45 protein-coding genes and 6 pseudogenes (1 of these 51 running past the window's edge) are annotated in these 57,671 nt (G+C 64.3%); 27 read left to right on the top strand and 24 right to left on the bottom strand.

Annotation, left to right across the window (positions count from 1 at the left end):
- Window positions 1-231 (top strand): annotated as a pseudogene (locus G455_RS24405) (IS3 family transposase); its annotated part reaches 701 nt to the left of the window's first position; the annotation flags it as partial.
- Between the two features lie 16 nt (window positions 232-247).
- Here G455_RS24405 and G455_RS26095 read toward each other — a convergent pair.
- Window positions 248-1,642: pseudogene (locus G455_RS26095) on the bottom strand (IS30 family transposase); the annotation flags it as partial.
- A 46-nt stretch (window positions 1,643-1,688) separates the two neighbouring features.
- On the opposite strand from G455_RS26095, the pseudogene G455_RS24400 reads away from it, so the two are divergent.
- From G455_RS24400 to G455_RS0116295, 3 genes and pseudogenes are all read left to right on the top strand, one after another.
- A pseudogene (locus G455_RS24400) lies at window positions 1,689-1,967 on the top strand (IS3 family transposase); the annotation flags it as partial.
- Between the two features lie 478 nt (window positions 1,968-2,445).
- Window positions 2,446-3,738: pseudogene (locus tag G455_RS26970) on the top strand (DUF927 domain-containing protein).
- Window positions 3,739-4,074: 336 nt separating this feature from the next.
- Complete coding sequence (locus G455_RS0116295; protein WP_154664409.1) at window positions 4,075-4,278, top strand: hypothetical protein; 204 nt, start codon at window positions 4,075-4,077, stop codon at window positions 4,276-4,278.
- Window positions 4,279-4,419: 141 nt separating this feature from the next.
- Here G455_RS0116295 and G455_RS0116290 read toward each other — a convergent pair whose 3' ends face one another.
- From G455_RS0116290 to G455_RS0116270, 5 genes are all read right to left on the bottom strand, one after another.
- Complete coding sequence (locus G455_RS0116290; RefSeq protein ID WP_028094671.1) at window positions 4,420-5,007, bottom strand: hypothetical protein; 588 nt, start codon at window positions 5,005-5,007, stop codon at window positions 4,420-4,422.
- Between the two features lie 218 nt (window positions 5,008-5,225).
- On the bottom strand, window positions 5,226-5,552 hold the full coding sequence (locus G455_RS0116285) for a hypothetical protein (RefSeq protein ID WP_154664408.1): 327 nt from the start codon (window positions 5,550-5,552) through the stop codon (window positions 5,226-5,228).
- Between the two features lie 147 nt (window positions 5,553-5,699).
- Window positions 5,700-5,888, bottom strand: coding sequence for a hypothetical protein (locus G455_RS0116280; protein WP_028094669.1), 189 nt, complete (start codon window positions 5,886-5,888; stop codon window positions 5,700-5,702).
- 217 nt (window positions 5,889-6,105) lie between these two features.
- Window positions 6,106-6,330: a ribbon-helix-helix domain-containing protein gene (locus G455_RS0116275; protein WP_028094668.1), complete on the bottom strand. Its 225-nt coding sequence runs from the start codon at window positions 6,328-6,330 to the stop codon at window positions 6,106-6,108.
- A 158-nt stretch (window positions 6,331-6,488) separates the two neighbouring features.
- A complete protein-coding gene (locus tag G455_RS0116270) occupies window positions 6,489-7,016 on the bottom strand; it encodes a hypothetical protein (protein ID WP_028094667.1) in 528 nt (175 codons plus the stop codon).
- Between the two features lie 335 nt (window positions 7,017-7,351).
- Here G455_RS0116270 and G455_RS26090 point away from each other — a divergent pair.
- A pseudogene (locus G455_RS26090) lies at window positions 7,352-8,429 on the top strand (IS5 family transposase).
- 123 nt (window positions 8,430-8,552) lie between these two features.
- Here G455_RS26090 and G455_RS0116250 read toward each other — a convergent pair.
- Together G455_RS0116250 and G455_RS0116245 are read right to left on the bottom strand one after the other, a co-directional pair.
- Window positions 8,553-9,266 (bottom strand): GntR family transcriptional regulator, encoded by a 714-nt coding sequence (locus G455_RS0116250; RefSeq protein WP_028094664.1) that lies wholly within the window; start codon window positions 9,264-9,266, stop codon window positions 8,553-8,555.
- Window positions 9,263-10,627, bottom strand: a complete 1,365-nt coding sequence (locus G455_RS0116245; protein ID WP_028094663.1) for a formimidoylglutamate deiminase — start codon at window positions 10,625-10,627, stop codon at window positions 9,263-9,265. Before G455_RS0116245 ends, G455_RS0116250 begins: the two co-directional genes overlap by 4 nt.
- A gap of 155 nt (window positions 10,628-10,782) precedes the next feature.
- Here G455_RS0116245 and hutI point away from each other — a divergent pair, with 155 nt between their 5' ends.
- The 11 genes from hutI to G455_RS24395 all read left to right on the top strand — a co-directional run bounded on the left by hutI (window position 10,783) and on the right by G455_RS24395 (window position 22,019).
- Window positions 10,783-11,952 carry an imidazolonepropionase gene (hutI, locus tag G455_RS0116240; RefSeq protein WP_407636249.1) on the top strand — a complete coding sequence of 390 codons (1,170 nt, stop codon included), beginning with the start codon at window positions 10,783-10,785 and terminating at the stop codon, window positions 11,950-11,952.
- Window positions 11,921-13,486: a histidine ammonia-lyase gene (hutH, locus tag G455_RS0116235; RefSeq protein ID WP_189658406.1), complete on the top strand. Its 1,566-nt coding sequence runs from the start codon at window positions 11,921-11,923 to the stop codon at window positions 13,484-13,486. The genes hutI and hutH overlap by 32 nt, the downstream gene beginning before the upstream one ends.
- Entirely contained in the window at window positions 13,483-14,280 is a 798-nt protein-coding gene (gene hutG, locus G455_RS0116230) for an N-formylglutamate deformylase (protein ID WP_028094660.1), read from the top strand. Before hutH ends, hutG (G455_RS0116230) begins: the two co-directional genes overlap by 4 nt.
- A complete protein-coding gene (locus G455_RS0116225) occupies window positions 14,277-15,428 on the top strand; it encodes a CaiB/BaiF CoA transferase family protein (protein WP_028094659.1) in 1,152 nt (383 codons plus the stop codon). Before hutG (G455_RS0116230) ends, G455_RS0116225 begins: the two co-directional genes overlap by 4 nt.
- Complete coding sequence (locus G455_RS0116220; protein ID WP_028094658.1) at window positions 15,425-16,594, top strand: acyl-CoA dehydrogenase family protein; 1,170 nt, start codon at window positions 15,425-15,427, stop codon at window positions 16,592-16,594. Before G455_RS0116225 ends, G455_RS0116220 begins: the two co-directional genes overlap by 4 nt.
- A 10-nt stretch (window positions 16,595-16,604) precedes the next feature.
- Window positions 16,605-18,269: a urocanate hydratase gene (gene hutU, locus G455_RS0116215; protein ID WP_028094657.1), complete on the top strand. Its 1,665-nt coding sequence runs from the start codon at window positions 16,605-16,607 to the stop codon at window positions 18,267-18,269.
- Window positions 18,270-18,337: 68 nt separating this feature from the next.
- Window positions 18,338-19,156, top strand: a complete 819-nt coding sequence (locus G455_RS0116210) for a transporter substrate-binding domain-containing protein (RefSeq protein WP_028094656.1) — start codon at window positions 18,338-18,340, stop codon at window positions 19,154-19,156.
- Window positions 19,157-19,212: 56 nt separating this feature from the next.
- Window positions 19,213-19,860: an amino acid ABC transporter permease gene (locus G455_RS0116205; protein ID WP_028094655.1), complete on the top strand. Its 648-nt coding sequence runs from the start codon at window positions 19,213-19,215 to the stop codon at window positions 19,858-19,860.
- Entirely contained in the window at window positions 19,860-20,519 is a 660-nt protein-coding gene (locus G455_RS0116200; RefSeq protein ID WP_028094654.1) for an amino acid ABC transporter permease, read from the top strand. Before G455_RS0116205 ends, G455_RS0116200 begins: the two co-directional genes overlap by 1 nt.
- 1 nt (window position 20,520) lies before the next feature.
- The gene (locus tag G455_RS0116195; protein ID WP_028094653.1) at window positions 20,521-21,297 is read left to right on the top strand and encodes an amino acid ABC transporter ATP-binding protein; all 777 of its coding nucleotides are present in this window, start codon (window positions 20,521-20,523) and stop codon (window positions 21,295-21,297) included.
- 17 nt (window positions 21,298-21,314) lie between these two features.
- On the top strand, window positions 21,315-22,019 hold the full coding sequence (locus G455_RS24395; protein WP_051312574.1) for an aminotransferase class I/II-fold pyridoxal phosphate-dependent enzyme: 705 nt from the start codon (window positions 21,315-21,317) through the stop codon (window positions 22,017-22,019).
- A gap of 18 nt (window positions 22,020-22,037) precedes the next feature.
- On the opposite strand, the gene G455_RS0116185 is transcribed toward G455_RS24395, so the two are convergent.
- A complete protein-coding gene (locus G455_RS0116185) occupies window positions 22,038-22,721 on the bottom strand; it encodes an IS6 family transposase (protein WP_028094652.1) in 684 nt (227 codons plus the stop codon).
- A gap of 83 nt (window positions 22,722-22,804) precedes the next feature.
- Between G455_RS0116185 and G455_RS26445 the strand changes: the two are divergent.
- A pseudogene (locus G455_RS26445) lies at window positions 22,805-22,963 on the top strand (DDE-type integrase/transposase/recombinase); the annotation flags it as partial.
- Window positions 22,964-23,435: 472 nt separating this feature from the next.
- Here the strand turns inward: G455_RS26445 and G455_RS0116180 are convergent.
- The 7 genes from G455_RS0116180 to G455_RS0116150 form a co-directional block, all read right to left on the bottom strand.
- The gene (locus tag G455_RS0116180) at window positions 23,436-24,266 is read right to left on the bottom strand and encodes a hypothetical protein (protein ID WP_028094651.1); all 831 of its coding nucleotides are present in this window, start codon (window positions 24,264-24,266) and stop codon (window positions 23,436-23,438) included.
- Window positions 24,263-26,533 (bottom strand): hydantoinase B/oxoprolinase family protein, encoded by a 2,271-nt coding sequence (locus G455_RS0116175; RefSeq protein WP_028094650.1) that lies wholly within the window; start codon window positions 26,531-26,533, stop codon window positions 24,263-24,265. The genes G455_RS0116180 and G455_RS0116175 overlap by 4 nt, the downstream gene beginning before the upstream one ends.
- A gap of 58 nt (window positions 26,534-26,591) precedes the next feature.
- Window positions 26,592-28,748, bottom strand: coding sequence for a hydantoinase/oxoprolinase family protein (locus G455_RS0116170; RefSeq protein WP_028094649.1), 2,157 nt, complete (start codon window positions 28,746-28,748; stop codon window positions 26,592-26,594).
- Between the two features lie 107 nt (window positions 28,749-28,855).
- Entirely contained in the window at window positions 28,856-29,254 is a 399-nt protein-coding gene (locus tag G455_RS0116165; RefSeq protein ID WP_028094648.1) for an acetone carboxylase subunit gamma, read from the bottom strand.
- A 5-nt stretch (window positions 29,255-29,259) separates the two neighbouring features.
- Window positions 29,260-31,194 (bottom strand): hydantoinase/oxoprolinase family protein, encoded by a 1,935-nt coding sequence (locus G455_RS0116160; protein WP_028094647.1) that lies wholly within the window; start codon window positions 31,192-31,194, stop codon window positions 29,260-29,262.
- A gap of 418 nt (window positions 31,195-31,612) precedes the next feature.
- The gene (locus G455_RS0116155) at window positions 31,613-32,899 is read right to left on the bottom strand and encodes an RNA polymerase factor sigma-54 (protein WP_028094646.1); all 1,287 of its coding nucleotides are present in this window, start codon (window positions 32,897-32,899) and stop codon (window positions 31,613-31,615) included.
- A 24-nt stretch (window positions 32,900-32,923) separates the two neighbouring features.
- The gene (locus G455_RS0116150) at window positions 32,924-34,216 is read right to left on the bottom strand and encodes a CobW family GTP-binding protein (RefSeq protein WP_051312573.1); all 1,293 of its coding nucleotides are present in this window, start codon (window positions 34,214-34,216) and stop codon (window positions 32,924-32,926) included.
- Window positions 34,217-34,712: 496 nt separating this feature from the next.
- On the opposite strand from G455_RS0116150, the gene G455_RS0116145 reads away from it, so the two are divergent.
- Entirely contained in the window at window positions 34,713-36,638 is a 1,926-nt protein-coding gene (locus G455_RS0116145) for a sigma-54-dependent Fis family transcriptional regulator (protein WP_229861820.1), read from the top strand.
- Between the two features lie 87 nt (window positions 36,639-36,725).
- Here the strand turns inward: G455_RS0116145 and mdoH are convergent, their stop codons facing one another.
- From mdoH to G455_RS0116130, 3 genes are read right to left on the bottom strand one after another with little or no spacing between them, the layout of a single operon-like run.
- On the bottom strand, window positions 36,726-38,513 hold the full coding sequence (mdoH, locus tag G455_RS24390) for a glucans biosynthesis glucosyltransferase MdoH (RefSeq protein WP_051312572.1): 1,788 nt from the start codon (window positions 38,511-38,513) through the stop codon (window positions 36,726-36,728).
- Window positions 38,513-38,749: a hypothetical protein gene (locus tag G455_RS0116135; protein ID WP_154664407.1), complete on the bottom strand. Its 237-nt coding sequence runs from the start codon at window positions 38,747-38,749 to the stop codon at window positions 38,513-38,515. The genes mdoH and G455_RS0116135 overlap by 1 nt, the downstream gene beginning before the upstream one ends.
- A complete protein-coding gene (locus tag G455_RS0116130; protein WP_229861819.1) occupies window positions 38,746-40,311 on the bottom strand; it encodes a glucan biosynthesis protein in 1,566 nt (521 codons plus the stop codon). The genes G455_RS0116135 and G455_RS0116130 overlap by 4 nt, the downstream gene beginning before the upstream one ends.
- Window positions 40,312-40,851: 540 nt before the next feature.
- On the opposite strand from G455_RS0116130, the gene G455_RS0116125 reads away from it, so the two are divergent.
- Window positions 40,852-42,684 (top strand): acyl-CoA synthetase, encoded by a 1,833-nt coding sequence (locus G455_RS0116125; protein ID WP_028094641.1) that lies wholly within the window; start codon window positions 40,852-40,854, stop codon window positions 42,682-42,684.
- A 240-nt stretch (window positions 42,685-42,924) separates the two neighbouring features.
- Window positions 42,925-43,272 (top strand): RidA family protein, encoded by a 348-nt coding sequence (locus tag G455_RS0116120; protein WP_028094640.1) that lies wholly within the window; start codon window positions 42,925-42,927, stop codon window positions 43,270-43,272.
- A gap of 305 nt (window positions 43,273-43,577) precedes the next feature.
- On the opposite strand, the gene G455_RS0116110 is transcribed toward G455_RS0116120, so the two are convergent.
- Complete coding sequence (locus G455_RS0116110) at window positions 43,578-45,224, bottom strand: isovaleryl-CoA dehydrogenase (protein WP_028094639.1); 1,647 nt, start codon at window positions 45,222-45,224, stop codon at window positions 43,578-43,580.
- A gap of 79 nt (window positions 45,225-45,303) precedes the next feature.
- Here G455_RS0116110 and G455_RS0116105 point away from each other — a divergent pair, with 79 nt between their 5' ends.
- From G455_RS0116105 to eutC, 4 genes are all read left to right on the top strand, one after another.
- Complete coding sequence (locus G455_RS0116105; protein WP_028094638.1) at window positions 45,304-46,110, top strand: PaaX family transcriptional regulator C-terminal domain-containing protein; 807 nt, start codon at window positions 45,304-45,306, stop codon at window positions 46,108-46,110.
- Window positions 46,111-46,229: 119 nt separating this feature from the next.
- The gene (locus G455_RS0116100) at window positions 46,230-47,237 is read left to right on the top strand and encodes a nucleotidyltransferase family protein (RefSeq protein ID WP_028094637.1); all 1,008 of its coding nucleotides are present in this window, start codon (window positions 46,230-46,232) and stop codon (window positions 47,235-47,237) included.
- 303 nt (window positions 47,238-47,540) lie between these two features.
- Window positions 47,541-48,938, top strand: coding sequence for an ethanolamine ammonia-lyase subunit EutB (locus G455_RS0116095; protein WP_028094636.1), 1,398 nt, complete (start codon window positions 47,541-47,543; stop codon window positions 48,936-48,938).
- Window positions 48,935-49,729, top strand: a complete 795-nt coding sequence (gene eutC, locus G455_RS0116090) for an ethanolamine ammonia-lyase subunit EutC (protein ID WP_028094635.1) — start codon at window positions 48,935-48,937, stop codon at window positions 49,727-49,729. Before G455_RS0116095 ends, eutC begins: the two co-directional genes overlap by 4 nt.
- Window positions 49,730-49,739: 10 nt before the next feature.
- On the opposite strand, the gene G455_RS24385 is transcribed toward eutC, so the two are convergent.
- From G455_RS24385 to hutG (G455_RS0116075), 3 genes are read right to left on the bottom strand one after another with little or no spacing between them, the layout of a single operon-like run.
- On the bottom strand, window positions 49,740-50,489 hold the full coding sequence (locus G455_RS24385; RefSeq protein ID WP_035366902.1) for an IclR family transcriptional regulator: 750 nt from the start codon (window positions 50,487-50,489) through the stop codon (window positions 49,740-49,742).
- Between the two features lie 18 nt (window positions 50,490-50,507).
- Entirely contained in the window at window positions 50,508-51,926 is a 1,419-nt protein-coding gene (locus G455_RS24380; RefSeq protein WP_051312571.1) for a formimidoylglutamate deiminase, read from the bottom strand.
- 10 nt (window positions 51,927-51,936) lie between these two features.
- Window positions 51,937-52,740 carry an N-formylglutamate deformylase gene (gene hutG, locus G455_RS0116075; protein ID WP_035366901.1) on the bottom strand — a complete coding sequence of 268 codons (804 nt, stop codon included), beginning with the start codon at window positions 52,738-52,740 and terminating at the stop codon, window positions 51,937-51,939.
- Between the two features lie 139 nt (window positions 52,741-52,879).
- Here hutG (G455_RS0116075) and G455_RS0116070 point away from each other — a divergent pair, with 139 nt between their 5' ends.
- Genes G455_RS0116070 through G455_RS24370 form a run of 3 tightly spaced genes read left to right on the top strand, consistent with a single transcriptional unit; the run spans window position 52,880 to window position 56,567 of the window.
- The gene (locus G455_RS0116070; protein ID WP_028094633.1) at window positions 52,880-53,860 is read left to right on the top strand and encodes a TAXI family TRAP transporter solute-binding subunit; all 981 of its coding nucleotides are present in this window, start codon (window positions 52,880-52,882) and stop codon (window positions 53,858-53,860) included.
- Window positions 53,860-54,351, top strand: coding sequence for a DUF1850 domain-containing protein (locus G455_RS25700; protein WP_051312570.1), 492 nt, complete (start codon window positions 53,860-53,862; stop codon window positions 54,349-54,351). The genes G455_RS0116070 and G455_RS25700 overlap by 1 nt, the downstream gene beginning before the upstream one ends.
- Window positions 54,348-56,567, top strand: coding sequence for a TRAP transporter permease (locus G455_RS24370; protein ID WP_051312569.1), 2,220 nt, complete (start codon window positions 54,348-54,350; stop codon window positions 56,565-56,567). The genes G455_RS25700 and G455_RS24370 overlap by 4 nt, the downstream gene beginning before the upstream one ends.
- A gap of 114 nt (window positions 56,568-56,681) precedes the next feature.
- On the opposite strand, the gene G455_RS0116055 is transcribed toward G455_RS24370, so the two are convergent.
- The coding region (locus G455_RS0116055; RefSeq protein ID WP_028093344.1) for a zinc-binding dehydrogenase at window positions 56,682-57,671 on the bottom strand (990 nt) is incomplete at its 5' end.

The following is a 57,671-nucleotide window of genomic DNA, read 5'->3' as shown; positions in this document are numbered from 1 at the left end:
GTTCCCGCGCCCAACATGCTGTGGGTGAGCGATTTCACCTACGTCGCCACCTGGACGGGCTTCGTCTATGTCGCCTTCGTCATTGATGCCTATGCGCGCAAGATCGTCGGCTGGCGGGTCAGCACCTCGGCACAGACCGGCTTCGTCCTGGATGCCCTCGAGCAGGCGGTCCATGACCGACGGCCGACGAAAGCGATGGGGCTGGTCCATCACAGCGATCGCGGGTCGCAAGGCGGAAACAACCGGTCGTCGCAACACCGTCGATCATATCCTGTTTGAGCAGCCGGTCGAGAGCCTCAGCCGGTGTTTGCCAATCCAGCGTTTTCCGGGGGCGCGTGTTCAGGGCATGGGCTACGGCGCTCAACTCTTCAGCGCCGTGTTGGCTTAGGTCCGTACCCTTGGGGAAGTATTGGCGGAGCAGACCATTGGTGTTTTCATTGCTGCCGCGTTGCCAAGGGCTCTGAGGGTCGCAGAAGTAGATCTCAAGACCGGTATCTATCCGCAGCTGCGCGTGTTGAGCCATCTCGGCCCCCTGGTCCCAGGTCAACGAGCGGCGTAGGTGGGCAGGCAGGCTGCTGATCGTCTCTGCGATGGCATCCCGGACGGCCTCGGCGCCGTGGCCGGCAAGGGCTGGCCCATTCTTGACAGACTTGGTCGTCCCGTGCCCCTCCATGCGCGGCAAGTGCAGGAGCATGGTGAAGCGGGTCGTGCGTTCGACCAGCGTGCCGATCGCCGAGCTGCCGAGACCGAGAATGAGGTCGCCTTCCCAATGACCAGGAACGGCCCTATCACCGATCTCCGCCGGGCAGTCGCTGATCATCAACGCGTCGGCAATGAAGGCCTTGCCACGGTTCCGGGCTCGTTCGCGAGGCAACCTGAGAGCGCGGCCAGAGCGGAGACAGGCTGAGAGCTCTCGCCTCAGTGCCCCACGTCCTTGAATGTATAGCGCCTGATAGATGGCTTCATGGCTGATGCGCATGGTCGGATCCCCGGGGAAGTCCACCTTCAGGCGCTGCGAGATCTGCTCCGGACTCCAAGCAGATGACCAGCGTCGGCTTTGCCGGAGAACGGCCCGCCGTCCTTTCCATACCACGACGGGTCCTTCGAAGGCGATGCCGTCCGGTGTGGCAATGAGGCCGGAGAGCCGATCCTGCACGTAGTCGCGTAGGACCGGGTTGACTGCGAGCTTGCTGATCTTTGGACGCTTGGCCGCACGATCCGCATGCCACTGCGCGGCAGTGGCCCGATAGTCGAACTCTCCGCTGCGCGTCGCCGAGTTGCGCCTGATCTCACGTGAGATCGTGCTGGGTGATCGGTCCAGCTTGCGCGCGATTGCCCGCACGCCGGTGCCCCGAGCGCATTCGAGGGCTATCTCCTCGCGTTCCACGAACGAAAGGCTACGGTGCTTCGGCACAGGAGCCGATGGCGCAAGATGTGTAGGAGGCATTCCGCCTGAACTCCGAAACCATCGAGTTCCGACCGGAGCGGAAACTCCCGCTGCAACAGCGGCTTCTTCGCTGGACGGCCCCGCTGCAATCTCCCGCCAGAACCGGCACAGATGCTCACGCTGCCAGACTGGCGGCCGACCTGGCGAGGATAATTTGCGTCGCGTCGAACGCTCCGACTTCCGTCTTCCTGACATCAACAACACCTCCAATAGCGGGGTGTTGCGACGACCGGTTGAATCCGCCCAATATACCAGCGAACCGTTCCAGAGGCTGATGGCCGATCACGGCATCACCTGTTCGATGAGCCGATCCGGAAATGTCTGGGACAACGCTGCGATGGAGAGCTTCTTCTCTTCGCTAAAAACCGAACGGGTTAGGCGGAAAACCTACCGCATCAGGATGCAGGCGCGCGCAGATGTCTTCGATTACATCGAACGGTTTTACAATCCAAAGCGTCGGCACTCGACCATCGGGTATCTAAGCCCTATCACGTTCGAGGAGAGAGCTATGAAAGCTTAAACTGCCGTCCACGAAACCGGCAGCAGGCCAGTACGCTTGTTGTGGCAGCCGGCTCTCCGGAAGGTCAAGGAACAGGGTGCCAACCTGCACTGGCACCCGCGGTCTCGGCAGGACCGATGGCCACTTGATCCGGCTTGCGGGCCTCACCCACGGAGGCCTCGGCGACCACCATGGCCCTACGGGCCGTCTCCCTGAGCCGGAGGCTCACCATGGCAGCAGCCCGTCCCGCGCTGCCGCTCTCCCTGAAGAAGAGAATGTATATTTAAGTAAGAGGAGGTAACGAAGAGGAGGGCGTCGTTACGCGGCCCGTAACGCCTTAGGTATTGATTTATATATATTATATTTAGTTCGTTACAGCGTAACTGGTGTAATGTCGATCATGTATGGAGGTGGCTGAGTTTTCCAACCAGTCTACCATTCCTGTCCATTGGACAGTTGGACAGCATTGATATTCCTTCCTTTTTCGGCGCTCACCCCCATGTGCAGCCAACGCTGCCCTGCCGGACATGGTTCGTCCGGGCCGGAATATGTGGACAACCGACAACCTTCGGTTGAGACTTGGGGGCCCATGCCCGACATTCAGGTCAGGAGAATGATCAGATGCCCCATGACCCAGACCCTCTCCTTACAATCGACCGCCGCCCGCGTGTCGCAGGCAGAGCTCTCCCCCGCCGACCGCTTCCTCCACGAACTGCGCACGCAGATGCCGCGCAACTATGTGCTGGCAAATGGAGATATTCATCTCTGCGACCGCAGCGGCAAACCGGGCATGCCGGTCTGCTCGGCCCTGCAAGTGAGCGCGCTGGTCCGCGATGACAACGGTCAAGGCTGGTCTCGCCTGGTTCAGGTGTTGACACCTGACCGGCGCGTGATCGGCTGCGTTGTGCCCCACACGGAGGTGGAAGCCAGACCAAATGATGCGATCGCACGGCTCGCGGATTGCGGGCTGCAGATTCAGGGCGACCGCTACCTGTTCCTCCAGTTTCTCAAGTCCTGGCGGCCCACGCGCTATGCCCTGCGCCTCCGGCAGGTCGGGTGGACCCCGGACAGGACAGCCTTCGCACTTGCCGACGGGCGCGTCATCGCGCCGGTGCCGAGGGGCGAGACGGTTATCTACACAGGCACAGCCGACCGAACCACCACCGGTTGCTTCGAAGATTGGCAGTCAGGCATGGCGGCACTTGCCCTGGGCAACCCCTACCTGATCTTCGGCATCAGCCTCGCGCTCAGCGGCCCCTTCCTGGGCCTGACCAATCGGACCGGAGCGATTTTTCATTTTTTTGGCGAAAACTCGGTTGGCAAAACGAAGGCGCTCCTGGCCGGCAATACGGTCTGACCCTCTGCTGGAACGGCGGTGACATGGCGCACGACGAGCGCGGGCCTGGAGGGGCAGCTGGCCCAGGCGAACGACACTTTCCTGGGGCTAGATGAATTGCCCGGCGAGCCACATCCCGGCTTCGGAGATGACATCTATGCCGCTGCGAATGGGGCTGGCAAGAACCGCGCCACGGTGACAGGCCGGTCGCAGGTCCGCCAGCAATGGCGGGCATCGGTCCTGTCGACCGATGAGGCCCCTGTGCGCCAGGTTCTGCAGGATCTGGGTCTGCCCCTGCGAGGCGGCCAGGCCGTCCGGATGATCGACATCCCCGTCATGGGCATGGCGCATGGTGCCTTCAACGACCTCCACGGGCACGCAACGTCAAAGGACTTCTCTCGCAAGATCGAAAGCATCGCGCCAAGGGACTGCGGTCATGCCGGGGCCAAGAGCTGATGGCGCAGCTTGGTCTCGCCCCCCAGACCGCCCGCAACGAAACCCTGCGCGTGTTGGACCGGTTCGCACTCGTTGCAGTGGCGGGTGAGTTCGCCAGCCAGCGTCAGATCACGGGCTGGCCAGCAGGAACGGCGGCTGAGGCGGTCATGTACATGGCCGTCAAATGGTTCGAACATAGCGGCGCAGACAAGCCGACAGAGCAGAGCTCAGCGGTCGAGCGCACGAGGGACTATCTGCTGCAGTACGGAGACAGCCGCTTCGGCCTGCTCCGTCAGGCCGCAGATGACCCCGTCGAAGCCCCTGCGGCGCGGAGCCATGAAGCGGCAGGATACCGTGATGATGATTACTTCTACATGCTCAAGCCGACATTCGACACAATTCACCGGGGGTCAAGACGCCTCGCGCGCAGCGGAAAAGCTGGAAGCTGCCGGCTACCTGGAGCCCGGTGGAGAGCGAAACAGCCGCCAGTTCGCGCTCTCCGGCGTGCGCAAGCAACGTATCCGTGTCTATCGGATCCGTGCCGAGATCCTCAGCGCCTGAACGGCGGCCGCGGAGGATCGGTTTTATTCCACTGCGATCCGAGCCTGCGCAGACCTCCAGCAAGGCTCGATAATATGGATCAAACTGGCTGATCCCATATTATCGAGCCTGATAAACCCGGAAAGGGCCGTTCCGGGGCCGCTATAGGGCCAGAATGATCGCGACCGCCCCGGCGCGATCACGATCAACAGGATAACGTTGCTGATCAGCAGGAGAGAGAGCTCCTGCAGCCCCATCCCCCCCGGTTCCGACCACGAGCAGTGACAGGAGAAGTGTCGCGCCCTGGAGGGCGGGCAACACCAGCACGTTGACCATTTGCAGGCACATCGAAATCGCCATGGCAAACAGGGCGAGGTCAGACCGATGCCCCGGTTTTTCCGCCAGCATCAGAACCAGGCCACACCACAGGAGCGCAAAGAGGATCCCGGCGATCGACCAGATCAGGCTTGGTTCTCTACCGTTCAGCCGGGGCAGCACGAACAGGGCGCCGGCCGTGCCAACGGTTGTCATGCCGGCAGTGCCGAGCAGGGCGAGGCACAGAGCAAGGGTCAGGGTCACTAGTCGGTTCATCTCGGACGTCCTCAGTGCAGCACGGCGCGCGCGCAGGGCCGCGATCTCCGCAGCAAGACGGCCGAGCCCACGCAGGTTCATCCGCCCACTTTCGATCTGACGGACTGCCTCCTGGATGATCTTCTCCTCTGTCCCGGTCGGACCCAGCGCGCGGCGCACAACCTGCCTGGGCCTGCCTGGGGTTCGGCGTTCGCACGGATGCCACACTCACGACGACGGCTCGTGTCGAGCCGATCAGCGTATCGTGGTCGTGGGGGCAAACGTCCTGATCATCATGCTGGCATCATCGCCGAGGCGTGAATGAAGGTAAATTATAAATGCATGCATGTATCTGACCGTCTCCGGCGAGGTGCATCTCTTGCGGTCCTCAAGACCCGTCAGTCGTCCGTGCTCTCGAAATAGCGGCCCAGAGCGCTCTGGTCCGTCCGCGCAGCCCCGGGCGCCAGTTCAATCACGAACCCCGCGCAGGCATCATCATCGTTTTGCGGGTCCCAGGCCGAGAGGATAAAGCGCGCGACGTCCTCATTGCTCATGCGCAAGGTATCCAATGCGCGATCGAGCGAGATCATGGGGTCCGTGTACCCGCCACAGAACTCGACGCGCCAAGAGATACCACCCGCTTCATCGAGGTGGCGCATCGCGGAGACGTCCGTCAAGCAATCCTCCGGAATTTTCCACCGTCTCGCCTCGGCGATCGTCGCCATGAGCGCGTCACGGTCCGCCCTCTGGTGCAGCAGTTCGATGGCATTGGCGTCGATTGACCTTGGCACAGCCACTTCTGCCGGATCCGTCCAAGCGTTCCGTCAATAGATCCGGTAGGTGCCGCCCTCCCCATCCATGACCTGCGCGGATCACTGTCCGTTCATGTAGCCCTGCTCGTCCGGCCCGTCGATCGCGAGGGCAACGGGGCTGGCAGATTTGAGGGCCAAGGGGTGGTTCAAGTCATCGGCCGCTAGGGCCTGCTCAACGGCGAAGATCTTCGTCGTAGCCTTCGTCGAGACGAAGGCGCTGGTGTGGCGCATGGTCTTGTCCTTGTCCATGGTCCGGACGCCTATCGCCCGGGATCAGGTCAATTATATAAACATGCATGCTTTAATTATATCGTCCATGCTGGAGTAGGGTGGGGTTTTCCACATGTTTCCAATGTCAGGCGACCCGTTCAGCGAGCGGTCTAAGCCAAGAACAGGCCGGTCCCGCTGGGTGCCATGACGTGCCGCGGCATCTCGGGACGAAGAGCGTCAAGCGCATTGCGTCCGCTCAGGGTTTGAACTGCAGCCCCGCCTGTTCAACGACTTCGGCGATCGGAACACCGAGGGCGTCCGCCAGTTTTTCTATCTGCTCACGGGTCGCCGGCTTCATGCGGATCGACATCTGGTCTGACCGCCGCTCGGCCTGCGGCTTTCGCGGCCGGCCGGGGCGACGACGAGGTCCAGTGTCCTGACCCTGTTGAGGCTGGTCCGCTTGGCTCTCTTGCTCGGTCATTGCGTGCTTTCCTCTGCCATGTGCCCCTCCTCGCAGAGGGGCCACATGGCAAGCTATCGCAAAGCCCGGCAGGGCGCATCAATGCATGCATTGAATTGCGGACGATGCCCAGGCGGAACATTCTTCTGCAGGGCAGAACAAGCGCCCGAAGACGGAGATCAGTTCAGGCCGAGCCGCGTCACGGGCGCGACGGGCGTCCCCTCAAACTCCAGGTCCACCTCGCCGTCGATCATCGCCACGGTGCGCTCCAGAGCGTTTCTCAGCAGCGCGTTCAGAAGCTGCTGCGCCTCTTCACGCGGACGCTCCAACGCGGTTTCGGTCAGTGCCTCTTCGATGGCAGCTGTCCATCCGGACAGGTCATCCATTAGCCATTCCAACTGATAAGATGGCACGCCCGTGATGCGTTCGATCTCCTCCAGAACCTCCTCCCCCTCTGCCGCCAGCACATGCGGGCTGACAAGGCTGTGCCGGAGACACTCGATGTCGCAGTCGTCGATCTCTTCTCCCTGCGGGCCAGGGCTCTTGAGCCAACCAGCAATGGTCTCGCGCGACTGCCAGCGGGCCGTCCATGCCTTCTCGCGCGGGCACCACTGCACGGAGGTGAAGATCGACTTCTCGCTGTCCTCGAAACACACATGGAGCGCGACGGAACGGTCGGCGGCCTCACGGACCTGGAACTGGGGCATGGGAGCATCCTTCTATGATCATTGCCTGTAACAGCAAGTCTGACCGAGACGCTGGATGAGGGCGATACCAACACGGATCTCCGGTGCATCGGGCGGCGGGGTTATCCACATTATTCCGACATCGCCGGGCCATCGGCCCCACCTGGAAGCGTAGCTTCGGCGAAACCGGACGTGCTCGCGCTGGGGATTGCCATAAAATCCGGATTTTTCCAGACGACTGCAACCCGGCACTTGGCTGCCCGTCAGCTTCCTGCCCGTTTTGGGTCACCGGAGGCTCTGTTGCGCAAATCCCTGCAGGGATTCATCTCGTGAATCCAGTATGGTAGCTGGGCGTCATGAGCAGCTCCACACCCCCAACCTACAAGACCAAGAACTGGCCGGCCTACAATGAAGCGCTCAAGCGCCGGGGCTCGCTGACGATCTGGCTTGACCCTGAGATGACCTGGGATGCCGCGCCGACAGGCCGTCGTGGCGGCCAGCAAACCTACAGCGACGCCGCCATCCAGACGTGCCTTTCCATGAAGGTCTTGTTCGGCATGGCGCTTCGGCAGACGACCGGGTTAGTCGAGAGCCTGCTGAAGCTGATCGGCTTGAACTGGGCGGTGCCCGACTTCAGCGCGCTGTCCCGCCGCCAAAAGACCCTAGCCGTGAACATCCCCTATCACGGCTCCAAGGGGCCCTTGCATCTGCTGATCCCCTCTCGTGACATTGCTTCGCAATGCACTGCCGCGCAGTGGACAGCACTGGCATCAAGGTCGAGGGTGAAGGCGAGTGGAATGCGCGCAAGCATCCCGGTCCCAAACCGCGGGTTTGGCGCAAAATCCTCCTCGGGATCGACGAGCAAACGCTGGAGGTCCGAGCTGTCGAGTTCACCAGCAGTGGCATCGGCGGTGCCCCCATGCTGCCGGAATTGCTCGATCAGATCCCACCCGGACAGGAGATCGGTAGCGTCACCGCAGACGGCGCCTGCGACACGCGCAAGTGCCATGATGCCATTGCGGATCGAGGCGCTGCCGCCGTCATTCCCCCAGGGCTCCGCCCGTTCAGAGCTGAATTGATCCACCGGATCAATTCCAGGCCGCCCTTCACCCCCGCAAGAACGCAAAACCATGGAAGCCGAACACCCTCGGAGCGGTCGCACGAAACGAAGCCTTGCGGGCGTCGAAGTATCTCGGTCGGCGCTCTGGCGAAACTGGAGCGGTTATCACTGCCGAAGCCACGTCGAAACGAAACCTCTCGGGACACTTCCTTCGGAAATACCCTGCCGGTCAGTGGATGCACTGTGTGAAACTGCTGGGGCAGCGCCTCATGGCGCGGGACTTCGACCGTCAGGTCGCTGAACTCCAGATCCGCATAGCCGTCCTGAATGGCTACACCGCGCTCGGCATACCTGTCACTGAGGTCGTGGGATAAGTCTGTCCGGGGATAGGGGAACCTCGCCGAACAGCCGATTTGCGCAACAGAGTCGCGTTCCCCGGAACTGCCGACGCGGCGCCCCCGGAGATCGCAGGTGCAGCGTCGATTTGCCGACCGCGCTCAGGTCGTTGCCGACATCGCATAGCCCGGATGGAAGGCCAGCCGCACCGCGGTGATCGGGCCGATATCGTTCCATGTGGTGCGGTTCAGGATCAAGAGCGCCTGTTCCGGTTCCGTGTCGAGAAGGCGGGCATCGCGCACCCCGGCGTTGCTGGCCGAAAAGGTCAGTTCGGCCCGAAGATAGGGGGCGTTGCGAACCAGCCATTCATTGGCATTGAGGTGGTGGAAATCCACCTCTTCGATCCCTGGAACGGCGCGGGGGTTGATCCAGCGATCCTCCAGCTGAAACGGCTGGCGGTCTCCGTAGTGGACCGCGCGCAGGTGGATCAGCACCTCGCCCGGCGACAGGCCCAGCTGCTCGGCGCGCCGTGCGGGCAGCGGGCTGCGGCTTTGCGAAATCAGCCGATGGCTGTAACTCTTGCCTGCCGCTTCGATCTGTTCGCGTACGATGGGGATCGAGAAGGTCGCCTTGCGCACCGGGTTGACCGCCACGCGGGTGCCGGCGCGGCGACGGCGGTCAAGCAAGCCCTCGTCAGCGAGGAGTTGCAACGCTTTGTTCACCGTGGCCCGCGCAACGCCGAATTCGGCTGCCAGCGCCGCCTCGTCGGGAATGCGGTCGCCTTGCCGCCATTCCTTCTCAATGATCCGGCGGCGCACCTCTTCGGTGATATAGGCGGCCTTGCCGCTGGCCGGAATGGTGTCGCGCTCTGTCACAGTCTCTCCTGCAGCTTGCCGATACAGGCCAGATAATCCGATACAATACGATCATGGTCCATATGCCGCCCGCCCTGCACGACATGGCGTCCAGCAGACCATACATCGCTGACCAATCCGTCACCACCCGCGAAAATCAAACTGTCGAGCAGGGCGTCCCCCTCGCGCCCGACCATCACCGGGTTGCGGCAGGAGATCGCGCAGAGATCGGCGTACATGCCTTCGGCGATGGCCCCGGTGTCGCGCCCGGCGGCGGTTGCCCCGCCGGTCAGCGCGGCCTCATAAAGCACCCGCCCCGTTGAGCGGTCGGGCGTGGCATAGATGGCGCGAGCGTGCTCACGCAGGCGCTGACTGTATTCCAGCGTGCGCAGCTCTTCGAACAGCGAGATGCGGATATTGCTGTCCGAGCCAAAGCCGATCCGCCCGCCGGCCTGCTGCCAAGTGACACCGTGGAAGATGCCGTCACCCAGGCTTGATTCCGTGATCGGGCAAAGCCCGGCCAGCGCCCCGGTTGCGGCCAGGGCGCGGGTCTCGTCCTCGGTCATGTGGGTCAGGTGGATCAGCGTCCAGCATTGATCCGGCGTGAAGTGTTCCAGCAGCCATTCGACCGGACGGCGCCCATAGGCGGCCTGCACCTCTTCGACCTCGGGGAGTTGTTCGGCCAGATGAAGGTGGAGCGGACGATCCGGGCGCAGTTTTGTACAAAGCTCCAGCGCCTCCGGCGAAACGGCGCGCAGGGAATGCGGTGCCACGCCGATCCCGGCATCCGGCGGCAACCCCTTCAACGCGACTTCTGCGCCGTCGAGCAGCAGCACGAAGGCCTCGGGGGTGGTGCCGAACCTCTGTTGGCCGGGCCCGAGTGGACGGTGATCACATCCGCCGAACTGGTAGTGGACCGGCAACAGCGTCAGGCCGATCCCGCTGCGCGCGGCGGCCGCCGCAATGCGCTCGGACATCTCGGCGGGGTTGGTATAGGGCGTCCCGCCCGGCTGATGGTGCAAATAATGGAATTCGACATTGGTGGCATAGCCGGCCTCCAGCATCTCCATCTGCACCAGCGCAGCGATCACCTCCACGTCGTCCGGTGTCAGGTGGTCAAGAAACCGATACATGATTTGCCGCCACGTCCAGAAGGTATCGCGCGGCTGCGGTCCACGCGCCTCGGACAGGCCGGCCATCGCGCGTTGAAAGATATGCGAATGCACGTTCGCCACCGCCGGCAACAGCAGGTCGAGTCGCTGCCCTTCCGGCACGGCGCCCGGGGTGATCGCGGCGATCCGCCCGGTGCCATCCAGCCCGATCCGTACATTTTCCGCCCAACCGTTGGACAACAACGCCCGTTCTGCCCAAAGCACCGTCATTTTTCACGTTCTCCCGGTTCACAGCCCCGGATTCAGCTTTCGAGGGCCAAAATACATTTAGACATTGTTTTCAAATAAGACTAGACATATCCGCAAAAAATGCAATCGGGAGATGGCGTGCCATGCAGATTTTCAGCAATTCCAGAATCGCAAAGATGGACGAAAAATCCATGGGTTACGGGCTTGTGGAAGCGGGCTGCCTGGTCGTCGACAAGGGACGAATCGCGTGGGTCGGGCCTGAAGCGGATCTGCCCGTGTCCTACGCGGCGGCCCCGCGCCATGACCTTGGCGGGCGGCTGGTAACGCCGGGGTTGATCGACTGCCATACCCATGTGGTCTTTGGTGGCGATCGGGCACGCGAGTTCGAGATGCGGCTCGAAGGGGCCGATTACGAAGAAATTGCGCGCGCCGGGGGCGGCATCCTGTCGACCGTGCGCGCCACCCGGGCGGCAAGCGAGGATGACCTGGACGAGACTGCGCTGCCTCGGGTCGATGCGCTGTTGGCCGAAGGGGTCACCACGCTTGAAATCAAGTCCGGCTATGGGCTGGAACTGGAAACCGAACTGCGGATGCTGCGCGCGGCGCGCCGGATCGGGCGCGAGCGCAAGGTGAGTGTCGTGACCACCTGGCTTGCCGCCCATGCGCTGCCGCCGGAATACGCCGAGGATCGCGCCGGTTATCTGCGTGATGTGGTGATCGCGGGGATGGAGCGCGCCCATGACGAAGGGCTGATTGATGCAGTCGACGGGTTCTGTGAAGGCATCGCCTTCAGCCCGGAGGAGATGGCGCAGATCTTTGATCGCGCCGCCGCACTTGGCTTGCCGGTGAAGCTCCATGCCGAACAGCTCTCCGATCTGGGCGGCGCGGTGATGGCGGCGCAGCACCACGCGCTGTCGGTCGATCATCTGGAATATCTTGGCGCGGACGGGATCGCGGCAATGGCGGCCTCGGGGACGGTGGCGGTTCTGTTGCCAGGGGCCTTTTATACCCTGCGCGAAACCCAAGCGCCCCCCGTGGCGGCGCTGCGCGCGGCCGGGGTGCCGATTGCGCTGGCAACCGATTGCAATCCCGGAACCTCGCCGCTGACCTCGCTGCTGCTGACGATGAACATGGGCGCAACCCTGTTTCGGATGATGCCGTCGGATTGTCTGAGCGGTATCACCCGCAACGCCGCCCGCGCGCTGGGTCTGGCAGATCGCGGCGTGATCGCGCCGGGCCTGCGCGCCGATCTGGCCATCTGGGATGTCACCCACCCGGCCGAGCTGTCCTATCGGATCGGCTTCAACCCCCTTCATGCCCGAATTTACGGAGGCGAAATTGTCTGAACGCGTTCTGACACCCGGCCAGTGTACCCTGGCCGATCTCGAACAGATCTGGCGCGAGGGGCTTGCCGTGCGCCTCGACGACAGCGCCCGTCCTGCCATCATCAAGGCCGCCGCGCGCATTGCCGCCGCGGCCCAGGGGGAGGCGCCGGTCTATGGCGTCAATACCGGCTTTGGCAAACTGGCCTCGATCAAGATCCGCCCCGAGGACACTGCCACGCTGCAACGCAACCTGATCCTGTCGCATTGCTGCGGCGTTGGTGAGCCGATCGAGCCCGAGACCGTGCGCCTGATCATGGTGCTGAAACTTCTGTCGCTGGGGCGCGGGGCGTCGGGCGTGCGCCCTGAGGTCGTCGCGCTGATCGAAGGGATGCTGACCAAGGGCGTGATGCCGGTGATCCCCTCGCAGGGGTCGGTCGGGGCCTCGGGCGATCTTGCGCCGCTGGCCCATATGGCTGCCGTGATGCTGGGTGAAAGCCGGGCGCTGTTTCAAGGCCAAGAGGTGGCCGGAGCCGCCGCGCTGGCTGCTGCCGGGCTGGCGCCGATCAGCCTGTCTGCGAAAGAGGGTCTGGCGCTGATCAACGGCACCCAGGTCTCCACCGCCTTTGCGCTGACAGGGTTGTTCGAGGCCTTCCGTCTGGCGCGCAACGCGCTGGTGACATCGGCTTTGGCCACAGACGCGATCATGGGTTCGACCGCGCCTTTCCTCGACGAGGTGCATCAGTTGCGCGGCCATCGCGGCCAGATCGTCGCGGCGCGCGCGATCCGCAGGTTGATGGCCGGATCGGAGATCCGCGAAAGCCACCGCGAGGGGGATCAACGGGTGCAGGACCCCTATTGCATCCGGTGCCAGCCACAGGTGACCGGCGCCTGTATCGACCTGTTGACGCAGGCGGCGCGCACGCTGGAGATCGAGGCCAACGCCGCGACCGACAACCCGCTGGTGCTGATCGACGAGGACCGGATCGTTTCGGGTGGGAATTTCCATGCTGAACCGGTCGCCTTTGCCGCCGATCAGATCGCCTTGGCCATCGCCGAGATCGGCGCAATCGGGCAGCGGCGCATCGCGCTGATGGTCGATCCCACCATGAACCATGATCTGCCGGCCTTCCTGACGCCGGCGCCGGGACTGAACAGCGGGTTGATGATTGCCGAGGTCACCTCGGCGGCACTGATGAGCGAGAACAAGCATCTCGCCAACCCCTGTTCCACCGATTCCACACCGACCTCGGCCAATCAGGAGGATCACGTCTCGATGGCGGCGCATGGGGCGCGGCGGCTCAAACGGATGAATGCGAACCTGACCCATATCCTCGGGATCGAGGCGCTGTGCGCCAGCGCCGGGATCGAATTTCGCGCGCCGCTGAAAACCTCTGCCCCGCTGGCAGCGGTGATCGAACGGTTGCGCCAATCGGTGCCGCCGCTGGATCAGGATCGTTTCCTTGCCCCCGATCTCGAGCAGGCGGCAGAGCTGGTCCGCTCCGGCGTGCTGCTTGACACGCTGCCTGAGCGGCTGCTCGAGGAGGTGCGCCCATGACTCCCGTCACGATTCACCAAGGCGACAGCCCTGTCATCCTTGGCCTACCGCATACCGGCGCCTTTGTTCCTGACGAGATCTTTGCTCGGCTGACCCCTCGCGGGCAGACCCTTGCCGATACCGACTGGCATGTGGATCGGCTGTATGATGGGCTGTTGCCGGGGGCGACCACGGTGCGCGCGATGTTTCATCGCTATGTGATCGACGCTAACCGGGGGCCGGAGAACGAAAGCCTGTACCCCGGTCAGAACACCACCGGGCTCGTTCCGATGACCGATTTCGATGGCGAACCGCTTTGGACCACGGCCCCCGATGATGCCGAGATCGCGCAGCGTCTGGCCGATTGGCACACGCCCTATCACTCCGCGCTGGCCGCCGAGATCGCACGGGTAAAAGCGATCCACGGGGTTGCGATCCTGTATGATTGCCACTCGATCCGCAGCCATATTCCGTTCCTGTTTGACGGAACGCTGCCCGATTTCAACATCGGCACCAATTTGGGCGTCACCTGCGATCCGCGTCTTGAGGCCGCCGCGCAAAAGGTTTGCTCAGGTACCGCTCGGACGATGGCGGTGAATGGGCGGTTCAAAGGCGGCTGGACCACGCGCCACTATGGCCAGCCCGGCGAAGGTGTGCATGCGATCCAGATGGAGCTTGCGCAATCGACCCATCTGAAGGCCGAGGCACTGCCCTTTGCCTATGACCCGGCCAAGGCCGAGGCGCTGGGCGTCCCCCTTGGCGCGATCCTGCATGCGCTGGCCGATCTGGCGCCGGAATTGGGGGCAGAGGCATGAGCAAACCGCTTGACGGGATCCGGGTACTGGATCTGACACGGGTACTTTCCGGCCCCTATTGTACAGCCCTGCTGGCCGATCTGGGCGCCGAGGTCATCAAGCTGGAATCCCCGGCTGGCGACGAATACCGCCATATCGGCCCGTTCAAACAGGGCGAGAGTGCGCTGTTCACGCTGAACAACCGTGGCAAACGGTCGATGACGCTGGATCTCAAGGCACCTGCCGATCTGGCGTTGGCGCGGGCCATCGCGGGCCGGGTCGATGTTGTGGTGGAGAATTTCCGCCCCGGCGTGGCGGAACGGCTGGGACTGGGGGCTGCGGCCCTGCGTGCGAAAAATCCGCGGCTGATCTATTGCTCGATCTCGGGCTTTGGTCAGGAGGGTCCGTTTCGCGAGCTGCCCGCCTATGACGTCGTGGTTCAGGCAATGTCCGGGTTGATGGCGGCCACCGGGGAAGAGGGCGGCGCGCCGCTGCAGACCGGGGAAGCCTTGGGTGATCTGATCGCCGGGCTGTTCGCAAGCTGGTCGATCATGGCCGCGCTGGTGCAGCGGGACCGGACCGGGAAGGGCGCGGCGCTGGATGTGGCGATGTATGACGCGCTGTTCTCGATGTTGACCACCAGCCACGCGCTGAATCTTTATGCCGGGGTTCTGCCGGAACGGGTCGGCAACCGGCATCCGCTGTCGACCCCGTTCGGTTGTTTCGCGACCCGTGATGGGCAGGTGGTGATCGCGGTGCTCAACAACAGGCAATTCGCCAGGTTGACCGACCTGATCGGACATCCCGAGGCGGTCAAGGACCCACGCTTTGCCAGCGACGAGAGCCGCACCGAACATGAACCAACCGTGCGCGCGCTGGTCGAGGGCTGGTCGAGCCAGTTGAGTACGGAAGAGGCGGTCGCGGCGCTGAGTTCGGTGAACCTGCCGACCGCCCCGATCTGGGACATTGCGCAGGCCCGAACCAGTGAACACGCCATTGCGCGCGGTCTGGTCAGCGAATTGCCGCATCCGGTTCTGGGCCATGCGCCGGTGGTGGGCCAGCCGGTGCGCTTTGATGGTGAAAAACCCCTCGCTGCGAGTTCTGCCCCGCGTCTGGGCGGCGATCTTGAGGCGATCCTCGAAGACTTCGGACTGGAGAAGACAGAATGAGCGCGCTCGATAATCCCTGGCATATGCTTTCGACAGAAGAATCGCTGTTCTGCGACGTGTTGGAACGGCTGTGCGCCGACAAGATCGCACCGCTGGCCGCACGCACCGACGCCGAGGGGATATTTGCCCACGACCAGCTCGCCACGTTGGCCGAGGCGGGGATGATGGGGGCCAACCTGCCCGAGGACTACGAGGGCAGCGCCGTGTCCGCGCCGGGGTTGTTGCGGGCGGTGTCGATCGTGGCGGGGGCCTGCGGCTCGACCGCCTCGGCGTTGACAGCGCATTATCTCGCCACCGACTCGATCCTGCTGGGCGGCACCGAGGCGCAGAAACGCGCGTGGCTGCCCAAGGCCGCAAGCGGCGCCGCCCTTGGTGCCTTTGCCCTGACCGAACCGACCGCGGGCTCTGACCCGGCCGATATGAAAACCCGCGCCCGACGCACCGACACCGGCTGGCATATCAAGGGTACGAAATGCTTTATCTCGAACGGCGGGGTGGCCGATTTCGTCGTCCTTTATGCCGTGACCGATCCTGACAAGGGGCATCGCGGCATCTCGGCGTTCCTGCTGCCGAAAGGCACCGCCGGGTTCGAGGCCAGCCCGCCAGAGCGCACGATGGGATTGCGCGGCGGCCATGTCTTTACCCTCAACATCGACGTCGATCTGCCCGAAGATGCCCTTCTGGGCGCTGAGGGGGCCGGATTCAAAACGGCGATGCAGGTGCTCGACAATGGCCGCATCGAAGTCGCGGCGCAATGTCTCGGGCTGGCCGACGCGGCGATGAAGGCCGCGATTGCCTATGCCAAGGACCGCGTCATCGGGGGCGAGCCGCTGACCGAACGGCAGGGCATCCGCTGGATGATTGCCGATATGGGGGTGGCATGGCGTTCGGCACTGTTGCTGTCGCTGGATGCCGCCCGCCAGCGCGACATTGCCCATGCCACCGGCGGGCGGTTCTCGCTGGCGGCGGCGACGGCCAAGCTGGCGGCCTCGGAAGCCGCCGGCAAGATCGCCGATACCGCCCTGCAACTGCACGGCGGCTATGGCTATACCGCCGATTTCCCGGTCGAGCGGATCACCCGCGATCTGCGCATCATGCGCATTTACGAGGGCTCCAGCGAAGTTCAACGCATCATCATTTCCGGCCAGATGCTGGCCAGTGCATAGAGAGAAACACATGACCAATCCCCGTCATAACACCCGCGACATTTTTCCGAGGACCGGCACCGAGCTGAACGCCAAGAGCTGGCTGACCGAGGCGCCGCTGCGGATGTTGATGAACAACCTGCACCCGGACGTGGCCGAGAACCCGCATGAGCTGGTCGTCTATGGCGGCATCGGGCGCGCGGCCCGGACCTGGAAGGATTTCGACCTGATCGTCGAGACCCTGAAAAATCTTGAAGATACCGAAACCCTGCTGGTCCAGTCGGGCAAGCCCGTGGGCGTGTTTCGCACCCACAAGGATGCGCCGCGCGTGCTGATCGCGAACTCTAACCTTGTGCCGCACTGGGCCAACTGGGATCATTTCAACGAGCTCGATAAGAAGGGCCTGATGATGTACGGCCAAATGACCGCTGGCTCGTGGATCTATATCGGCGCGCAGGGCATCGTGCAGGGCACCTACGAGACCTTTGTAGAGGCCGGGCGCCAGCACTACGGCGGCAATCTCAAGGGCAAATGGATCCTGACCGGCGGTCTGGGCGGGATGGGCGGCGCACAGCCGCTGGCCGCGGTGATGGCCGGGGCCTGTTGCCTGGCGGTTGAGTGCGACGAGACCCGCGCCGATTTCCGCATTCGCACCCGCTATTGCGACGAGAAGACCCACGATCTCGACGAGGCGCTGGCGATGATCGAACGCTGGACCGCCGCCGGCGAGGCGAAATCCGTGGCACTGATCGCGAACGCCGCCGACGTGTTCCCCGAACTGCTCAAACGCGGCGTGAAACCCGATATCGTGACCGACCAGACCTCGGCGCATGATCCGGTGCATGGCTATCTGCCGCAGGGCTGGAGTGTGGCCGAATGGCGCGCCCGGCAAGAGAGGGAGCCCAAGGTCGTGGAAGCAGCAGCGCGCGAATCCATGCGCACACATGTCGAGGCGATGGTCGGATTCCACGATGCGGGGATCCCGACGCTTGATTACGGCAACAACATTCGCCAGATGGCGTTCGAAGAGGGGCTGGAGCGGGCCTTTTCCTTCCCCGGTTTCGTGCCGGCCTGCATCCGACCGCTGTTCTGCCGCGGTGTCGGGCCGTTCCGCTGGGCCGCGCTTTCGGGCGATCCCGAGGATATCTACAAGACCGACCAGAAGGTGAAGGAGCTGATCGACGATCCGCATCTGCACAACTGGCTCGACATGGCGCACGAGCGGATCGCGTTCCAAGGCCTGCCGGCGCGGATCTGCTGGGTGGGGCTGGGACAGCGCGACAAGCTGGGTCTTGCCTTTAACGAAATGGTGCGCAACGGCGAGCTGAAAGCGCCGGTGGTGATTGGGCGCGACCACCTTGATTCCGGCTCTGTTGCCTCGCCCAACCGCGAGACGGAATCCATGCGCGACGGGTCAGACGCCGTGTCCGACTGGCCGCTGCTGAACGCGCTGCTTAATACGGCGTCTGGCGCGACTTGGGTGTCGCTTCATCATGGTGGTGGTGTCGGAATGGGCTTTTCGCAGCATGCGGGAATGGTAATTTGCTGCGACGGCACCGAAGAGGCTGATGCGCGCATTGCCCGGGTGCTGTGGAATGACCCCGCCACCGGCGTGATGCGCCATGCCGATGCGGGCTACGAGATCGCGATCGACTGCGCCAAGGAGCACAACCTGAACCTGCCCGCGATTCTGTGAGCGAAATCCCCACACCGTTCCGGGGACGGTGTGGGGCCTATACCCCCGGACCCAACAAGGAGAACCGCATGACTATCAAGAACACGCTGAAGGCCGCCCTGTTCGGCCTCACCGCCCTCGGGCTTTCCGCGCCAGCCTTCGCCGACCAGCTTGCCGATATCAAAGCCGCGGGAAAGATCGTGACCGCGACCGATATGCACTATGCCCCGTTCGACATGATCATCGACGGCACCTATCAGGGGATCACCAAGGACATCTTCGACGAGGTGTCGAAGGAACTGGGCGTCGAGCCGGTTTACCAGGATATTCCGTGGACGGCGGAACTGCCCGGCCTCGAGGTCAAGAAATTCGACATCATCATCGCGCCGGTGACGATCACGCCTGAACGGCTGGAACGCTATGCCTTTAGCCTGCCGATTGCCGATGCGACCGTCGGCCTGATCCGCAGCGCCAACGACAGCGAGACCAAGGCGCCCGAAGACATCAAGGGCAAAGCCGTCGGCGTTCAGCAAGGCACCGCCCAGGCGGCCCAGCTTCAGGCGTTCGGCGACAAGATCGGCGGCGTCACGATGAAGGAATACGGCACCACCGACGAAGCCTATGCCGACCTGGCAACCGGGCGTCTTCAGGCCGTGGCCGGCTCGCTTCCCAACCTTGCCTATCTGGTCAAGGCGCGTGGCGAAACCTTTGCCCTGCTAGAGCCCGCCACCTTTGGCAAGCCGAAGTACTTTGCTTGGGCGATGCGCAAGGATGCCGACAGCGCGTCTTTCGTCGAAGCCATCAACGCCGCCTTGCTGAAGATGACCGACGATGGCCGCATGAAGGCGATCCAGGAGAAATGGCTGGGCGTCAATCCCGACCTGCCGCGCGAAGTTCCGCAAGACTGATCCTGACTGCGGGCCGAGAGCGATCCCGGCCCGCACGACCATGAACGGGGGCTGCCGTGTTTTCCTGGACCACCTTTGGGGATAGTTTCATTCCGCTGCTCTGGGCCGCGCGCTTTACAGTGCTTGTCTCGGGCCTCGGGATCTTACTGGGGCTGGTGATCGGTGCGCTGATCTGTGCGGCTGCGCTGTCACCGATGAAACCCTTGCGCCTCTTTGCCGCGCTTTGGGTCAGTTTCCTGCGCGGTGTGCCGCTGCTGGTGCAATTGCTGCTTGTCTACTTCCTGTTGCCGGTGATCGGCATCAACGTGCCGGCGCTGGTGGCCGCCGTGGTGACCGTCGCGATCTGCGCAAGCGCCTATATCTCGGAAATCTGGCGCGGGGCGATCAACGCGCTTCCGCGTGGACAGACCGAGGCGGCCAAGGCCATCGGCATGGCGCCGCTGCCGCAATGGACGCGGATCATCCTGCCGCAGGCGGTCACCATGTCGCTGCCGGCGCTGATCAATGAGCTGATCCTGCTGGTCAAGGCTTCGTCGCTGGTCTCCGTGGTCGGTATCATGGAAATCACCCGCGCCTCGCAGGCGCAGGCGGCGACCACATTCCGCCCACTCGAGGTCTACTTGGCGGCGGCCTGCATCTATCTGGCGATCAACCTTTGCCTCGCCGGGGTGGGACGCTGGCTTGAACACAGGATGGCGGTCTGATGAACGATTTTCTTGCTCACTACGGCCCGTTCCTGCTGAGCGGCTTTGGCATGACGGTGCTGTGTTGGCTGCTGGGAACGATCGGGGGGATGGCGCTTGGCCTTGCGATCGCACTGATCCAGCGTCACAGCATCGCGCCGGTCCGCTGGGTTCTGCGCGCCTATATCGAGGCGATCCGGGGCACGCCCTTTCTCGCGCAACTTTTCCTGCTGTACTACGGCGGGCCGATGTTCGGGCTGCGGCTTGATCCGGTTCCGGCGGGGCTATTGGGGCTGTCGGTTTACAGCAGCCCTTATTTCGCCGAGATCTTCCGCTCGGCCTTTGGCTCGGTCCCGGTTGGCCAGATCGAGGCCGCGCGCGCCATCGGCATGAGCGAATTTTCCATCGTACGCCGGATCCTGCTGCCGCTCGGGCTGGTGTCGGCGCTGCCGGCGATGGTCAATTTCTCGATCGTGCTGACCAAGGAGACGGTGATCCTGTCGATCGTCACCGTGCCGGAACTGATGTACCAGGTTCAGCGCATGTCGGCGGAAACCTTCCGTTATGTCGAGGCCAACCTGGCCCTCGCCCTGTTCTTCTGGGGGCTCGTCGAGCTCATCTCGCGCCTCGGGCGCCGGTTCGAGACCCGCATCACCAAACACCTGATCGAAAGGACGTGACATGGTCCGGGCTTCTTCCGTCGAGATCCGCAAGGTCAACAAATTCTACGGGCCGTTCCACGCGCTCAAGGACATCGACATGTCCATCGAACCGGGCAAGGTCACCTGCCTGATCGGCCCCTCCGGGTCGGGCAAATCCACCCTGTTGCGCTGCGTCAATTTCCTCGAGGAATACAACTCGGGCGAAATCCTGATCGACGGCGAGCTGATCGGATACGAAACCGCCGGTGGCAAGAAGATGTCGTCGCGTCGGCTGCGCGAGATGCGCCGCACCATCGGGATGGTGTTCCAGCAGTTCAACCTCTGGCCGCATATGACCGCGCTGCAGAACGTCGCCGAAGGGTTGATCCGCGTGCGTGGCATGGCCCGGGCCGAGGCCGAGACGCGTGCTGCCGACGCGTTGGAAAAAGTCGGTCTGGGCGACCGGATGGGAAATCACCCGTCGCGGCTGTCCGGGGGGCAGCAACAGCGGGTGGCCATCGCGCGGGCCATCGCGATGGAGCCCCGGTTGATGCTGTTCGACGAGCCGACCTCGGCGCTCGATCCGGAGCTGGTGGGTGAGGTGCTCACCGTGATGAAGGCGCTGGCCGCCGAGGGGATGACGATGGTGGTGGTCACCCACGAGATGGGCTTTGCCGCCCATGTCGCCGACCAGGTCGCTTTCATGGAACAGGGCGAGCTGGTGGCGGTGGATGCGCCGGCCAATATCCTTCACCACCCGGAAGACCCGCGCATCCAGTCCTTTCTGCGCACCTACCACGAGCGCAACAGTTTCTGAGCGAGAAGAGAGTTCCGATGTCCGACCATGCCCCCCTTGCCCTGCGCCCGGAGCTATCCGCGCTTACCCCTTATAATTCCGGTCTGACGCAGGAAGAGGTGGCCGCGCGCCCCGGCGTGACGAAGATCGCTAAGCTAGGGTCGAATGAGAACCCCTATGGCGCGGCCCCCGGCGTGACCACCGCCGTGGCCAAGGCGGCCAGCCAGTTGCATCTCTATCCCGATCCCTCGGGACATGATCTGTGTGTGGCGGTGGCGTCTCTGGCGGGGGTGACGCCGGATCAGGTGGTGCTGGGCGACGGGTCGGAGGATCTGCTCAACGTGCTGGCTCGGGCGCTGTTACAGCCGGGCGACCGGGTGATCACGCTCTATCCCTCGTTTCCGCTGCACGAGGATTACGCCCTGATGATGGGGGCCGCGGTCGAGCGAATCGACCTGACGCCCGAGGGCGAAATCGACCTGCCGGCGCTGTTGGCGGCGGTGGCGCGCCCGGCGCGATTGATCCTGCTGTCGAACCCGATGAACCCGGCGGGGCTGTGGCTTGATCCGGCGGCGCTGGACCAGTTGATGGCGGCGCAACATCCCGAAACGCTGCTGTGCATTGACGAGGCCTATGTCGAATACACCGATCCCGCGCGTTATGTTTCGGCACTGGAACGGATGGCCGAGCATGACAAGCCGCTGCTGGGGTTCTGTCGCAAACTTCGCCTGATGTCGGGGTAATCCGAGCTGAGGACAAAGTTATGCTGCGAGCGCCGCGAAGGTCTGGAATGCGGTTGCGCCATTGGCGGGGATTTGACCCTTGCGGATCATATGCGCGGTCTCAATGCCTGCGATGGTTGCGGTCGCCGAGTGGAAAGCCTTGAACCCCATCATCGGTTGGGTGATCCGCTTGATGAAGCGATGGTCCTGTTCAAGAATGTTATTCAAATATTTGATCTGCCGGATCGTGATCGTGCGGCCGGTACCAGTGAATTTCAGGATCACGTTCACCGCCTGCAGGCCGGCCAGGTTGGCGCCGCTTTTGTCGATGGCAACCCGGTCGGGCACGCCGTTGACGGCAATCGCTCGCTTGAAGAAGCGTCGAGCAGCGGACAGGTTTCGGCGTTCGGAAAGCAGGAAATCAAGGGTTTGGCCGTTGCGATCCATGGCCCGGTAAAGATAGGTCCATTTGCCCTTCACCTTGATGTATGTCTCGTCCATCCGCCAGGAGGTTGCGGTCGGCCGCTTCCTCGCTTGCGCCCGGGCCGCGATCAGCGGCGCGAACTTTACCACCCAACGGTTCAGCGTGGCGTGGTCGACCTTCACCCCGCGCTCGGCCATGATCTCCTCCAAGTCGCGGTAGGAGACGGCGTATCGGAGGTAGAAGAACACCGCGTGCAGGATCACCGACTTCGGATAGTGAACACCTTTGAACTCGATCACGCCAACCGCCTCTCACCAACTCCCTGACAACGTTGAAATATCATGCGCGCTCCGAAAGTCGAAAGTTTGCGACAGTACCCCTGAAGGTCATAGGCTGGGGCTGGCTCTATCTCTCGACGATCCTGGACGACTACAGCCGCTACATCATCGCGTGGAAACTCTGCACGACGATGAAAGCCGGCGACGTGACCGACACGCTGGATTTGGCATTGCAGGCTTCGGGCTGCGATCGGGCGACGGTCACATCTGCAAAGTCTGGACTTCAGAGCCCGACAGTTTCATCGTCGACCCGATCCACCAGATGCCGGGACTGAACACCTAGCACTGATAGGTTTGAGGTCCTTGGCCTCTGTGCCCGACCGAAACCGAGCGGGCGATTTCAAATACGACACGAGCCAGCCGATCAAAACAGAACGGTTGGCTCGGCCGCAAGGGCCGCCATCGCGATGGCACAGAAGAGGGCCGAAAGCTATCGCCCTGGCGTGTCCGGAGAAAATCAAACCGCAGGGCGGGTTTCGGCATTCTCCAGTTGGCAGCCTCTGGCCGGGCGGCGGGGATTGCGACATCCCCGGGCGATCGGAGACGACCGCTTTGTCCCGGGCCCCATTCCGAGACAGAGGCGACAGCGCCCGACGGCAGGGAACCTAGCTGAAAAACGGCACCCCGGGCGCCGGGATGCCGTTCCTGCAAGGAGCTTCCGACAGGAATGGAGGGTCAGACGGGCACCCCCTGCAACCGGGCCACCGCATCCAGAACCGCCTCGGGCGGATGATTGACCGGGACCTTGGCATAGAAGAACTGCGCCGGGCCGGCCTTGGGCAGTTCGTTCCCTGCGAACAGCGCGGTGCTGACATCACGCCCCTGCGGCGTGTCACCCTCGCCGATCACCGCGTCGAACCGCACCGCGCCCTCCGGCGCGACACCGCGACCGACCACCGCCCAGCGGTAATGCCGCGCCGCATTCAACAGCGGCGCATAGCGGTCCGCCGGGCCGGGGTCTTCGCCCTCCTCGATCAGCAGGCCACCGACCGGGCGCTGCGCCACGCAGCGGATGAAATCGGCGATATACATTGCCGCATCCTCTACCGCATCCTCGTCCACCTCCGGATCACGTCCGGCGGCGGCCTGCGCCTCGGCCAGCCAGGCACCCGGTGCCGGCATCGCCAGCACCAGCGGCACCTGTCCCTGAAGATGGGCACCGACGGCTTCGGCCACCTCGTCAAGCAAGGCCCGCGGGCCTTGCTCTTCCAGCATCCGCCGCAACGGATAGGTCGCCCGCCGTTTCGATCCCATCTCGGCGGCCAGATCGGGGTGGCGGGCCAGCCACGACCGGAACAGGTCACCCAGATTCACCACCGCCACATCCGACCGCAGCAGCCCCCGGGCTTGGGTGAAGAAGGACAGGTATTTCGCCGCCCCCTCGGCCCAGGGATCGCCATCGTCGCCCAGCAGCAGCCGCCGGGCATAGCCCGACGACTCCAGCCAGACCCGCAGCGCCTTCGTGCCCGTTGCGTCGGGCAGATCCTCTGCGAGATGGCGGCTCATTGCTTTTCGTCTCCCGGAACGCCGGCAGCGGCCAGACGCGCCTCAAGCTCGGCGATGCGCACGTCTTTCGGGTGCGTCATGTAATTCGGCCTCGGCTCATCGCCGCGGCGGGTGACATCCGGCGAGCCCATGTAAAGCGTGTCGATCTCATCGCCCCAGCAGCCGAAATAGGGCAGATGCGCCGGAGGCTTGGGTTGGTTCCAATCCTTGACGAACTCTGCATAGGGCACCGACCGGTCGATCCGCGCCTGGCGTTCCTCGGCCCGGGCCTGCTCGGTCGCCTCGAAGTCGATGGCCAGGGTCGCCGGATCGAACACCACCTTGTAGAGCCGCGCCGCCACCTCGGGCGACATCAGCCCCTCTTCGATATCCTTGACCACATTCACCGGATCCCGTTCCAGCAGATCGCCATAGCCGGCCCCGGCACCCTGGCTGATCATGAACAGCTCACCGCGCTTCGAGATTTCAAAACCCATACCCATGTGGTGGGTGGTGTATTTGGCGCCGTCGAAGGGCTGTTCGTTCATGATCTCTTCGATCGAGTGGCGGAATTTCTCCGGCTCGTTCAGCAAGATATCATAGACGTCGACATCCTTGACCTTGGACAGGGGATAAGTACCGCAGGCATAGCCGCCGAACAGGCCCTGGATCGGCGGGATCTTGGCGCCCTGAGCCGTGGTCATGAAGCCCCACTGTTCGCTATCCTTGGTCGCCACCATCATGGTGTAGCCCTGGCCGCCGCGGTATTTGCCCGGCGCGATGGCGTCCCGCGTCATCTTCTTCGAGACGAGCTGCAGGAAGGGCACGTCTTCCTCGTTCACCTCCTGCTCGCCGATGTCGGCCATGGTGGCGAAGATCGGCGCCAGCGCATGTTCGCCGTCGCGGTTCGCGGTCGCCCCCGCCCCCATGCCGTTGAGATCGGCACAGAGATTGCCCAGCGTTTCGCCATGCTGGCTGACCCCACCCCAGATGAAGGTGTTGATCATGTTGAAGGCGGGCGCATGGACCTTGGTGTATTTCTCCGGGCAGGAATAGAGGAACTTCGCCACCGCATGCTGTCCGGCGGTGAAGCCGGTGAAGATAGACATCAGCGATTGCGAGTTCGGCGCATCATAGGAACAGTTCAGGATCGAATGAGGATCGGTGATCACCTCGATCGGCGCCATCGCCGCCTGGCCGCGCGGCAGGTCCGGCCAGATGTAGCACAGGAAGAGCTGCGACAGCATCCCCTTGAGCCCGCCCAGGATGGTATTCGTCGCGCGGTTTGTGAACTCCGGGCTCGAGCCGCGGAAATCGAAGATCAGCCGGTCGCCCTTCTTGGTCAGCTTGCAATTCACCTTGACCACACAGTTCTCGCGCAGGGTCGAGTCCTGGATGATATAGGTCTGCACCGACATATCCGGCCATTCCGAGACGCGGCGTTTCACCTCGGTGCGCACATCCTCCATCGTCAGGCGCAGCATGGCGACCAGCGCCTCGGGGCCTTCGGTGTTCAGCGTTTCCTCGATGCGCTGCTTGATGCGCAGACAGGCGAAGAGTTTGACCTTCATGTCCTCGAGTTGCAGCTTCGGCTCACGCACCGAGTTCTGCAGGAAGGTCAGCAGGTCGCGCTTGATCTGGTAATTCTCGACCACCTTGAAGGGCGACATCTTCAGCCCCTCGTCGCTGGGGCTTTCCGCCATCGACGGCATACCCCCCGGTTCGATGGCGCCGTTTTCGCCCTCATGCACGGTCGAGGCGACCCAGCACACCAGCCGGCCCTCGTGGAAGATCGGCAGGATCATCGACTGGTCGGTGTTGTGCACGTTGCCATAGCGGCTGTCGTTGTGGATGAAACCATCGCCTTCGCGCACGCCGACGGTGGGTTCGTTGATCCAGTTCTTGACGATGAACTTGATCGGGTGGTGCACCACCGACGAAAACAGCAGCACGCCGCCTGCCGAGGCCAGCGCCAGATCGCCGCTGGCGGTATAGATGCCGGTGATCACGTCGCCCCATTTCGCGCCCGGGGCGGCGCCCATCTGTTCGACCATCTCATAGCCTTCGTCGCAGCCGGACTGCAGCCGGTCGCGGATACGGGCGATCATGTGGTGATCGAAGTTCTGACCGATGGCGAGCTCCTCGTCGGGGCTGCGCTCCATCAGGTCGTGGTTCTGCATGATCTCGGGATCAGGGCCCAGAAACAGCGTGGTGTCTTCCAGGAACTGCTTGATCAGCTTCATGTCCTCGGCCGAGGGGGCCGGGCCGGTGGTATTCAGGTCTTTCATGGTTTTCTCCTCCTGTCGGATCATGGGCCCCGGCGCTCCACTCGCCGGGGCGCCGTTTTCAGTGCCGGGTCACCGGCGTCTCGTTACGCAGGAACCACGAGGCCCCCTGTTTCGCGGTGACGAAGGTCCAGCCGGGGTTCACCAGGAAGGTGGTGACTTCGGAGGCGACGATGGCCGGCCCCTCGATCTCCACCCCCGGCTCCAGATCCTTGCGGGCCCAGACCGGCGTATCGAAGGCCTGATCGAAACCGACGAAGTGACAGGTGCGCTGTCCCGACGGGGCCGGCGGCGCCTTGCGCTCGGGCTTGTCGACCGGTTTGATATCCTGGAACTGCACCGTCTCGTGCCGCACATAGCTCGACACCCGGATCGTGTTGATGCGGATCCCGGCCTCGGGCGCCTGGCTGCCTTCGCCGAAGCGCTTGCCGTAGTCTTCCGAGAACTGGGTGATCACCTGCAGCACATCGGCCGGGCTGTTCAGCTCGTGGATCGGCACGACGGCGGTGGTCTGCACCAGCTGGTTGCCGTAGCGCATGTCCAGTTCCAGATCGAACAGGATCATGTCGTCAGGCACACCCTGGCGCCGCAGATCCTGCCGGCCGCGCTCCTTCAGTTCGGCGACGATGGCGTTGAACCGCGCGTAATCGTCGAACAGCGCCCGGGTGTTGCTGTCATAGAGCACCATGTAGAGCGATTGTTCGTGGATATGGAGCTGGTGCATATTGCCCGCCCCCACCGCCGAGAACACCGAACTGAGCGGCGGCGCCAGAATCTTGTCGATGCTGAGGTTCTGCGCGATGCCGCAGCAATGCAGCGGGCCGTTACCGCCATAGGCCAGCATGGTGAAGTCCTCGGGGTCATATCCCCGGGCGCGCAGCTCGGTGAACAGCCCGTTGGCCATGTTGCCGTCGACCTTTTCGCGGATCAGCTTCGCCGCCTCGATCACCTCGCAGTCGAGTTCGTCGCAGAGCGCGTCCTCGACCGCCGCCTTGGCCCGGCGCGGGTTCAGCGGGATCGAGCCGCCGGCGTAATGCTCGGGATCGAGATAGCCCAGCAGAAGGTCGGCATCGGTCACCGTCGGTTTCATGCCGCCACGGTCATAGCAGGCCGGCCCCGGATCGGACCCGGCGCTTTCGGGGCCACATTGCACCGTCTTGTACATCCGGTCATAGGAGGCCACGGACCCGCCGCCGGCGCCCAGCGTCACCAGGTGAACCATCGGCACCGACACCAGCCAGCGGTCGATCACCGGGTTGAAGTCATAGTGCTTGATGCCGCCTTCGACGACGATACCGATATCGTAAGAGGTGCCGCCCATGTCGGTGGCCACCACATTGCCCAGCTCTGCCTGCAGCGCCAGATGTTCCGAGGCGCCGATGCCCGACACCGGACCGGAGTGGATGGTCTGCAGCGCGTCTGTCGAGTTGAGCTGCGCCATGCCGCCGGAGTTGTGGATCACCAGCATCGGCTTTTCATAGGTATGGGCGCGCAGATTCTGTTCCAGCTGCGACAGCGCATGATACATGGTCGAATGCAGATAGCCGTCGACGATGGCCGAGGTGGAGCGCACGTATTCGCCCTTCCGCCCGGCCACCTGATGCGACAGGATCACCGGGATCGCGCCCAGCAGATGCGAGGGGTATTCCTCGAGCAGGATTTCCTCGATGCGCTGTTCGTTCACCGGATTCACCACCGAGTTGACCAGCGCCACCACGATGATCTGGGCGCCACGGTCGACCAGCTCGCGCAGCTGGCGGCGGACGTCTTCCTCATCCAGCGGCATCACCACCTTGCCCTGGAAATCCAGCCGCTCACGGATGCCACGGATCATATGCGGCTCGACCAGCGGGTCGGGGCGCTGTGCGTTGGGCAGGTCCTGCTTGCCCAGATCGTCGAGCCCCTCACCATAGCCGCGGGCGCGGCTCAGCGGCACGGTGGCCTCATAGCCGGCGGTGACCAGCATGCCGACCTTCGGCCCCTTGTGTTCGATCAGCGCGTTGGTGCCCAGGGTGGTGGCATAGCGCACGCTGTCCACCTCGGTCAGCACATGTTCCAGCTCCACGTCCAGAACCTGGCAGGCCTTGCCCAGGGCCTCGTTAAAGCCCATGGCCAGATTGTGGTGCGTGGTCAGTGCCTTGGTTTCGATATACTGATCGCCCCAGACGACGAAACAGTCGGTGAAGGTACCACCGATATCAACGGATACGCGTTTCATTCTCGCTCCCTGTGTCTGTCCGGAAGGCCGTCCTCCTCGACGGTCGCTTCCGGTGGATGTCTCTCCGCCCGCACCCGGGGGCGCCGGCGGATACCTGTTTTGAATGATCAGTGGCCATGTGCCCGGCCCGGCACCACGACGGGGCCGGCATCGGGCAACATCGCGGTCCCACGCGCCGCCCATTGCGCTTTCAGCGCCGCGACATCGACCTGCATGTCCCAGACCGGCGGATGGCCGGGGATGGCATATTCGGTCTCAACCTGGGTGCCGCAGCTCGGGCAGCAGAATTCCAGGATGCGCACCCACTCCGGATCCGGGCTGAAGGTATAGCGGTATTTGTCGGGGTCGATCACCGGCGGGTGGATCTCGCGCGGGTTGCGGTTATGCACCAGCAGCCCTTCCTTATAATTGCCCTCGGCCGGCGCGATCACATGGTCGCAGACGCGACATTCCCACTTCTCGCTTTCCAGGTCGATGCGCAGGTATTCAGTCATCGGTATCTTCATCGGTCTCACTCCTCCCGGTCCAGAATGACGTCGCCGGCGTCAGAGACGGCGAGCGTCCAGCCCGCGGGCACGCGGGCGGTAAAGTAATCCTCCTCAAGGATGGCCGGCCCTTGGGCGTAATCGCCCGGAGCCATCGCATTCAGCCGGTAGACCGGCAGGTCGATCCGGCCCTGTTCCGGCACCAGCACCTTGCGGGTGCCCGCCGGCGTGGCCTGGGCCTTGCGGCTGACCGAGACATGGCCGCCGTCGCCCTGACGCAGGCTCTTGGTCGCGTTCAGCTCCAGCTCGACCGCCTCGGCCTCGACCAGCGCCGGCGGGAATGCCGTACTCTCGCCCAGCTCGTGCACCACTTCGCCCTCGGGCGTCTCGGCGACCAGACGGGCGGTGATGGCATAGCTACCAGCCTCGAAACCTTCGGCGAACATGTCGCGCGCGGCCTTCTGCTTTAGTTCGTCGAGTGCTGTGGCCAGCGCCTCACTGCTGTGTTCGTTCAACCCAACGACATAGCGCTGCGACACGTCGCAAGAGCCGATGCCATAGGCCGAGAACACCGCCGCCATCGCCGGGATCGCCACCCGCTTGATGCCGGCCTTGTCCGCCGCACCGCAGGCGTTGAGCGGACCGGCGCCGCCGAAGGCCATCATCACGGTATCGGGCGAAATGGTGGTGAACCGGTGCAATTCGGCTGCGATCTTCGCCTCGAAGGCCTCTGACATCGCCAGCACGGCCGCGTCGAGGTCAAGACCCAGAGGCTCGGCCACATTGGTCCTCACCGCCGCCTCGGCCCGCGCCGCATCCAGCCCCATGCCGCCACCGAAATACGAGGTCGGGTCCAGCAGGCCGGCCAGCAGGCTGGCGTCGGTGATCGTCGCCTCCTTGCCGCCGCGGCCGAAGCAGGCCGGCCCGGGCAGGGCACCGACGCTTTCGGGCCCGATGGCGATCTTGCCATCCTTGCCCTTGAAGACCGAACTGCCACCGGCCCCGGCCGAAGAGATCTCGCACAGCGGAAAGGACACGCTGATCCCCTCGACATTGCCGCGGCGGATCTCGGCCACCTTGCCCTCGGTGCATTGGCCGATATCGGTGGTGGTGCCGCCGACGTCGATCGAAACGGTGTCACGGAAGCCATAGAGCGCAGAGAAGGCCTTGAGCCCCTCCATGCCGCCGCGCGGACCCGAAGAATAGGTCTTGATCGCGACCGTCTTGGCCACGCGCGAGGCATCACCGTCATTGCGGAAGATCAGCAGCGGATTCTTGGTGCGATAGTCGCGCAGCCGGTTCTCGGCCTGGTAAAGGAAGGCCTCCATCGAGGTATGCAGGAAAGAGTTGATCAGCGCCGACCAGGCGCGGCGTTCCGGGTTGCGATCGACCGTCAGGTCCGAAGCATAAAGCACCGGCACCGCCCCCAGCAGGTGGCGCGGGTATTTGCGCAGGACGATCTTCTTGACCAGCTCCTCGGCGGCGTGGAAGTTGGCGCCGCCAAAGCTGACCACCAGCCTATTGGCCCCCTTGGCGGTCAGTTGGTTGATGGTCTTGACCACCTCGACCTCGGCCTCCGGAGTATCGAGCGCAGAAGTTTCCACAAAGGCGACGCGGTCGCCGACCAGCGCATCGTAGACGTCCGGATCATGGGCACGCAGCGCCTGCGGCAGATCGGCGGCGTCCCGGTCAAGGATCAGGCCCAGTTTCGGCCCCTTGCGTTCGCAGATCGCATTGGTGCCCTGGGTGGTGGAGTAGCGGATCAGCTCCACCTCTTCGAGCAGGCGCTTGACGTCTTCGGCGCCATAGAGGGTTTCCGATGCCTTTTGCAGCCCTTCGAAGAAACACTTCGACAGGTCATAGGGCGTGGTCAGAACCTTGGTCTTCTTCACGCCGTCATCCGACATGATGCAGACGTCGGTCAGAGTGCCGCCGTTATCAATATTGATCTGAAATGCCATTGTGCATTTCTCCTCCCGTTTTGTTGCACGGGCCTGCTGGCCCCGACAGCGCGACAGTTGCGCCGGGCCCGTCGGGGACACCGAATGGATCTCCTGTTCCATCCGGGACCGCGCCAGGCCTGCCAAGGGAGAAGCAGGAAACTTTCCACACCGGAGATCGGGGCTAAAAATTTCTCATAACATATTGAATTACATAAATTAAAAACTTCGCGCCTAGATTTTAAATGCGGGCCGTCCGAGCGCCGCGTCCGGATTTCGAACCGCGACAGGACGCGACCGTCCGGTGCCAGAACCGAAGCTGGAGCCTGTACAATATCAATCTCATCGGAACGGATGCGCGATAACGGACACGCCGCCATCGCGGCCCGGGCGGGCCGATGACATCACAGGTGAGAGGGGGCAGTCGGGCACTTCGCCGTCAGAACAGCGCTGTGGGCTTTCCACGTTCGGCGGCGGCAGGATATCCCGCGTCCCGCCGCCGGTTCGCGACGGTGCGCCGCGACACCTCCAGCCCCCGTTCGGCAAGACGCTCTGCGATGGATTGATCGGTCAGCGGCGCGTCCGGATCCTCGCTGGCGATCAACTCGGCGATCAACGCCGACAGCGCCGCGGCTGGCACCCGTTCGCCATCGCCGCGCGTAACCCCGCCACGGGCAAAGAACGCCCGCAGCGGCAGCACCCCGGTCGGCGTCTGCACCAACAAGCCATTGCGGACGCGGTTGACGGTGGTTTCATGCAGGCCGAGCGCCTCGGCCACGTCGGCGCAACTCAGCGGGTGCAGATGTGCGGCGCCCTGCTCCAGAAAACCCCGCTGCAGCGTCAACACATGCGCCGCGACCCTGAGCACCAGCGCGTTGCGCCGGCTCAGCGTCCGTTCGATCCATCGCGCCTCGGCCCGGGCGGCGCGATGTTCGGCCCCGGCCAGCGGCAGCACCGCGACCTGTGGCGCCGTCGCGGTATTGAGCGACACCTGCCATTGCCCCGCGTCATCGCGTTCGGCCACCAGATCAGGGGCACGGCGCAGCGCCGGGGCATCGTCGAAACGGGTGCCGGGCTTGGGATCCAGCCGACGCAGCCGGGTCACCAGCACCGCGAGCGCCTCGGGGCCGATGCCGCATTGCGCCAGCAGCCCGGCACTGTCGCCCCGCGCCAGCAGCGGCAGCACCTCAAGCAGCCGTTCCATCGGACCGCTCAACGCATTCTGGTCCAGCAGTTGCAACCGCAGGCATTCTGCCAGGTTCCGCGCGAACAGGCCGGCGGGTTCCATCTGTTGCAACCGCGCCAGGACCTCCTCGGCCTTGGCCAGGCTGCACCCGGCCTGGCGCGCCACCTCGACCGGCGCGCAGCCCAGCCAGCCGCTTGGCTCCAGCGCGCCGGCAAAAAGCGTGGCGATACGGATATCCTCGGCGCTGCGGAACAGCAGGCCGATCTGCCCCGTCACATGAGGATAAAGCCCGGCGGCCGGCGCGGTCAGCCGGTCGATCTCCTCGCCGCTGCCCAGCAAAGCCAGCCGCCAGCGGCGCGGCGCCGGGCGCGGCGCGGCCTCTGGCTGCGGCAGGCTAACCTGCAGGCAGGGATTGACTGCGGCCTCACCGATCAGAAAACCGGCGAGATCGGCATGATCCATCTGCAACAACCCCATCGCCCGCTGCATCACCTGAGACATGCGCTGCGACGTGGTCTGATGCAGGCGGAGACCGATCATCCCAAGCCTGCCCCTTGGCGCGGATCAGCCATGGCCACGCACCTCGCCCAGAAAGCGCGGCTGGATCACGAAAGCCTCGGACACCAACCCGGCGCGCGGGGTCAGCGGCAACCGTTCGGACAACCAATTGCGCGTCGGCAGCCCCCGGCACCCCGCCAGCCGGCGCAAGGCGTCGCGGTCACCCGGCACCCGCGCCAGCCGGACGCGGATCTCGGCCTCGTCCTCATCGGTCAGATCCTCACCGATGAACACCAGCCGTCCGAAGCCGTCGGCCAGAGGGCCGGTCTTGGGCCAGGCCTCCAGCCGCACCGGCGCATAGGCGACATCCTCGACACATTGCACAGCCATCGGCACATCGAGCCCGGGCAGTGCCATCAGCCCCTTGACCCGCAGCAACTTGCCGGCCCAGTCGGACAGGATCTCTCCCATCGCGACGGAGAAGCCGCGCCAGCCCGGCGCGGTCTCGAAGGTGAGAACAAAGCTGCGGACCCGACCGCTGTGGGGGGAGGCATGGGTGCCGTGCCCGTGGACCGGGGGTGTGTCGGCGGGCAAGACCGGGAACATTGCGCTGGCAACGCCGGTCCGCGCGCCGCCGTTGCCGCGCCATAACGCGCCCCCCAGCCAACCATTCAGATCGCGCGGCGCATCCTCGACCGCATAAAGCCCGCTGGCGAACAGATCCGCCGGCTCCGCCGCGCCGCGATCCAGCGCCAGCCGTGGCGCGGTCGGGTTCAGCGCGGCAAGCATCCGCTCGACCGCGTCGCGTTCCACTTGCCCCGCCAGATCACATTTCGACAACAGCAGCCGGTCGGCCATGCTGATCTGAACCATCGCCTCGCGATGACGGTCGATCTGGTCGCGTGCCCGGGTCACATCCACCACGGTCAGCACCCCGTCGCACCGATAGCGCGCCGAAACCATCCGGTCCTCCATCAGCGCCCGCAGCACCGGGCCGGGATCGGCCAGGCCTGTGGTTTCGATCAACACCCGGGTAACAGGCGGGATCTCGCGCCGCGCCACGCGGTCGTGCAATCGCATCAGCGCCGTCATCAGATCGCCCTGAACGGTGCAGCACAGACAGCCCGAATCAAGAATCACCAGGGCATCATCGATTCGCTCCACCAGGTGGTGATCGATGCCGACATCGCCCAATTCATTGATGAAGACCGCCACCCCGGCCATATCCGGCCGATTGACAAGACTGTTCAGCAGGGTGGTTTTTCCCGCCCCCAGAAACCCCGTCAGCACCGTGACAGGCACCCGTCGGGCAGCCGCAGACCGCCCGATTTCACCCGCGATAAAATTGTTCTGAGCCATGTGTCTCCTCCCTCTCCCCCGAGGGGAAGCAGGTTTCTTACCGTGCACCCCGCGGCATGATGGCTCAAGCCCTTAGCGACGGGCCCGACAATTTCCCCGTCCGGGGGCCGGACGTCATCGTCCGGATTTCGAACGCCGGCGCGGCGATGACCCCAGCCCCCGCCACAATGCCCCGGAGCCAGGATCGCAGCGGCCAGCCCGGCGTTCAAAGGCGGTTCAGCCGAGCCGCCACCGCCCGCCGGGCAGCCCCACCCGAGCGCGGCGACGAGGCCGGTTGCGCAAGGTATTTCGTCCGTAAGAGAAATAATGTTACTTTGCGTCACAGGTGATGGCGCGCCCCGGGAAATGGGGGCGGAGGCGAGGGCGATGTTCCGGGGAGGGAACGCGGCCCACGTCGCGGGAACAACAACCGCCATACTCAAATGGGAGGAAATACCGAATGCCGGGCACGGTTTTGCGGCAAAGATTTTCACGCCCTGAAAACGATCCTCAGATCATGTCATCCTGGGATCGTTTCATGAAGGGGCAGGATACCGGCTCGGACGCGTTGCGCCGGCTGATCGACGATTCCTGGCGGCGCTGCCACGGCGCCGTCGATCCCGGTCGGAACAGCGCCCCGGATCCAGTGATGGGCGATGCACTTTATGATCTGCTGACCGACAATGACGAATTGCTGAAGGCCAGCAGCGGCGTGATCGCCGCAGCCCGCGATTTCCTGTTCGAAACCGGCACGGTGATGGTCCTGACCGATGCCACCGGCGGGGTGCTGAGTGTCGAGGGTGACAATTCGCTGCGCGACCGGACCGAGGCAATCCACCTGATGCCGGGCGCGAACTGGAGCGAACAGGCCTGTGGCACCAATGCCATCGGCACCGCGCTCGAGATCGGTCAGCCGATCCAGATCCATTCGGCCGAACATTATTGCTCGGGGATCAAACGCTGGTCCTGTTCGGCCAGCGTGATCCGCGAACCCTCCAGCGGAGCGATCATCGGCGCGATCGACATCTCGGGGCTGAGCGCCAGCTACAGCCGTCACAGCCTGTCGCTGGCGATCACCGCCGCCGGGCGGATCGAAAACCGTCTGGCCCAGCGGGACCTGAAACTGCGCTATCGGCTGCTGGACCATTGTCTCGATCGGTTGCGGGCGCCGGGCCGCGACGGGATCATCGTCTTTGACCGCACCGGCGCCCCGATCAAAACCAACGAACGCGCAGCGGAGCTCATGGCGGAACTGGCGAAGAGCCACGGTGATCATCACATGGCAATCCGCGATCTGACCATGCCCTGGCGCAAGGGCCGGATCGCCCCGGAGAACATGCCCGGATGGATCGACAGCGACTGGATCGAACCGGTGATGCTGGACGGCCAGCGTCTGGGGGCGGTCCTGGTGCTGCCAGACCGCTCGGCCGTGGTGCGCCGCACAGCGCAGCGCGATCTGCCGGCGGCGGAACAGTGCCGCGATCCTTTCGATCGGCTGATCGGAGGGGCCCCGAGCTATCGCGAGGCGGTGCGGCGGGCGCGGGTGCTGGCCAAGAGCCCGGCGCCAGTGCTGTTGCTGGGGGAAACCGGGGTCGGCAAGGATGCCTTTGCCCAGGCGCTGCACGAAAGCGGACCACAGGCCGACGGGCCGTTCATTGCGGTCAACTGCGGCGGGTTTTCGCGCGAATTGCTCACCTCGGAACTGTTCGGCTATGCCGAGGGCGCCTTTACCGGTGCGCGACGCGGCGGCATGATCGGCAAGATCGAGGCGGCCAATGGTGGCACGCTGTTTCTTGACGAGATCGGAGAGATGCCGCTGGATCTGCAGCCGCATCTGCTGCGGGTGCTGGAATCCAACGAAGTCTATCGGATTGGCGAGAATGCGCCGCGCAAGGTGAAACTGCGGCTGATTGCGGCGACGAACCGCGACCTCAGGACCGCCGCCGCCGAGGGTGCTTTCCGCATGGATCTGTTCTATCGCATCGCGGTGACGACATTGGAACTGCCGCCACTGCGCGATCGGACCGAGGATCTGCCCAAGCTGGCCGCACATCTGCTGAAACAGATCGGCAAGCGCTATGACAGCCCGATCCCCGAAACCTCGCCAGAGCTGCTGGCCCTGCTGGCCCGGCACGATTGGCCGGGCAATATCCGCGAATTGCGCAATGTGCTTGAAGGCATGTTCCTGGAAAGCGGCGGCGGCCCGCTGGGCCCGGAACATCTGCCCGGGGATTTGCGCCAGCCTGCGCCACAGCTGGGCGAGGACGGCGCGCCCTTCACCCCGCTGCAACAGGCCGAACGCGAAACCATCCTGGCCGCCATCGCGCGCAACCGTGGCAATCTGACCTCGGCCGCGCGCGATCTTGGCATCGCCAAGAGCACGCTCTATGTCCGGCTCGAAAAACTGGGGCTGAAGGACGGTCTGGATCAATTGCGGCGCTGAGGCCTGAGCGGCCTCCGGGGTCCGGAGGCCATCGCCGCCACGACTTTCCGGCACGGGAGTCGGTATCAGGCCACCAGCGCCATCACCTCAACCCGAGACCGGCGCCCCCATGCCCAGGGCACGTTCCGCCGCATCGGTCGCTTCCCAACTGGTCCGGATCGCATCACTGATCCCGATCACCTCGGTCGGCGCGGCCTCGTTCGGAACCGAAAACAACGGCGGCGCCAGTGGCCGCGACGACAGCGTGATGATCGGCATCGCCAGAACCATCGGCAGGAAAACCGGGACCAGCCAAACGACCATCCCGGGCAGGAAGACCACAAGCGCCAGCAGCGCCGCCGCCCCGGTCCCGGCGATCCAGCCGCCCGCCGCCCAGGCCTCGTTCCAGGACAACCGCCCCTCACCGCGCTGATTGGCGGGCCAGCCTCCATCCCGGCCAGAGATCACCTGCAGCACTGCGCGGCTCTGATACATCAGCATCAGCGGCGCCGTCAGCGCCGAGAACAGCAGCTCCACCGCAAAGGACCTCAGCGCCTGCCGCGCGCCGCCAAAGCCCTCGGCCCGCCGGTCAAACGCCGCCTGCGCCCAGATCAGCAGCTTGGGCAGCACCAGAAGACCGATGATCCCGATCGCCAGGCCGACCACTTCCTTGGTGCGGTCGTCCGGGAAGACCGGGAACAGCTGATAGGGCAGCGGGAAATAATTCGGCCGGTGCGGCGTCAGCACCGCCAGCACCGACACGATCAGGAACATCCCCCAAAACGGTGCCGAGAGATAGGACAGGATGCCCTGCAAGAACACGAACCGGCTCCAGCCCCGGAGCCCCGGTGCGCGCAGCAGGCGGCTGTGCTGCAAGTTGCCCTGACACCAACGCCGGTCCCGGCGGGCGAAGGCCACCAGATTCTCCGGGCCCTCCTCGTACGAGCCGCGCAGATCGTCGTCGAACCGCACGATCCAGCCCATCCGCGCCAGCAGCGCCGCTTCGACATAATCATGGCTCAGCACGCTGCCCCCGAAGGGGGGTGCCCCGGACAGGGCCGGCAAGCCGCAGCTTTCGGCAAAGGCGCGCATCCGAACGATGGCGTTATGGCCCCAGAACGGCCCCGTCGGGCCCTGCATCCGGGCCAGCCCACGGGCGAAAACCGGGGCGTAGAAGGCGGCCGAGAACTGCATGGCCCGGCCGAAGAAAGACCGCCCCCCGATGATCTGCGGCAGGGTCTGCAACAGGCCGAGCTGCGGTTCCGCCTCCATCCGGCGGATCATCTCGCCGATGGTGGCCCCCTCCATCAGGCTGTCGGCATCGAGGATCACGGCGAAGTCATAGGCCCCGCCCGAGGTGCGGATGAATTCCTCGATATTGCCGGCCTTTCGGCCTTCGTTGCTGTGCCGGCGGCGATAGAAGATGCGCCCCTGCCCCGCCCGGGCCGTCAGCAACCGCGCGAACCAGAATCGTTCCCGCGCCGCCACCCCTTCGTCGCGGCTGTCCGAGAGCACCGCGAAATCCACCCAGGGCATCAGCCCCGCTGCCGCGACCGACTGATCCATCGCGGCAATGCGGGCGAAAGTGGCCACCGGATCCTCGTTACAGATCGGGATCAATACCACTGTCCTGGTCGAGGGCTGCCAATCAGGGGGGCGGACGAACCGCGGGGCCTGGCTAACCAGCCCCAGCAACGCCTGCGCCGCGCCCCATGCCAGCCAGGCGGTGGTGATCAGGATCAGCCCGGCCCGCAGCATATCAACCAGATCGAGCCCGTCCTCATAAGAGGCAAGCAGGATCAGGGCACAGGCCCCCAGGCCCATCAGCGCGGCGAAGACCAAGGCGAATCCCCGCGCCCGGCGTGTAGCCCCATCCGCGGGCAGGCGATCGGGCATCAGGGTTGCCCCTGCATCCGCCGTCCGGATCCAGGCAGCCACCGCCGGCCACGCCCCTCGACCGCCTCGATCTGCTGTTTCGGCATCGCCAGCGGCGCCAACGGTGGAGCGAAATCGACTTCATTGGGCATGATCGCCCGCGCGCCAGCCGGTGCCGTCGCCGGTTGGGCATTGCGATGTTGCATCCGGATATCGCAGTCGATCCCGGATTGCTTTCGGGTCACTTCGATTTTCATGGCCTGATCCATTGAGAAAGCCAGTTTTCAGTCAACTTGCGCCCATAGCCCTCGATCTCGGCAGAAAGCTCGATAACCGTATCCTTGGGCGCGGAGAGGTCGAAGACCAGGCGCCAGCAGGCCTGGCCCGGGATCTTCGACAAGGATTGCTGCACGATCTTGCCCTTCGACACCGTGATCACCGGTGTCAGTTCCGCATCTTCGGGCAGACGCCCCAAAAGGCCATCAGCGAAGTCGATGACGAATTTCTGACTATCGTCTTTCGCCTTCATCCCGGACACGCCACCGTGTCCGACGCGGGTTCCTTTGACCCAGGCCAGCATCGCCCCCGTATCGGGCGGCAACATGCCCCAGCTCAGCCTGTAGCTGTAATTCAGCACATCGCCCGCCCGGGTCGGCTCCGCCGGCACCCAGAAGGCGACGATATTGTCGTTGGTCTCCAGCTCGCTGGGGATTTCGACAAGGCGCACCGCGCCCTTTCCCCAATCGCCCAAAGGTTCGACCTTAAGCGACGGGCGCCGGTGATATTGCGCCTGCGCATCGAGATATCCATTCCAGTCGCGATCGCGCTGATACAGCCCGAAGGACGTCAGGTTGCCGCTGGTGAAATAAGAGCTGGCCAGTTCTGGCGGGTTCCTCAGCGGACGCCAATGCACCCGGCCGCCGGCCTCGGTGAAGGCCAGCGCCTCGCTGTCATGCACCTGCGGGCGATAATCGTCGAACTGGCCCGGGTCGTTGGCACCGAACAGATACATCGAGGTCAGCGGCGCCACCCCGAGCTGTTCGATATCGTCACGCAGGAACAGCCGCGCAGAGACCTCGACGACGGTATTCTCGCCCGGCGTGACCACGAACCGATAAGCCCCGGTCAGGGACGGGCTTTCCAAAGCGGCGAACAGCGTCACATGATCGGCGCCCGCCGCCGGCCGCTCCAGGTAGAATTCGGTAAAACGGGGAAACTCCTCCGCCCCGGAAATCCCGGTGTTCACCGCAAGGCCCCGGGCGCTCAGCCCATAGACGTTGCCCCGCCCCAGCGCGCGGAAATAGCTGGCACCGAGAAAGGCGATCAGTTCGTCAAAGGTATCGGCGCGGTTCAGCGGCGTGGACAGGCGAAAGCCGGCGACCCCCGGCAAGTGCTCATCCGCCGGCACCCGCGCGGCAAGATCACCGTGATAGAGGAAATCCGCCACGTCGAAATTCATCGGGCGCGGCTGTGCGTCGACCACCTCGAACATCTTCACCGGTTCCTGAAACAGCCAGCCCAGATGAAAGGCTTCGGCGCGGAACAGATCGGAAGGCTCCTCCTGCCAGCGGGCGCGGGCGGGGTTGAACTGAATCTGCTGATAATCGTCGTAGCTGAGCCCGGTCAGGAAGCTGTCGGCCACCGGCGTGGTCTTGTCCGGCGTCTCGGCCCGGAGACGCATCCGTTCGGCCAGTGATTCGAAATCGAAGGGTGGCTGCGTCTCCTGCGGCGCGACGGCAGTGTCCGCCGCCTCGGGACCGTCGGCCCCGGGCATGCCTTCCTGCGCCACGGCCCTGATCGGCAAGGCGGCAGCGGTCATAAAAACAGCGCTTGCCGACAGACCGCCGAGCAAGCGGCGTCGATCCGTGCGGCAGGCGGACATCACAGACAGCGGAACAGGGTTCGGCATCGGCATGAGTAACGGTATCTTCCAAAGACCTCGACCAGTCACGCTGTATATAAGCTCTTCTCGGGAAGCGCACGATATTTGCGCTGCAGAAATCTAATTTATCCCTTAAAATCGGGGGGTTCCGATGAATCTGCCACAGTTGACCGGCGGAAATATGCCGCCGCAGCGAAAAACTGTGCAATTCTGCATCAACATACTGAAATCAAGATTGAATTCTGCAAATTTGCGAAGCCGCATAAAGTGGCTCTGCCACATGACCGGGACGGGTCGTGGCGTCATTCCGGCATAACTCCGCCGACGTCGTGCCCCGGGGCGGCCCCGGCCGTCCCCCCGGGCCGATTGCCTCCGCCCCGATAACGTCAGCGCCCTCAAAATAACGTCGCGTGACGGGGCTTGCTCTCCCCCCGGCCGAGCCGTTCTATCGCGCGACAGGATGAGAGGAGAGCCGAAATGCCCGATATCGCCACCGAGGCAGACATTATTAATCTGTCAGCGACCGACCCCGCCACATTGGGTTGGCCTCAGACCAGCTATGATCTGCTGCGCCGCGCCGCCGAACAGCATGGCGCCCGACCGGCGCTGACTTTCCTGCCCGACCCGGCGCATTTCGAGCGCTTCACCCGCTGGAGCTTTGCCGACCTGCTGGCCGAGGTGACCCGCGCCGCCAACCTGTTCCACGGCGATGGAATCGGCCGCGGCGATGTTGTGGCCTATTGCCTGCCCAACCTGCCCGAGACTCACTTCGCGCTATGGGGGGCCGAAACCGCAGGTGTCGCGCTGGCCATCAACCCGGCCCTCGCCGCCCGCCAGATCGCCGCCCTTCTCGGCTCGGGTCAGGCCAGGCTGTTGGTGACCACCGATGCGATCTGGCGCACGCTGGCGGCCGAACCCGGCCTGGCCGAACGGCTTGCCCGCGTCTACCTTGTCGATGGCAGAGAAACCGTCAGCACCGATGCCCGGGTGCGGAATTTCCAAGCTGCCCTGGCAGAACAGCCCGGCGACCGGCTGCTGGCGCCGCCGCCACGAGGAGAGGACGACAGTTCATTCTTCTGCACCGGCGGCACCACCGGCGCGCCCAAGATCGCCCGCCGCCGCCACAGCGGCGAAACCGGCAATTCGATGATGACCGCCGCCGTCCTGGGCGAACATCTGAGCAAAGACAGCGTCTTCCTCTGCGGCCTGCCGATGTTCCATGTCAACGCCATCGCCGTCACCGGCCTGCTGCCCTGGTCCGCCGGCGCCGAAGTGATCCTGGCCAGCCCGGCAGGATATCGCGACCTGGGGCTGATCGACAATTTCTGGCGAATCATCGAACGGTTCCGCGTCAGCTTCTTCAGCGGCGTGCCGACGCTCTACGCGATGCTGCTGGAACGCCCGATCGGAGACGCCGATATCAGCTCTCTCGACAGCGCCATCTGCGGCGCCGCGCCGATGCCGACCGAGCTGTTCCGCCGGTTCGAGGCCGCCACCGGCGTCAATATCCTCGAAGGATATGGCCTGACCGAAAGCGGTTGCGTCGCAGCGCTGAACCCGATCGGCGGCGAACGCCGGATCGGGTCGATCGGGCTGCGACTGCCCTGGCAGGACCTGTTGATCGCCGAAGTCGACAGCGACGGCCACTATATCCGCGACTGTGCCGCCGGAGAGGTCGGCGCGGTGTTGCTGAAGGGGCTGAACGTGTTTCTCGGCTATGTCGACGAGGATCACAACAAGGGGCTCTGGGTGGAACGTGACGGCGCCTTGTGGATGAACACCGGAGATCTGGGCCGGATGGATACCGAAGGCTATGTCTGGCTGACCGGCCGCAAGAAAGAGCTGATCATTCGCGGTGGTCACAACATCGACCCCGCTCTGATCGAAGAGGCGCTGAACGCCCATCCAGACATCGCCATGGCCGCCGCCGTGCCGCGCCCCGATCAGCATTCGGGCGAAGTGCCGGTCGCCTATGTCCAGCTTCGCGATGGCGCCGAGGTCAGTCCCGAGGAGCTGTCCGCCCATGCCGCCCGCGCGGTTCCCGAACGTGCCGCCATCCCCAAGGCGATCCGCGTGGTCGACGCGCTGCCCCAGACCGCTGTCGGCAAGCTGTTCAAGCCCGATCTGGTGATGCGCGAGATCGCCGACGTGATCCGGACCGAGGCGAAGCTGGCCGGCCTTGATCTGAGTGAGATCACGGTGAAACAGGTGCCCGGGCGCGGATATGTCGCTTATCTGAGCGGGGCCGAGAACGAAGACCGCCTGCATGCCTGCCTGTCGGGCTTTGCCTTCGGGGTCGAGATCGCATAGCGCAACCGTCTGTCCGGGGCGACTGGCCACTCACCGACCCCGGGCAGATCATCGAACCCGCCCCGCGCCCGATGACATTCGGGCGCCGCGTGATGCAATTGAGGACAGATATTACCGCCGACGGGAAAAATCCGGCCTGAAGTGACAAGATCGCCATGCCGCCTCTGGCGTCGTTAAAGGCCGCCGGCTAAAGGGGCGCAGCGCCTTTTCGGTGTATCCTGAACCACGAAAGATCCCGTCATGACCGATATCATCCGCAAACATACCAACGACCGCATGAGCCAGCTCGTCATTCATGGCGACACTGTCTATCTGGCCGGCCAAGTCGCCAATCCCGGCGCCAGCGTCACCGAACAGGCCAAGGGCTGCCTGGAGCAGGTCGACGCCCTTCTGGCCGAGGCCGGCACCGACAAGACCCGCATCCTGCAAGCGGTGATCTGGCTGGACGACATGGCCGATTTCGCCGAAATGAATGCCGTCTGGGACGCTTGGGTGCCCGCCGGCTCCGGCCCGGCACGCGCCTGTGGCGAAGCCAAGCTGGCCACCCCGGACTATAAGGTCGAATTCATCATCACCGCTGCGAAATAATCGCGCGCGCCTGTGGCGCAAGTTCTGACGGCCCGGCGCGCTGCCCGCGCGCCGGGTCTTTTCGTCTGCGCCGCGCGGCCTGGTCCGGACCCGCGCAGGTCGAGCCCTGGCCCATTCGCGCAGGAACATCCGATAACACGGCCGGCCTTGCCGTTGCGGCGCGGCGTGTCGGGCCGGTGCTGTCGATGCTGCTGATCGTGGCGCTGCCGGTTACTTTGGTGACCACCTTCTGGCCGGCGCTGTGGCTGACCATCCCGCGCCTGCTGGGGTTGATGTAGGGGCCGGTCCACCCGGCCCCCATCCCGTCAGGCGGCCGTCATGGCGCGTTGCAACAGCAGCTCGACCGGAGCATCGGGGCCCAGCGTGCCGAAGGCCAGCCCATGTTCGCCACCAATGCGCGAACGACAGAATTCGGCGGCAATCGCCGGATCGGCCGATTTCAGCAGGATCGAGGCCTGCAGCATCAGCGCCGCGCGTTCGACCACCTGGCGGCTGCGGAACTCCAGCGTCGCCACATCCTCGAAGGACTGTGCTAGCCGGCCCAGTTCGGCATCGTAATGCGCGTCCTTGCCCTTGGCGCTGAGCAGTTCGGCAAACAGCGCCTCGCGGGTTTCCGGTTCCTTCTTCAATGCGCGGAGCACATCGAGGCACTGCACGTTGCCGCTGCCTTCCCAGATCGAATTGAGCGGCGCCTGACGATAGAGCCGCGGCATCATGGTCTCTTCGACATAGCCGATGCCGCCCAGGCATTCCTGCGCCTCGTTCACCATCGGCGGCGTGCGCTTGCAGATCCAGTATTTGCCGATCGCGGTGGCGATACGGGCAAGCGCCGCCTCGTGATCGTCACGCGGAGCGGAATCGATGGCGCGTGCCACCCGCAGGGTCAAGGCGATGGCGGCCTCGACCTCCAGCGCCAGATCGGCCAGCACGTTGCGCATCAGCGGCTGATCCACCAGCAGCTTGCCGAAGGCCTTGCGGTGGCGAGTGTGGTGCATCGCCTGCACCAGCGCCTGACGCATCTGCGACGACGATCCGATCATGCAGTCGAGCCGGGTCAGCGCCACCATTTCCAGAATGGTGACGATGCCGCGCCCCTCTTCGCCCACCAGCTCGCCCCGGGCGCCCTGAAACTCGACTTCGGAGGAAGCGTTGGACCAATCGCCCAGCTTGTCCTTCAGCCGCTGCACCTCGACCGCATTGCGGCTGCCGTCGGGCAGGATGCGCGGGATCAGGAAACAGCTCAGCCCGCCCTCGGCCTGGGCCAGCACCAGATGCGCGTCGCACATCGGCGCCGAGAAAAACCACTTGTGGCCGACGATGGCATAGCTGCCATCCTCCTGCCGGATGGCGCGGGTGGTATTGGCACGCACGTCCGATCCGCCCTGTTTTTCGGTCATGCCCATGCCGATGGTGCAGCCGGCCTTTTCCTCCATCGGGATCGGGCGCGGATCGTAATCGGGCGAGATCAGCTTGGGGATCCATTTCTCGGCCAATTCGGGGCTGTGACGCAGCGCAGGGATCGCCGCATAGGTCATCGACATCGGGCAACCGGTGCCGGCATCGGCCTGCGAGCCGATATACATCACCGCCGCACGGGCCACATGGGCACCGGCACGGTTGGCATTGCGCCAGGCAAATCCGTTCATGCCGAACTGCATGGAAGCCCGCATCAGATCATGATAGGCTGGATGAAACTCCACCTCGTCAATCCGGCGGCCATAGCGATCGAAGGAACGCAGTTTGGGCTTATTTTCATTCGCGGCATAACCAGCGTCCAGCAGATCGCTGCCGGCGCGGGCACCGTATTCGCTCAGGTGATCGGCGGCCCAGCCCCCGCCTTCGCGTTCCACCGCCTCGCGCAGGGGGGTATCCACCTCCCAGACGTTATAGTCCCTCAGCGGGGTTGGCTGGTTCTGCACATCGTGCGTCATGAACTGTTCGGTGATTGACATGTTTTCCTCCTCTTGCCAGCAGGCGCTCCGGCTTAGATAATCATTACTCATGATATCAGAAAATATCAATTCGTGTAATATGGGTTCCGACAACGAACCGCTGAATGCCCGGCCGCTGATCCTGCGGCTGCTGACGGTGGTTGATGGCGGTATTCTGAGCGTGGCCGAAGCGGTGCGCGCCTGTGCGCTGTTCGACATCTCGGAAAACAATGTGCGGGTGACATTGGCACGGCTGACCCAGTCGGGCCGGACGGAAAGCATCGACCGCGGGCTCTACCGGCTGGGACCGAACGGCCGCCAGCTTGGGGCAGATGTCGCCGCCTGGCGCAGTGCCGAAGACCGCCTGACCGACTGGTCCGGACGGTGGATCGCGACGGCAACCGGCGGGCTGCCCCGCAGCGATCGCAAGGCGCTGCGCGCCCGCGCCCGGGCGCTGTCGATGCTGGGGATGCGCGAGCTGGACCATGGGCTGTATCTGCGGCCCGACAATCTTCTGGGCGGGGTCGCGGCGGTGCGCGACCGGCTGATCGCACTAGGCTTGGGGCCCGAGGCCGCAGTGTTCCGCGCCAGCGGCTTCGATCCGGACCGCGAGGCCCGCGCCCTATCGCTCTGGCATCCCGACACGTCGGAAGAAAGCTATCGCGACGGCGCCGCGCGGCTGACCCGATGGTTGTACCGACAGGCCGAAGGTCTGCCACTGGAGCAAGCCGCGCGGGAAAGCTACCTCCTGGGCGACGCGGCCATCCGGCGGATCGTCTTCGACCCCATGCTGCCCGCACCGCTGGCGGACGAGGCGGCGCGGCACGCCTATATCGACACCGCCAAGCGCTTTGACGATACCGGACGGGCGATCTGGGCAGATTTCCTGGCGGAGGCCCGGGGGTGACCCACGCAACCGGCCCGGTACGGGCAGCACCAAAGCCCACCAAGGTGATGCTCAACATCTTTTCTTTTTGTTGAATACACATTATGCTCAACAATGAATAAAATTGTTGAGCACATTCAATGCAGCGCCACTCCCCGATCGCCCATGCCGCCTATCACGATCTACTGCGCCTGCTGAAGGACGAGGCCGCCAGCACGCTACGGGGCACGCCGACGCCCCTGGTCCGCAACGGCAGGACCTATTGGTACGACAGCTATCGCATCGGCACTGCGGTCAAGAAGACCTATATCGGCGAAGACAGCGATGAGCTGCGGCACCGGCTGGAACAGGCCCGTGCGCTCAGGGCCGAAGCCGCAGAGCGCCGCGCAGCGCGCAGCCGGCTGGTGCGATTGTTACGGGCCGAAGGTTTTCTGAGCACCGATCAGGCCACCGGCAGCTTGCTCTATGCCATGGCCCGCGCCGGGGCCTTCCGGCTGGGCGGCACGGTCGTGGGCACCCATGCCTTCCGGCTGTATGAGGGCGAGCTGGGCGTGCGCTTCGCCTTCGACGACACCGCGCAGACGGGCGATCTGGATATCGCCAGTTTCGAACGGCTGTCACTGGCGCTGGACGACCGGGCCGATCCGCCACTGGCCGAAGTGCTGTCAGAGTTCCGGTTCGACCCGGTGCCGGCGCTGGACAATCGGCAGGCCTGGCGCTGGAGCCAGTCCAAAAGCGGCACCCTGGTCGAATTTCTCACCCCGGCGTTCGGACAGGAGGAACTGCGGCCATTGGCGGCACTGAACGTGCGGGCCCAGGCGCTGCATTACCTGAATTACCTGATCGCCGAACCGATCCCCGCCGCGGCACTCTATCGCTCGGGCGTTCTGGTGCAAATCCCCCGCCCCGAACGGTTTGCCATCCACAAGCTGATTGTCTCGACCCGTCGGCTGGGCGGCGACGCGCTGAAAGCAGAAAAGGACCGCCGCCAGGCGCATTTCCTGATCGACATTCTGGCCGAGGATCGCCCAGATGAGCTGCTGGAGGCCTATGAGGACGCCCGCGCCCGCGGCCCGCGATGGGCCGCCCGGCTGGAACAGGCGCTGACCCGCCAGCCCGATCTGCGCGCCCGGCTGGAGGCGCTTTAGCCCCCTGCCCTGCCCCGCAGCGTCAGGACAATCAAATTCCCCTGCTGTCCTGCGCCCCGTTCACGAAATGGCGGCGATGACGTCGCCCCCGTCGGGGGAAGCAAGCAAACCGGCAAGGCCTGTCCCCGACAGAGGGCTGCCGGCATCACCGCATCACCGGGGGCACAGGCGATCGCGAATGCCGGTTTTCTGACCACCCCGCGCCCTGAGACCCCAAGCAGGCCACCCCCGCCCGGTTCCGATCTGGCCGTCGCCGCCCGTCTTCGGATAGGCTCGGACGCAACAGCAAGAACGGATGGCGGGATGCCCGGATTTCGATACAGCCTTGGCGGAGAAACCTTCCGGTTCGACGACCTCAGAACGCTGCTGGCGCGGGCAACGCCGCTCAGGTCCGGCGATCAGCTTGCCGGTCTCGCTGCCGGGACCGAGGTGGAGCGCGTCGCCGCCCAGGTGGCGCTGGCCGACCTGCCGCTCAGGGTGTTTCTGAGCGAAACCGTGGTGCCTTATGAGAAAGACGAGGTCAGCAGGCTGATCCTCGACAACCACGACGCCGCAGCCTTCGCCCTGGTGGCACATATGACAGTGGGAGATCTGCGCGATTTCCTGCTGTCGGACGCCGCCGACAGCGCCATGCTGACGGCGCTGGCCCCCGGGCTCACCCCCGAAATGGTGGCGGCGCTATCCAAGATCTGCCGGGTGCAGGACCTGATCCTGATCGCCCAGAAATGCCGGGTGGTGACCCGGTTCCGCAATACCATCGGCTTGGAAAAGCGGCTGTCGACCCGGCTGCAACCGAATCATCCGACCGACGATGCCCGCGGCATCGCGGCCTCGATCTTCGACGGTCTGATGTATGGCTCTGGCGATGCGGTGATCGGGATCAACCCCGCCTCGGACAATGTCGCCACGTTGATCGATCTGCTGCACATGCTCGACGCGGTGATCGCCGAAAACGAGATCCCGACGCAATCCTGCGTGCTGGCCCATGTCACCACCACCCTGCAGGCGATCGAGCAGGGCGCACCGGTAGATCTGACCTTTCAGTCGATCGCCGGAACCGAGGCAGCCAACAAATCCTTTGGCATATCGCTGGCCCTGCTGGCCGAGGCGCATCAGGCCACGCTGGCGCTGAACCGCGGCACGCTCGGGCAGAACGTGATGTATTTCGAGACCGGCCAGGGATCGGCGCTGTCGGCGGGGGCACATCACGGCGTCGATCAGCAGACGCTCGAGGCGCGCGCCTATGGGGTGGCCCGGGCCTTTGATCCGCTGCTGGTCAACACGGTGGTGGGCTTCATCGGGCCGGAATACCTGTTCGACGGCCGGCAGATCATCCGCGCCGGGCTTGAGGATCACTTCTGCGGCAAGCTTCTGGGCGTACCGATGGGCTGTGACATCTGTTACACCAACCACGCCGAGGCGGATCAGAACGATATGGACATCCTGCTGACCCTTCTGGGGGCGGCCGGGATCAATTTCATCATGGGGATCCCCGGATCGGACGATGTGATGCTGAACTATCAGACCACCTCTTTCCATGACGCGCTTTATGCCCGGCGAGTACTGGGCCTGCGCCCGGCGCCGGAGTTCGAGGCCTGGCTGGACCGGATCGGCATCATGGCGGCGGACGGGACATTCGCCCCCAATCCGCTGCCGCCGGGGGAGCTGTCGCACACCGTACTGAGGCTGGGCCGGGCATGAGCAAGACCGAGCTTCCCGACGATCGCAGCGCCGACCAATGGGCCGGGCTCAGACGGCTGACCCCGGCGCGGATCGCCCTGGGGCGGGCGGGCGTGTCGGTAACGACGGCACGGCATCTGGACTTCCAGATCGCCCATGCGCAGGCGCGCACGGCGGTGCATTCGGCGCTGGACGTCGACCGGCTGCGCCAGGATCTGGGGACGGAGGGTCAAGACGCCTTGCAGGTCTGCAGCCAGGCGCCGGATCGCGCCACCTATCTGCAACGTCCGGATCTGGGCCGTCTGCTGGCGCCCAGGACCTATGAGATGCTGCAATCGCACCGGCCCGACCATCAGCCGGATGTCGCCATCGTTTTGGCCGACGGGCTATCTGCCCTGGCCACCCAGACCTCGGCGCCGCCCTTCCTTGCGGCGCTCTGGCCGCTCATCAGGGCGGCAGGGCTGTCCCCTGCCCCTCTGGTGATCGCGACCCAGGCACGTGTCGCCATCGGCGACGAGATCGCCCAGGCGCTTGGCGCCAGAATGGCGCTGGTGCTGATCGGCGAACGACCCGGCCTGTCGGCGGCTGACAGCCTGGGGCTCTATCTGACCTGGGCGCCGCGCGTCGGCAGCACCGATGCCGACCGCAATTGCATTTCGAATATCCGCCCCGGCGGGCTGGGCGCCGATGACGCGGCGCATCGGGCGATCTACCTATTGCGCGAGGCAGCGCGGCTGAAACTCTCCGGTGTCGACCTGAAGGACCGGACCGAAACCATCGCCGCCCCTCCAGCGCCCGGGGCGCTGAGCTGACCCGGAAGGTTCAGAGCATTTCCGAAATCTGCCGGGCGGTCTGGCGCACCTTTTCAATCAACGCGGCATCCGGTTGCAGTTGCAATTCGTGCCCGGAAAGGTTGATCGCAGCGACATAATCGCCATGACGCGACACCAGCGGCGCCGCGATGGAAAACGTGCCGGTCGCCAGATGCGAACGTTGCGCAACATAGCCACGCTTGCGATCCTCGACCAGCAAAGCCTTGAGTGCCGACAATGTCGCCGGCGCCGCCTCGGTCATCGGGGCGAAGCGATATCCGGCAAACCGGCGATCCAGCTCCGCCTCGTCCAGATCGCTCAGCAGCACCCGGCCCATGGTGGTCGAAACCGCCGGCAGGCGCGACCCCACCGGCACATTCGACACCATCGAACGATCCGACAGCGCGCGATAGACATAGACGATCTCGGTCCCCTCCAGGACCGAGACATGCACGGTAAAGCCGGTTTCGTTCCTGAGCCGATCCGCCAAGGGCCGCGCGATGTCATAGACATCGAGCGATTTGACATAGCCATAGCCCAGATCCATCACCCGCGGCGCCAGCCGATAGCTGTTCTCGTGCCGCGCCAGATAGCCTTCCCGTTCCAGCGTGATGACGAAACGATAGGCGGCGGAACTGGTGACGCCAATAGCCTCGGCAATCTCGCTCAGCGTCATCTCGGGATGACGAGGGTCGAAGCATTCGAGAATGCGCAGACCGCGCACCAGAGAGTTTGAGCGATACGCGGGGTCCTTGGCCATTCAGCTTGTCTTGTCCCTTCAGGTCGCGCGATTGGCCAGCCGCTCGGCAACCCGCGCCATGGCATCGGCATAATCGCGGAGAATACGCACCTCTTCCGGGTGCTGGCCGGCGGTAACCACGCGGCGGCCCCGCACGCAGACGTCGCCGACATGGAAGCCCCGGCCAGCAAAGACGTGGAAGTCGAGCGCTGCTTCCGGGTCAATCGGGGCCATTGCCCCCGGCTCGGGGCTGGTCAGCTCAACGAAATTGGCAGCACCGCCCACGGTCAACGCACCTTCGGGCCGGCCCGCGGCCCGCGCCCCGCCAAGCGCCGCGCGCGTCCAAAGGTTCGCGGCCACATGCGGCTGATCCGGTGCGGCCAGAACGTTCCGCTGCCGGTCGCGCAGGCGCTGGCTGTATTCCAGTTGCTGCAACTCGGTTGCGGCGGACACGGCGATGTTGGAATCCGATCCGATGCCGAACTGCCCACCCTGCGCCAGATAATCCGCAGCCCGGAAGATGCCATCGCCCAGGTTGGCCTCGGTCATCGGGCAAAGCCCGACGGTGGCGCCCGAAGCGGCGATCTGCGTGACCTCCGCATCAGTCAGATGCGTGGCGTGGATCAGGCACCATTTGTCATCGACCGGGGCGATGTCGAACAACTGTTCCACCGGCCGGCGACCGTTATAGGCCAGCGAATCCTCGATCTCTTTCATCTGTTCGGCGACATGGATATGCACCGGACAGCCGGGCAGCAGATCGTCGCGCAGCGCCATCAGCGCGGTCATCTCGGCCTCGGTTACCGCGCGCAGCGAATGCGGCGCGATGCCCAGCCGATGCCCCTTGGCCTCGGCCACCGGCTTCAGCGCCCGCAGCATCTGGGCATAGCCGTCCAGATCCTGAATGAACCGCCGTTGCCCATCTGTCGGGGCCAGACCGCCAAAGTTCGAATGAGCATAGAAGACCGGCAGATGGGTCAGGCTGATGCCGGTCGCCTCTGCCGCCTCGAAGATCGCCAGCGACAGTTCTTCCCGCCGGGCATAGGCGGAGCCATCCAGATCGTTGTGGACATAGTGGAATTCCACGATACCGGTATAGCCGCCCTTCAGCAGGTCGAGATACAGCCGCGCCGCGATCGCCTGCATGTCCTCGGGGCTGAGGGTGAGGGCGAAGAAATACATGATGTCGCGCCAGGACCAAAAGCTGTCCACCGGGTTGCGGCGCACTTCGGACAGGCCGGCCATTGCATATTGGAACGCATGGCTGTGCAGGTCGGTAATGCCCGGAACCACCGGGTTGTCATAGACGGCAAAGCCCTGCGGATTGTCATCCTCGACCAGCGCGGCGATGGTGCCATCGGCGGCGAAGGTGGCCGAGAGATTGCGCCGCCAGCCCTCGGGTGTCAGCGCCAGGCGGAAATGCGCGCCATCCAGCGCGCCTTGAGGCAAAGTGGTCATTATCGTTTCCTTACTGCGGGCGATAGGCGGCCATCACCGCCACCAGCGCACTCAGCGCCTGTTTCAGCCGGTCGGCCTTTTCCGGGACATAAGTCCAGGGGCTTTGTTCCAGCATGTAATTGTCCTGCGCGATCTCGATCTGCAGGGCATGAACGTTTTCCGAAGGCTGGCCATAGTGACGGGTGATGAACCCGCCCTTGAACCGGCCATCGCGCACCGCGCTGAAACCGCTGGCCCTGAGCGCCTCGAAAGCCGCATCGCTCAGGTCCTGCGCGGCGCTGGCGCCCGAGTTGGTGCCAAGGTTCAGGTCGGGCAACCGTCCGTCGAACAGGCGCGGCACGTGGCTGCGAATCGAATGGACGTCAAGCAGCAGGCAATAACCATGGGCTGCGCGGATTCGCTCTATTTCACCGGCCAGCGCCGCGTGATAGGGCGTCCAAACTTCGTCAATACGGGCCTGGCGATCGGCCTCGTTGGGCTCCTGGCCCGGGAGGTAGAGCGGGTTGCCGTCGAAGTCGATGGTCGAGATCAGCCCGGTGGTCGCCCCGGCATAAAGCGGCAGGTCATCCGCCGGCCGGTTCAGGTCGGCGACATAGCGCGAGGGCTTGGCGCAAAGCAGGCTGGCGCCCTCGGGCAGGATGTCGCGAGCGATCCGGTCCATGTGCCAATCGGTGTCGCAGAGGTCCAACGCCTCGGGCCGCAACCGGGCGCGAAGCGTGTCGGGCAAAAAGGTGCCGGCATGGGGAACGTTCAACAGCAGCGGCGTGGTGCCGCAGCTCCGATCGAAGAGGGGAATATCGCCGAAATTTCCCATAGACAGCCCTTTCACATTTGAAAACCAATATTGACATGCGAAAACATACCGTCAAGATCGTTTCATCCGACCCTCTGCCCTGTCGCGCCTTCCGGCCCGGCCGGACCGGGGGCGATAACCTTGCAACAAGGAGAAGACCATGACCATTTCTCGGCGCCAGTTTCTGGGCACCACCGCCGCGGCCACGCTGGCGGGGATCGTCTCGGCCCCCGCTTTCGCGGCCAGCCGTACCTTCTTTGGCATCGCCACCGGCGGCACCGGCGGCACCTATTATCCGCTGGGCGGGATGCTGGCTCAGCTGATTTCGAACACCGCGGAACTGCCCGATACCAAGATCTCGGCCACTGCGGAAACCGGCAACGCCTCGGTCGCCAACGCACAGCTCCTGGGCCGTGGCGAGATCGAATCGGCCTTTGCCGCCGCCGATATCCTGGATGCCGCCTATAATGGCAAGAATCAGTTCGACGGCACCGCGCTGACCAACCTGCGGGCCATCGGCGCCCTCTATCCGGAAACCGTGCAACTGGTGGTACGGGCCGACAGCGGCATCAAGGAATTCGCTGATCTGAAGGGCAAGTCGATCTCCTCCGGGTCGCCGGGGTCGGGCCAATGGCAACTGCTGGGCGACCTGCTGGAAGCCCACGGCATGAGCCGCGATGACGTGTCCGAGGATTATTCGTCCTTCGCGCAGTCGGTCGACAAGATCAAGGACGGCAACCTCGATGCCTCGCTGATCACCGCCGGCCTGCCGACCTCTTCGGTCATCGACCTGGCCAACGGCCACGACATCGCCATCGTGCCGCTGCACGGGCCGGCAATTGCCAAGCTGCAGGAAACCCAACCCTATTATGCCAGCGCGGTAATCCCCGCCGGCAGCTACAAGGGTGTCGATTCCGACGTGGAAACCCTGGCCGTGCGCGCCATCTGGGCAACCCATGCCGAAGTGCCGGACGATCTGATCTATGCGGTGACCAAGGCGCTGTACGAAAACACCGAAACGCTCGGCAAAGTGCACCCGATGGGCAAGCAAATCTCGTTGGAAACGGCACTGGAAAGCGTGTCGATCCCGGTGCACCCGGGCGCCGCGAAATACTACGCCGAAAAGGGCATCTCCAAGTAATGACCCTGCGCAGACAACTGCGTCAGGGCGGGATGGCGGCCTTGGTCGCTGTCCCGCTCCTCACCTCTCCGGCACGCGCTGGAGAGGTCTGGCTCTGCCTGACCGAAACCCGGGGCGACGGCCATGAGGTCGCCCGCCTGCCAGCTGGTCCGGACGGCGCCTTTGCCCTCAGCTTCATTCATTCGGTATCCCGCACCCCGGTGACCGATACCTATCACGTCGTCGATGGTCAGATCATCCAGACCTCCGAAGTGTTTCAGGCCCATGGTGCCGGGCTGCCCTCGATCGCCAATGACATGGAGGCGACAGGCTGGCGTCATGAGGAAGGAAAGTTCATAATCGAGCTTGACCGTCCCACCGGCCCGATCCCGCTGCGCATCCAGGCGCAATTCAAGAATACACTGCATACCGCTGATACAGACTTGCCCTTGGCGCGCTTGGGTTATAACGCCCTGACCCTTGCCCCCTGTGACGAGGAGAGACCCTATTGACCAATACCCCACCGCGCGATCATACCGCCGCACAGCCTGACCACGACTATTCCGCAGACGAACTGGAGGCCCTGGTCCGGGAATATGACTCCGAGTCGAATTTCCGCCGGCTGGTCGGGCCGACGGCGATCTTCGTCACCATCGCCTCGGTCATCCTGTCGCTGTTTCACGTCTATACAGCCGGCTTCGGGCTGCTGAACGAGGTGATGCACCGCACCATCCACCTGACGTTCGTGATGGGGCTGATCTTTCTGGTGTTCCCGCGCAAACGGGCGCAGCCGACCCCACGGCTCTGGGTCGACTCGCTGCTTTTCGCGGCCTTCTACCTCTACATCCTCTACGATCTTGTGCAGGCGCTGCCGCCCAGCGGGTTGAAGACCGGCTTCACCGTGGTGATGCTGATCCTGATCGCCCTGACCCTGCCGTTCAACCGCAAGGGCGCCAACCCCGAAAAGGTGGCCCTGCGCGACTGGATCTTCGCCGCCTTCGGTGCCGGCTTCTCGGCCTATCTGGCGATCTTCTTCAAACACATTTTCATCGACAATGTCGGAAACCCGCCTGAGCCGGTCTATATGATGGGTCTCGTCGCCATCATCATGACGCTCGAGGCCACGCGGCGCACCATGGGCTCGACGCTTGCCTATATCGGCGTCGCCTGTCTGCTCTATGCGCTGGTCGGCCCCTATCTGCCAGGTATCCTGGCGCATCGCGGCTATTCGATCACCCGCATCGTCAACCACCTGTTCGTCGGCACAGAAGGCATCTATGGCGTCGCTGTCGGCGTGGTCGCCACCTATGTGTTCCACTTCGTGCTGTTCGGCATCCTCGCGCAGATGAGCGGTCTGGGCCAGCTCTTCATCGACCTGGCCACTATCATCGCCGGCCGCGCTTCGGGCGGTTCGGCCAAGGTTTCGGTGGTCTCCTCCGGTTTCTTCGGGATGATCTCCGGCTCGCCCATCGCCAACACGGTGACCACCGGCGCCTTCACCATTCCCTTGATGAAGAAATCCGGATTTTCCGGGCGTTTCGCCGGCGCTGTCGAGGCCTCGGCCTCCTGCGGTGGCCAGGTGACACCGCCGATCATGGGCGCTTCGGCCTTCGTGATGACCGAGATGCTGGGCATCCCCTATAACGAGCTGATCCTGATCGCCATCGTGCCTGCGGCCTTCCACTATATCGCCATCCTGCTGATGGTGCATCTGGAAGCCAAGAAGCTGGGGCTGAAGGGGCTGTCCAAGGACAAGATCCCGCAGTTCGGTGCGGTGCTGGCGAAATCCTGGCACCTGTTCATCCCGTTGGGGGTCATGGTGGCGATGCTGTTGATGCAATACACGCCCTTCCTCGCCGCCTTCTGGGGCATCATCCTGACCATCGTCTTCTCCTATGTGCCGCTCCTTATGCGGATGCTGGGCAATACAACGATGGACACCTCCACCGTGTTGACGCCGCCGCGTCTGGTGCAGGGGTTCGAGGATGGCGCCAAATTCGCGCTGGCCATCGGCGCCGCCTGTGCCTGCGTCGGCTTCCTTCTTGGGATGACCACGCTGACCGGCCTGGGCTTCAAGTTCTCCGCCGCAGTGGTGCAACTGGCGCATGACCTCGCCACCTTCGTGATCGGCATGGATTTCACCGGCATGCTGTCGGAAAACGGCCTGGCGCTGTTCTTCGGGCTGATCTTCGTCGCCATCGCCTGCATCGTGATGGGCGCCGGCATCCCCACCACGCCGACCTATATCATCCTGGCCTCGATCGCAGCGCCGGCGCTGATGGAATTCGGCGTACCGCTGATCGCCACGCACTTCTTCGTCTTCTACTTCGGGGTGCTGGCCGATGTGACGCCACCGGTGGCATTGGCCGCCTATGCCGCCGCCGGCCTGGCGCGCAGCGAACCGATGACAACGGGGACGACGGCATTCCGCCTGTCGATGGGCAAGGCACTGGTGCCCTTCATGTTCGTCTATGCACCAAGCCTGCTGTTCGTCGATTTCACCCCGGTTGAATTCGTCACCGCGCTGCTGTCCGGGTTGCTGGGTGTTCTGGCGCTGTCCTCGGCCTATATCGGCTGGTTCCGCCAGAACCTGTTTCTGTGGCACAAGATCGCTCTGACGGTGGGCGGGTTGTTCCTGATCTCGACCAACTGGATCGCCATCACCATCGGGGCCGTCCTGGTGCTGGCGGTGCTGGCCCGGCCGATGCCGCGGGCAACCCCGGCCTGATTGCCCGGGCACAGGACACCGAACAGGACCTGAAACCAAAAGCGGCCTGCCGGGACACCGGCAGGCCGCTTGCTTGTCAAATGCGCCCGGCCTGTCGGCCGGGCGCGGCTGTGATCAATATTCGACGACGGCGCGGATCGACTTGCCTTCATGCATCAGTTCGAACCCGTGGTTGATCTCCTCAAGCTTCAGCTTGTGGGTGATCATCGGGTCGATCTCGATCTTGCCGTCCATGTACCAATCGACGAATTTCGGCACATCGGTACGGCCCTTGGCGCCGCCGAAGGCGGTGCCCTTCCAGACCCGGCCGGTGACCAGCTGGAACGGGCGGGTCGAGATCTCGGCCCCCGAAGGCGCAACCCCGATCACCACCGACACCCCCCAGCCCCGGTGCGAACATTCCAGCGCATCCCGCATCACCTGCACGTTGCCGGTGGCGTCGAAGGAATAATCCACCCCGCCGATCTGATCGGCGCCGCGCTTGGTCAGATCGACGATCTGCTGCACCACCGGCACGTCCGATTTCGACGGGTTGACGAAATGCGTCATGCCGAACTTCTTCGCCATCTCGGCCTTGTCGTCGTTCAGATCGACACCGATGATCATGTCGCAGCCGGCCATCCGCAGCCCCTGGATCACATTGAGCCCGATGCCGCCCAGACCGAACACCGCCGCGGTCGAGCCGATCTCGACGCCCGCGGTATTGATCACCGCGCCGATGCCGGTGGTCACGCCACAGCCGATATAACAAATCTTGTCGAAGGGCGCGTCCTCGCGCACCTTGGCCAGCGCGATCTCCGGCATCACCGTGTGATTGGCGAAGGTCGAACAGCCCATGTAGTGATAGATCGGCGTGCCATCGAGCATCGAGAACCGCGTCGTGCCGTCGGGCATCAGCCCCTGGCCCTGGGTGTTGCGGATCGCGGTGCACAGGTTGGTCTTGCCACTGAGGCAGGACGGGCATTCACGGCATTCCGGCGTATAAAGCGGGATCACGTGATCGCCGGGCTTCAGCGTGGTCACGCCCTCGCCCACCTCGATCACCACGCCGGCGCCCTCATGGCCGAGGATGCAGGGGAAGATGCCTTCCGGGTCGGCGCCCGA

The sequence above is a fragment of the Pseudodonghicola xiamenensis DSM 18339 genome (assembly GCF_000429365.1).
GTDB lineage: Bacteria > Pseudomonadota > Alphaproteobacteria > Rhodobacterales > Rhodobacteraceae > Pseudodonghicola > Pseudodonghicola xiamenensis.
The sequence above is the reverse complement of the archived record's forward strand: the minus strand, read 5'-3'. Positions and strand labels throughout refer to the sequence as shown.

What these genes read in the sequence shown, in the direction of transcription:
- G455_RS0116295 (WP_154664409.1), top strand. Translation starts at nt 4,075, where the DNA reads ATGATGATTACTTCTACATGCTCAAGCCGACATTCGACACAATTCACC.
- G455_RS0116285 (WP_154664408.1), bottom strand. Translation starts at nt 5,552, where the DNA reads ATGGCGACGATCGCCGAGGCGAGACGGTGGAAAATTCCGGAGGATTGC.
- G455_RS0116280 (WP_028094669.1), bottom strand. Translation starts at nt 5,888, where the DNA reads ATGGACAAGGACAAGACCATGCGCCACACCAGCGCCTTCGTCTCGACG.
- G455_RS0116275 (WP_028094668.1), bottom strand. Translation starts at nt 6,330, where the DNA reads ATGACCGAGCAAGAGAGCCAAGCGGACCAGCCTCAACAGGGTCAGGAC.
- G455_RS0116270 (WP_028094667.1), bottom strand. Translation starts at nt 7,016, where the DNA reads ATGCCCCAGTTCCAGGTCCGTGAGGCCGCCGACCGTTCCGTCGCGCTC.
- G455_RS0116245 (WP_028094663.1), bottom strand. Translation starts at nt 10,627, where the DNA reads ATGACGGTGCTTTGGGCAGAACGGGCGTTGTTGTCCAACGGTTGGGCG.
- hutI (WP_407636249.1), top strand. Translation starts at nt 10,783, where the DNA reads ATGGACGAAAAATCCATGGGTTACGGGCTTGTGGAAGCGGGCTGCCTG.
- hutH (WP_189658406.1), top strand. Translation starts at nt 11,921, where the DNA reads ATGCCCGAATTTACGGAGGCGAAATTGTCTGAACGCGTTCTGACACCC.
- hutG (WP_028094660.1), top strand. Translation starts at nt 13,483, where the DNA reads ATGACTCCCGTCACGATTCACCAAGGCGACAGCCCTGTCATCCTTGGC.
- G455_RS0116225 (WP_028094659.1), top strand. Translation starts at nt 14,277, where the DNA reads ATGAGCAAACCGCTTGACGGGATCCGGGTACTGGATCTGACACGGGTA.
- G455_RS0116220 (WP_028094658.1), top strand. Translation starts at nt 15,425, where the DNA reads ATGAGCGCGCTCGATAATCCCTGGCATATGCTTTCGACAGAAGAATCG.
- hutU (WP_028094657.1), top strand. Translation starts at nt 16,605, where the DNA reads ATGACCAATCCCCGTCATAACACCCGCGACATTTTTCCGAGGACCGGC.
- G455_RS0116210 (WP_028094656.1), top strand. Translation starts at nt 18,338, where the DNA reads ATGACTATCAAGAACACGCTGAAGGCCGCCCTGTTCGGCCTCACCGCC.
- G455_RS0116200 (WP_028094654.1), top strand. Translation starts at nt 19,860, where the DNA reads ATGAACGATTTTCTTGCTCACTACGGCCCGTTCCTGCTGAGCGGCTTT.
- G455_RS0116195 (WP_028094653.1), top strand. Translation starts at nt 20,521, where the DNA reads ATGGTCCGGGCTTCTTCCGTCGAGATCCGCAAGGTCAACAAATTCTAC.
- G455_RS24395 (WP_051312574.1), top strand. Translation starts at nt 21,315, where the DNA reads ATGTCCGACCATGCCCCCCTTGCCCTGCGCCCGGAGCTATCCGCGCTT.
- G455_RS0116180 (WP_028094651.1), bottom strand. Translation starts at nt 24,266, where the DNA reads ATGAGCCGCCATCTCGCAGAGGATCTGCCCGACGCAACGGGCACGAAG.
- G455_RS0116175 (WP_028094650.1), bottom strand. Translation starts at nt 26,533, where the DNA reads ATGAAAGACCTGAATACCACCGGCCCGGCCCCCTCGGCCGAGGACATG.
- G455_RS0116170 (WP_028094649.1), bottom strand. Translation starts at nt 28,748, where the DNA reads ATGAAACGCGTATCCGTTGATATCGGTGGTACCTTCACCGACTGTTTC.
- G455_RS0116165 (WP_028094648.1), bottom strand. Translation starts at nt 29,254, where the DNA reads ATGAAGATACCGATGACTGAATACCTGCGCATCGACCTGGAAAGCGAG.
- G455_RS0116160 (WP_028094647.1), bottom strand. Translation starts at nt 31,194, where the DNA reads ATGGCATTTCAGATCAATATTGATAACGGCGGCACTCTGACCGACGTC.
- G455_RS0116155 (WP_028094646.1), bottom strand. Translation starts at nt 32,899, where the DNA reads ATGATCGGTCTCCGCCTGCATCAGACCACGTCGCAGCGCATGTCTCAG.
- G455_RS0116150 (WP_051312573.1), bottom strand. Translation starts at nt 34,216, where the DNA reads ATGGCTCAGAACAATTTTATCGCGGGTGAAATCGGGCGGTCTGCGGCT.
- G455_RS0116145 (WP_229861820.1), top strand. Translation starts at nt 34,713, where the DNA reads ATGTCATCCTGGGATCGTTTCATGAAGGGGCAGGATACCGGCTCGGAC.
- mdoH (WP_051312572.1), bottom strand. Translation starts at nt 38,513, where the DNA reads ATGCCCGATCGCCTGCCCGCGGATGGGGCTACACGCCGGGCGCGGGGA.
- G455_RS0116135 (WP_154664407.1), bottom strand. Translation starts at nt 38,749, where the DNA reads ATGAAAATCGAAGTGACCCGAAAGCAATCCGGGATCGACTGCGATATC.
- G455_RS0116130 (WP_229861819.1), bottom strand. Translation starts at nt 40,311, where the DNA reads ATGACCGCTGCCGCCTTGCCGATCAGGGCCGTGGCGCAGGAAGGCATG.
- G455_RS0116125 (WP_028094641.1), top strand. Translation starts at nt 40,852, where the DNA reads ATGCCCGATATCGCCACCGAGGCAGACATTATTAATCTGTCAGCGACC.
- G455_RS0116120 (WP_028094640.1), top strand. Translation starts at nt 42,925, where the DNA reads ATGACCGATATCATCCGCAAACATACCAACGACCGCATGAGCCAGCTC.
- G455_RS0116110 (WP_028094639.1), bottom strand. Translation starts at nt 45,224, where the DNA reads ATGTCAATCACCGAACAGTTCATGACGCACGATGTGCAGAACCAGCCA.
- G455_RS0116105 (WP_028094638.1), top strand. Translation starts at nt 45,304, where the DNA reads ATGGGTTCCGACAACGAACCGCTGAATGCCCGGCCGCTGATCCTGCGG.
- G455_RS0116100 (WP_028094637.1), top strand. Translation starts at nt 46,230, where the DNA reads ATGCAGCGCCACTCCCCGATCGCCCATGCCGCCTATCACGATCTACTG.
- G455_RS0116095 (WP_028094636.1), top strand. Translation starts at nt 47,541, where the DNA reads ATGCCCGGATTTCGATACAGCCTTGGCGGAGAAACCTTCCGGTTCGAC.
- eutC (WP_028094635.1), top strand. Translation starts at nt 48,935, where the DNA reads ATGAGCAAGACCGAGCTTCCCGACGATCGCAGCGCCGACCAATGGGCC.
- G455_RS24385 (WP_035366902.1), bottom strand. Translation starts at nt 50,489, where the DNA reads ATGGCCAAGGACCCCGCGTATCGCTCAAACTCTCTGGTGCGCGGTCTG.
- G455_RS24380 (WP_051312571.1), bottom strand. Translation starts at nt 51,926, where the DNA reads ATGACCACTTTGCCTCAAGGCGCGCTGGATGGCGCGCATTTCCGCCTG.
- hutG (WP_035366901.1), bottom strand. Translation starts at nt 52,740, where the DNA reads ATGGGAAATTTCGGCGATATTCCCCTCTTCGATCGGAGCTGCGGCACC.
- G455_RS0116070 (WP_028094633.1), top strand. Translation starts at nt 52,880, where the DNA reads ATGACCATTTCTCGGCGCCAGTTTCTGGGCACCACCGCCGCGGCCACG.
- G455_RS25700 (WP_051312570.1), top strand. Translation starts at nt 53,860, where the DNA reads ATGACCCTGCGCAGACAACTGCGTCAGGGCGGGATGGCGGCCTTGGTC.